We start from the raw sequence: 55,224 nt of genomic DNA, 5'->3' as shown, positions 1-55,224 counted from the left end.
TGGAGTCCCGGCGCATCGATGATGTCGTGGGCGCCGTGTCGGTGCATGTGGTGGGTGGGGTGTGGGGCACTTTGGCTGCCGGGCTGTTCGATGCCAGCGACATGTTCAATCCGGCGCGGGTGGGGGTGCAGGCCCTGGGCTGCATCGTGGCCTGCATCTGGGGGTTTGGCGCCTCTTTGCTGATGTACTGGCTGATCGACATGGTCGTGCCCCTGCGCGCTTCGACCCTGGATGAGCAACGCGGACTTGACTTCACGGAACACTATGAACAGGGCTATCCCGAATTCCAGCACGATGCCATCCACCGCGGCAAGCATGCTCCCGTCTGAGGTGGATCCGGCCACCAGCCGTGCCCTGATGCTGGCCTTGGGCGCCTACCTGGCGCCCGATCAGGCCCGACACGCCGCCTCGCTGTGGCGAGGTCCGGCCTCGGGGCAGGGCTCGGTCATGTCCGGGCTGAGTCGCTATTGCCGCGCCGTGGCTCAGCAGTTCGGGCTGCAGGGCAAGGAGGCCGAGATGCACTTGAGCATCATCCGCGCCATGCGTGCCCAGGGCATCGGCCGTGCTCAGGCCGCGGAGCCACCCCAGACCGCGCGGATCGAGCCGGGCCTCAGTGCCAATGATTCGGTCCCGCCGGGCATCTCTGCCGTGGCGGTGCAGCGCTTTGTCGAAGCCGTCGAGCAGTGTGTGGCACGTGAAGCGCCCGACACCTATTCGCCCCAGCGCTGGCGCCAGTCGCTGCTGGTGCATGCGCGCCGCATCCCGCCCGTGCTGTTGCAGCAGGCGGCCGACTGGCTGTGGGGACGCAGCCCCCAGTTGACGGGGGACTGGCCCGCACGCGGGGCCGGCACACGCCTGATCAATACGGCCTATGTGACCCTGGCCGAGTGGCTGGGGCCGGTGCGGGCCGATGCCTGCTTCACCGCCATCGTCCGGGAGTTCGAAAACAGCCAGGATCCTTTGCTGGCGGGGGTGCGAAGGTATTTATAGTGTGGGCCTGAGTGATTGAGAACGAGGAGCACACCATGAGCGATATCCAATACCAGCAAGCCCATACCCTGGGCATCGACCGTGCACGCGAACTGGCGCGCGAGTGGATGGACGACGCGGCCCGCAAGATGGGCCTGTCGTGCAAGCACGAACAGGGCGCCGATCGCGACACCATCACGTTCGAGCGCATGGGCGTCACCGGCACCATGCTGGTGTCGGGCAACAGCTTTGATCTCGATGTGAACCTGGGCCTGATGATGAAGGCCTTCAAGCCCATGATCGAGGCCGAGGTTTCCAAGAATCTGGCCCGCATCATTGAAAAAGCCTCAGGCTCATCACAAGCCTGAGGCCTTCGGTGCCCAGTCGGGCGGGGCTCACTTCTTGAGTGACACCTTCAGCGATTCGATCAGATCGATGTAGGCCTGCTGGGCGGCGTCCTGGGTCTTGCCTTTGAGCGCGGCCCAGGCGTCGTACTTGGCGCGGCCCACAAAGTCCATCATGCCGGGGCGATCGCCCTGCACATCGCCCACGCTGCCTTGCTTGAAGAGCGAATAGATCTGCAGCAGGGTGTTGTTGTCGGGCTTGGCGGGCAGCAGCTTGGAGTCGGCCAGGGCTTGTTCGAAGCGGGCTTTCAGGTCGGACATGGGGTCTCCTTCGGTGATCCTGAGGTACATCGGTCGAGCGAGGATCTTACCCGTCCGACGGGCGCAGCCACCAGGGGTTGCTCCCCAGCACATCCCCCCTGCTCAGGTGGGTGGACAGGGCGTCTCGCACCGTGGGCGACAGGGCCGGGCAGATCGTGCCCAGAGCGCGTCCCAGCGCCCGCTGAATGAATTGCTCATCCGTGCCGCCCAGGCGCTCACGCGGGTCGAGTGCACCGTCCAGACCGATGCATCCGGTCAGGCTGGCCAGCAAGAGGCCGCTCCACACTGCCACGGATTCCGACGCGCTTTCTTCGTGTTCCCAGGGCAGGGCGCTCAGGGCCTGATGCAAGGCGTGCTCCTGGCGACGCAGCAGGGCGGGCAGACCTTCCTCCAGCACGCGGTGGCGCGAGACCAGATCGCTCAGATCCCGGTACAGAAAGCGGTAAGTGCGCGCCGTGCGGGCCAGATCCTCGCACAGCCAGCTCAGCCGGGCCAGGGGCGGATCCAGCGCATGCCACCAGGGGCTGGGCTCCTCGATCGACACCCGCAGGGGCTGAGGGGGTGTGCTCTCGTGGATCTGCAGCACGGCATCCAGGGCCTGGGCATAGCGCTGGAACAGCGCGGCCACCAGGGCATCCCGCGTGGGGTGGTGGTAGAAGAGATTGCCCGGGCTGATGCCCATCTCGCCGCATAACTGGCTGGTCGACACATTCGGTTCACCGAAGCGGTTGAACAGCGTCAGCGTCACATCCAGGATGCGATCGAAGGTTCTGCGAGGTCTTTTGGCGATCATTCAGCGTGCGGGGCGGTGACTTCCTACAATTGTCGCCTCCATGAACGCCATCTCCTTCCAGCACATCACCAAGACCTTTGCTTCGGGCGGGCGAGTCGTCCCGGCCCTGCAGGGGGTGAGCTTTGACATCGCGCAGGGCGAATTCTTCGGTTTGCTGGGCCCCAACGGGGCGGGCAAGACCACCTTGATCAGCATCCTGGCGGGCCTCTCGCGCGCCAGCACCGGGCAGGCCCTGGTGCTGGGCCATGACGTGCGCACCGACTATCAGGCCGCGCGCCGCGCCCTGGGGGTCGTGCCGCAAGAGCTGGTGTTCGACCCCTTCTTCTCGGTGCGCGAGACCTTGCGCATCCAGAGCGGCTACTTCGGTATCCGCCACAACGATGCCTGGATCGACGAGTTGCTGCACGAGCTGGGCCTGAGCGACAAGGCCGACGCCAATATGCGCCAGCTCTCGGGGGGCATGAAGCGGCGCGTGCTGGTGGCCCAGGCCCTGGTGCACAAGCCGCCGGTCATCGTGCTCGACGAGCCCACGGCCGGGGTGGACGTGGAGCTGCGCCAGACCCTGTGGCATTTCATCGCCCGGCTCAACAAGCAGGGCCACACCGTGCTCCTGACCACCCATTACCTGGAAGAGGCCGAAGCCCTGTGCCACCGCATCGGCATGCTCAAGCAGGGTCAACTGGTGGCGCTGGATCGCACCTCGGCCTTGCTCGCTGGCACGGCCAGCACCATGCTGCGCTTCAAGACGGACGACCCTTTGCCCCCCGGCCTGCAGGCGGTAGCCCGCATCACCGGGCGTGTGGTGCAACTGCCGGCCCGAGATGCGGCGGGGGTGGAGCAGACGCTGGCCTCCCTGCGCCAGGCCGCGTGCCGCGTCGAAGACCTCGAGATCGGCCGGGCCGACCTGGAGGACGTCTTCCTGTCCATCATGCAAGGGCAGGGGGCGCCACGCGAGGTGTCTGCGGAGGTGCCGGCATGAACTGGGCCAACAGCTTTGCCGGTGCCTCGCCCTTGTTCCGCAAGGAGGTGCTGCGCTTCTGGAAGGTGAGTTTCCAGACCGTGGGTGCCCCGGTGCTCACGGCGGTGCTCTACCTGCTGATCTTCGGTCATGTGCTGGAGGACCATGTGCAGGTCTTCAAGGACGTGGGCTACACCCGCTTCCTGATCCCGGGCCTGGTCATGATGAGCCTGTTGCAGAACGCCTTTGCCAACAGCTCCTCATCGCTCATCCAGAGCAAGATCACGGGCAATCTGGTCTTTGTGCTGCTCACGCCGCTGTCGCACCGGGCCTGGTTCCTGGCCTATGTGGGCGCATCGCTCGTGCGGGGCTTGACCGTGGGGACCGGCGTGTTCCTCGTCACCGCCTGGTTTGCGCCGCCCGGGCTGGCCGAGCCGGGGTGGGCCCTGTGCTTTGCCGTGCTGGGCGGCACCCTGCTGGGGGCGCTGGGGCTGATCGCGGGCCTGTGGGCGGAAAAGTTCGACCAGATGGCGGCCTTCCAGAATTTCATCATCATGCCCATGACCTTCCTGTCGGGCGTGTTCTATTCGGTGCACTCTCTGCCGCCGTTCTGGCAGGCGCTGTCTCACTTCAATCCCTTCTTCTACCTGATCGACGGTTTCCGGCGCGGCTTCTTCGGTGTCAGCGATGTGAGCCCCTGGCTCAGCCTGGCCGTGGTGTCGTCGGCCACGCTGGGGGTGTCGCTGCTGGCGCTGCGTCTGCTCCAGGTCGGGTACAAAATCCGGCATTGAGCGCATCCTTCATCCCTCTCACCCGTATCGCGAGTCCACCATGTCCAACCCCACACCCGCCGACGTCCAGCAGTACATTGCCGCCGGTCTGCCCTGCGAGCATCTGGACGTCGAAGGCGATGGTCAGCACTTTTTCGCCACCATCGTGTCCACCGAGTTCGAGGGCAAGAGCCGCATCCAGCGTCATCAGCGCGTTTACCAGGCCCTGGGCGATAGAATGCGGGCTCAGATCCACGCACTGTCGATGAAGACCCTCACCCCGGCCGAATGGTCGACCCAGGGCAAGGCCGCCTGACCTCGTTGTCGGCTCACTTGTCCGGTGGTGGTTGCCGTGGCAAGTTGTTGATCTGAAATCGTTTTTTTCTGTCAGCCCTCATTTTTTGGCGCGACCCCGTCACCGCGGAGGCATCGCGCCCTCTGTGCTTCATGGACAAACTCCTGATTCGCGGCGGTCGTCGCCTGCAAGGCGAAGTGACGATCTCCGGCGCCAAAAACGCTGCTTTGCCTGACCTGTGCGCCGTGCTGCTCAGCCCGGAGCCTGTCACCCTGGCCAATGTGCCGCAGTTGCAGGACGTGTCGACCACGCTCAAGCTGCTGGCCAATATGGGTGTGACGGGGGCCCGCCAAGCGGACGACCCGAACCGGGTCACGCTGGACGCTGGCCAGGTGAACAACCCTGAAGCGCCCTACGAACTGGTCAAGACCATGCGGGCATCCATCCTGGTGCTGGGGCCGCTGCTGGCGCGCTTTGGCCGGGCGCGGGTGTCCTTGCCCGGCGGCTGCGCCATCGGATCGCGCCCTGTCGATCAGCACATCAAGGGCCTGCAGGCCATGGGGGCCCAGATCACGGTGGAGCACGGCTACATCGAGGCGCGCACTCCCGTGGGCGCCGATGGTCAGCCCACGCGGCTGCAGGGCGCGCGCATCACCACCGACATGGTCACCGTCACCGGCACCGAGAACCTGCTGATGGCCGCCGTGCTGGCCGAGGGTGAAACCGTGCTCGAAAACGCCGCACAAGAGCCCGAGATCACCGACCTGGCCGAGATGCTGATCGCCATGGGCGCGAAGATCGAAGGTCATGGCACCCACCGCATCCGCATCATGGGTGTCGAGCGCCTGCATGGCCTGAGCCCTGCCCATGCCCACCAGATCATTCCCGACCGCATCGAGACGGGCACCTTCCTGTGCGCCGTGGGCGCTGCCGGTGGCGATGTCACCTTGCGCAAGGCCAACGCCGGCCACCTCGAGTCGGTGATCGACAAGCTGCGCGAAGCGGGTGTCTCCATCGAGGCCGGTGCGGACTGGATCCGTGTCCAGGCCGATGCGCGCCCCAAGTCGGTGGGTTTCCGCACTCGTGAGTACCCGGCCTTCCCGACCGACATGCAGGCGCAGTTCATGGCGCTCAACTGCGTGGCCGAGGGCACAGCGGTGATCCACGAGACCATTTTTGAAAACCGCTTCATGCACGTCAACGAGCTGATCCGCCTGGGCGCCAAGATCGAAGTTGACGGGCACAGCGCCGTGGTCACGGGCGTGCCCCAGTTGTCGGGTGCCACCGTGATGGCCACGGACCTGCGTGCTTCTGCCAGCCTGGTGATTGCCGGCCTGGTGGCCGATGGCGAGACCCTGGTCGATCGCATCTACCACCTCGACCGGGGCTATGACCGCATGGAAGCCAAGCTGCGTGCCATTGGCGCCGACATCGAACGGGTCAAGGCATGAGCATGATCACCCTCGCACTCTCCAAAGGCCGCATCTTCGAAGAGACCTTGCCCCTGCTGGCCGCGGCCGGCATCGAGGTCACCGAAGACCCGGAAAAGACCCGCAAGCTCATCCTGCCCACCAACCGCCCGGATGTGCGTGTGGTGCTGGTGCGCGCCACCGATGTGCCCACCTATGTGGAGCATGGCGGCGCCGACATCGGCGTGGCCGGCAAGGACATCCTGATCGAGCATGGCGGCGACAACCTCTACCAGCCGCTGGACCTCAACATCGCCAAGTGCCACATGAGCGTGGCCGTGCGGGCCGACTTTGACTATGCTGCGGCCGTCAAGCAAGGCTCGCGCATCCGCGTGGCCACCAAGTACACCACCATCGCCCGCGAGCACTTTGCCAACAAGGGCGTGCACGTGGACCTGATCAAGCTGTACGGCTCGATGGAGCTCGCACCGCTGACTGGCCTGGCCGATGCCATCGTGGACCTGGTGTCCACCGGCAACACGCTCAAGGCCAACAAGCTGGTCGAGGTCGAGCAGATCATGAACATCTCCTCGCGTCTGGTGGTCAACCAGGCGGCGCTCAAGCTCAAGCGCGAGCCCATCCGAGCCCTGATCGAGGCCTTCCGCTCTGCCACCCCGGCCTGATGGCTGGAGGGGTGACCCCAGGGCCTGCGGGCCCATGTGTTTTTCTGACAAGCTAGCGTCCATGACCGTCCAGATCCGCCACCTCGCCACCTCGCAGCCTGACTTCGATGCCGCCTTCCAGAAGGTGCTGCACTGGTCGGCCGAGACCGACACGGCCATCGAGGACCGCGTGGCCGCCATCCTGGCCGATGTGCGCACACGCGGTGATGCCGCCGTGCTGGAATACACCGCCCGCTTCGACCACCTGACGGTGGACGGCATGGGGGCGCTGGAGCTGGGGCAGGGCGAGCTCAAGGCCGCCTTTGACAGCCTGCCGGCCGATCAGCGCACCGCGCTGCAATCGGCTGCGGCGCGTGTGCGCAGCTACCACGAGCGCCAGAAGCAGGCCTGCGGCCTGAGCTGGTCCTACCGCGACGAAGACGGCACGCTGCTGGGGCAGAAGGTCACCCCGCTGGACCGCGTGGGCATCTATGTGCCGGGTGGCAAGGCGGCCTATCCTTCATCCGTGCTGATGAACGCCATTCCCGCCCATGTGGCGGGTGTGGAAGAGATCATCATGGTCGTGCCCACTCCGCGTGGCGAGAAGAACCCCTTGGTGCTGGCCGCCGCCTACGTGGCTGGGGTGTCCCGTGCATTCACCATCGGTGGCGCGCAGGCCGTGGCGGCGCTGGCCTATGGCACCGCCACCGTCCCGAAGGTCGACAAGATCACGGGCCCGGGCAATGCCTATGTGGCCAGTGCCAAGAAGCATGTCTTCGGGCAGGTCGGCATCGACATGATCGCCGGGCCCAGCGAGATCCTGGTGCTGGCCGATGGCAGCACGCCGCCCGACTGGGTGGCCATGGACCTGTTCAGCCAGGCCGAGCATGACGAGCTGGCCCAGAGCATCCTGCTGTGTCCGGATGCCGCCTACATCGCCAAGGTGCAGGCCGAGATCGACCGCCTGCTGCCCACCATGCCGCGCGCGGCCATCATCCGTGCGTCGCTGGAGGGGCGTGGCGCCTTGATCCACACCCGCAGCATGGACGAGGCGTGCGAGATCAGTAACCGGATTGCGCCAGAGCACCTGGAGGTGTCTTCCAGTGATCCGCACCGCTGGGAGCCTTTGCTCAAGCATGCGGGCGCCATTTTCCTGGGCGCCTGGACCAGTGAGTCGCTGGGCGACTACTGTGCCGGCCCCAACCACGTGCTGCCCACCTCGGGCACGGCGCGTTTTTCGTCGCCCCTGGGGGTGTATGACTTCCAGAAGCGCTCCAGCCTGATCGAGGTCAGCGAAGCGGGTGCCCAGGTGCTGGGCAAGACGGCGGCGGTGCTGGCCTATGGCGAGGGTTTGCAGGCGCATGCGCAGGCGGCTGAGTTCCGTTTGAAGTCGCGCTGATCTGCTGAGCGTTTTTTCGGGGAGTCGTGGGGCGCGGGCCGAGAGGGGCTCTGTCCGGGCTTCACGGGGGCGGTCCCGCTGCGCGGGACACACCTGCGCTGCTCGCGTCGAGGTGGCGTCGGGGAACTCGCTACTCGCCCTGCAGGCGATCCGCTCAGACAACCCCGACGAGTCAGTTATTGAAGCGCGCTGCGCGCGCCCACCTCGACACTGTGCTGCTCGGCGCCCCCGAGGCGCCCGGCCAGAGCCCCCCTCGGCCCTTCATCGCCCCACTGGTGGCATGCGAAGAGCGCGCGGCGCTATCGTGTGCTCTCACGCGTCAACCGATGCATGCCTCGTCCCCGGGGCCTGTGCATGCCACCAGCAGGGCGACCAAGGGCGGAGGGGGCCTGTCGGGCGGGCGCCTGAGTGGGTGCTGAGGAGCGCAGGCGGGAGGCAGGCGTGCGCAGCACGCATCAAGCTCAAACTCGTTGGCGTTGTCTGAGCGAAGAGCCCGCAGGGCGCGCAGCGAGTTCGCCAACGCTGCCTCCTGACGAGCACCGGAAGGGAGTCCCGCGCAGCGGGACCACCCACTTGAAGCCCGAACGACAGGCCCCCTCCGACCCAGCCCTGCGCTCTCACGCCAAAGCGCTTCTACCCATCGCAAGCCATCCGTTCCCCCCCCGAGGTGGGTGGTCCCCGCTTGGCATTAATTGGCATGCATGCGATAGTGAATCCAGCCGAGTTGGACCCCAAGGCTTGAGAATTCAGGGGTGAAATCTCCTGAATGGTGTGGCCGTGTTTCCCAGTGCAGTTTCCCCGTCGATCAGCAGTGACTCGTCCCAGTATGTGGAAATCTGGGCGCTGATGGTGTTCCTGCTGGTGCTCTGCCTGGCCATGCTGATCAGCTGCCGCAACCAGCACACCTCCCGCTGGCCCCTGCTTGCGCGCCTCAGTGACTGGGCGTTTTCGGCCGATCCGCACCAGAAGGCCCACATCTGGCGTTTCATGGTCGGCGTGACCAACTGCACCGCAGGTGTGCTGGCCCTGAACTATGGCGCCGCGCGTGGCGTGGTCAACCCGCTGGACGCGCAACAACTCACACTTTGTGCGCTGGCCGCCCTGGTGGGCATCTTCACGATCTACCGCACCGGCTTGAACAAGTCACTGTCCGATCCCTCCATGATCGAGGCCAATATGGTGGTCTGCGTGGTGTTTCTCGGCTGGGGCTATGTGATCGGTGGCCCGGGACGCGGCATCGCGCTGATGCTGCTCTTCATCATCCTCATGTTCGGCATGTTCACCGTCACGTCGCGCCAACTGGTCCATGCCTGCACACTGGCCGGGGCCGTGTTCGCCGGCGCATTCGGCATGGTGGCCCATGAGGAGCGGGCGGTGACCCACATGGCCGAGTTGCAATGGGTCCACTTCGGCGTCCTGCTGGTCATCCTGATCAGCCTGAGCATGCTGGGGCACCAGCTCTCGCTCATGCGTGCGCGCTCCACCGAGCGCAAGACCGAACTCATCGCTGCACTGGCCAAGTTGCAGGGCCAGGCCATCCGTGACGAGTTGACCGGGCTCTTCAATCGCCGCCACATGCTGGCCTTGCTGGACACGGAGCGCACCCGCGCCGACCGCTCCGGCCGGTCCTGCTGTGTGTGCATGCTCGATCTGGACTTCTTCAAGCACGTCAATGACGAACATGGCCATGCCGTGGGCGACGAGGTGCTGCGCTCCACCGCCCAGGTCATCACGGCCGGCCTGCGCAATGCCGACCAGGTGGCGCGCTGGGGTGGGGAGGAGTTCCTCATCATGTTCCCGGACACCGACTGCCACAGCGCCCGGCTGGTGCTCGAGCGCATCCGCCAGGCCCTGTCGCGCACCGAGGTCAGCCCCACCGTGCCCGGTTTGCGCGTGACCTTCTCTTCCGGCATCACCTGCTATGCCACGGGCGAGCTCATGTCCGAGACGGTGGATCGCGCCGACCAGGCGCTCTACCGCGCCAAGGCGGCCGGGCGCAACCGCACCGAACGTCTGGACAAGGGCGGCGAGGACGAGTTGCAACAAGCCCTCGTGAGATAATCCCTCAGGCTAACTCGGCTGTTTGCAGCCTTAGCCTCATGAGCACCAACGACCGTCTCCAAGAAACCTTTCGCGCCGATGTGCGCGCCATGCACGCTTATGTCGTGCAGGATGCTGCGGGCTTCATCAAGCTCGACGCGATGGAAAACCCCTTCACCCTGCCGTCCGCGCTGCAGGCTGAACTCGGGCAGCGCCTGGGCGCTGTGGCGCTCAACCGCTATCCCGGCCCCCGCATCAACGATCTGCATGCCGCCTTGCGCGCTTACGCGCAGGTCAGCGACGAGCAGGGTCTGGTGCTGGGCAATGGCTCGGACGAGCTGATCTCCCTCTTGTCGGTGGCCTGTGCCCAGCCGGGTGCCACGGTGCTGGCCCCGCTGCCGGGCTTCGTCATGTACGAGATGTCCGCCAAGCTGGCGGGTCTGCGCTTCGTGGGCGTGCCCCTCACCGCCGACTTCGAACTCGATGCCCCTGCCATGGTGGCGGCCGTGCGCGAACACCGCCCGGCCATCACCTACATCGCCTACCCCAACAACCCCACGGCCAATCTGTGGAGCGACGACGCCATCGAACAGGTCGTGCAGGCCGTGGGCGAGCAGGGCTGCGGCCTGGTCGTGATCGACGAGGCTTACCAGCCCTTTGCGAGCCGCCACTACGCCGAGCGCCTGCGCCAGCACCCCCATGTGCTGCTGATGCGCACGCTGTCCAAGTTCGGCCTGGCGGGCGTGCGCCTGGGCTATATGTTCGGCCCCCGCGCCCTGATCGAACAGGTCGACAAGGTGCGTCCGCCCTACAACATCAGCGTGCTCAACACCGAGGCCGCCCTCTTCGCCCTGGAGCATGCCGACGAGTTCGCACGCCAGGCCGAGGTCATCAAGGCCGAGCGCGCCCGCCTGATGGCCGCTCTGGCCGCCATGCCGGGTGCACGGGCCTATCCCAGCCAGGCCAACATGATCCTGGTGCGCGTGAACGATTCAGCCGCTGTGTTTACCGCGCTCAAGCAGCGTGGCATCCTGATCAAAAATGTGGCGGGTCTGCACCAATTGCTGGCAAACTGTATCCGCCTGACCGTGGGGCTGCCCTCTGAAAACGACGCCCTGATCGCGGCATTGACCGATCTCCTGCGCGAACCCCTGACCCTCCATCCTGCATGAACGCTCCTGAATGCGATCGCGTGGCCGAAGTCACGCGCCACACCGCTGAAACCCAGATCACCGTGCGCGTCAATCTGGACGGCACCGGTGCGGCCAAGCTGCACACCGGCATCGGCTTCTTCGACCACATGCTTGACCAGATCGCCCGCCATGGTCTGATCGATCTGGACATCCATGCCGTGGGCGATCTGCACATCGATGGCCATCACACCGTCGAGGACGTGGGCATCACCCTGGGCCAGGCCTTTGCCAAGGCCGTGGGCGACAAGAAGGGCATCCGCCGTTACGGCCACGCCTACGTGCCGCTTGATGAGGCACTGTCCCGCGTGGTGATCGACTTCTCCGGTCGCCCCGGCCTGCACATCGACATCCCCTTCACCTCGGGCAGCATCGGTGGTTTCGACACGCAGTTGACCTATGAGTTCTTCCAGGGCTTCGTCAACCATGCGGGCGTCACCTTGCACATCGACAACCTCAAGGGCGTCAATGCGCACCACCAGTGCGAAACGGTGTTCAAGGCCTTTGCGCGTGCCTTGCGCGGTGCGCTGGAGCGTGATCCGCGCATGGCGGGGGTCATTCCCTCCACCAAGGGTTCCCTGTGAGCCGCCCTCTCTGTGATGCTTCTTTCCTGATGCCATGAGCCAGACATCGACGGTGGCCGTGATCGACTACGGCATGGGCAATCTGCGCTCCGTCTCCCAGGCGGTCGAGCACGCAGCCCAGGGTTTGAACCTGAAGGTGGTGGTGACCAACGACCCCGACGTCGTGCTCGCCGCCGAACGCGTGGTGTTGCCCGGGCAGGGCGCCATGCGCGACTGCATGCGCGAGCTGCGTGAAGCCCATGGCGGCGGCCTGCTGAGCGCGGTGCTCGATGCGGCCGCCCGCAAGCCCCTGATGGGCGTGTGCGTGGGCATGCAGATGCTGCTGGACCACTCAGAAGAGCAGGACACCCCCGGCCTGGGCCTCATCCCCGGTCAGGTGCGGCGCTTCCGCCTCGATGGCATGCGCCAGGCCGATGGCAGCCGCTACAAGGTGCCCCAGATGGGCTGGAACCAGGTCCACCAGGTCAGCCACCCCGGTCTGTGGGGCGGACAGCCCCATCCTGTGTGGGCCGGAATCCCGCAGGACAGCTATTTCTATTTCGTCCACAGCTACCATGCGCTTGTGGATAATCCCCAACACAGCAGCGGTGAAACCGACTACGGTGTCCGCTTTACCTGCGCGGTTGCTCGGGATAATATTTTTGCAACACAGTTTCACCCTGAAAAGAGCGCGGAGCATGGCTTGGCGCTGTACCGCAATTTCCTGACCTGGCAGCCCTGATCCTCAGAGACTGCTTTTCGATCATCTAATTTGTTCTGGCACAGCCATGCTGCTGATTCCTGCGATTGACCTGAAAGACGGCAAGTGCGTCCGCCTCAAACAAGGCGATATGAATGACTCCACCACGTTTGGCGAGGACCCGGCCGCGATGGCCCGGCGCTGGCTGGACGCCGGGGCACGTCGCCTTCACCTGGTGGACCTCAACGGCGCCTTTGCCGGCAAGCCCGTCAACGAGGCGGCCATCAAGGCCATCCTCAAGGAAGTCGGCGAGGAAATCCCCGTGCAACTGGGCGGTGGCATCCGTGATCTCGACACCATCGAGCGCTACCTGGATGGCGGCCTGAGCTACGTCATCATCGGCACGGCCGCGGTCAAGAACCCCGGCTTCCTGCGCGATGCCTGCACGGCCTTTGGCGGCCACATCATCGTCGGCCTGGACGCCAAGGACGGCAAGGTGGCCACCGATGGCTGGAGCAAGCTCTCCGGCCACGAGGTGGTGGATCTGGCCAGGAAGTTCGAAGACTACGGTGTCGAAGGCGTCATCTACACCGACATCGGGCGTGACGGCATGCTGTCGGGCGTCAACATTGAAGCCACCGTCAAGCTGGCGCAGGCCCTGACGGTGCCAGTCATTGCTTCGGGCGGCCTGTCCAACATCCAGAACATCGAAGAACTCTGCGCGGTCGAATCCGAGGGCGTTGAAGGCGTGATCTGCGGTCGTGCCATCTACACCGGCGATCTGGACTTTGCCGCTGCGCAAAAACGCGCTGACGAACTCAACGGCGGTCTGTAAGGTGCTGGCCAAACGCATCATTCCTTGCCTGGATGTGACAGGCGGGCGGGTCGTCAAGGGCGTCAACTTCGTGGAGCTGCGCGACGCCGGGGATCCGGTCGAGATCGCCGCCCGCTACAACGAGCAGGGCGCCGACGAGCTCACCTTCCTGGACATCACCGCCACCAGCGATGGTCGCGATGTCATCCTGCACATCATCGAGGCCGTGGCCTCGCAGGTCTTCATCCCCCTGACGGTGGGTGGGGGCGTGCGCACGGTCGACGACGTCCGCCGCCTGCTCAATGCCGGGGCCGACAAGGTCAGCTTCAACTCGGCCGCCGTGGCCAACCCCCAGGTCATCCGCGATGCCTCCGACCGTTATGGCTCGCAATGCATCGTCGTGGCCATCGACGCCAAACGCCGCCAGGGTGACGATCTGGCTGCGCGTGGTCCGGGTTGGGATGTCTACACCCATGGCGGGCGCAAGAACGTCGGGCTCGATGCCGTGGCCTGGGCTCGTCAGATGGCCGAGTACGGGGCGGGCGAGATCCTGCTCACCAGCATGGACCGCGACGGGACCAAGTCCGGTTTCGATCTGGAGCTGACCCGCGCGGTCAGCGATGCCGTGGGCGTGCCGGTGATCGCCTCTGGTGGTGTCGGCAACCTCGATCACCTGGCCGATGGGGTGCAGCAAGGCGGCGCCGATGCGGTGCTGGCGGCCAGCATCTTCCATTACGGCGAGTACACCGTGGCCGAGGCCAAGGCCTTGATGGCCCGACGGGGCATCCCGGTCCGGCTGTGATGCGGCAGCCGCCAAGGCGGCCCGCAAGCGGCACAAATTCACGTTAATGAGGGTGTGCGAGGGCGCAATTACTGCCTTTGCCGCCGCGTGCGCAGGCGTACATTGAAACAAACGGGCTCTCAAGGCCCTGGTTGTTGAAAGGAACGCTCATGCCACACGATCCTCGCTTTCGTCCCTTACCGCTCTCATCCCTCAAAGTGGCACCCAAGGTCCCCCAACTGGTGCGCAGCGCTCGTCTGGAAGACCGGGCCCTGCCGCTGTTGACGGACCTGCGCTTCAGCGCCCTGGTGGTGGCCAGTCACCGCGACGGGCTCGATGAAACCTTGCACGTCATGCTGCGCGCGGGTGTGCGCATGGCCTTTGTCTCCGGCCCCACGGGCGACCTGGTGGGCATGGTCACGGCCGACGTGCTGATGGGCGAGCGCCCCGTGGTGCGTGCCCTCAGCGACCGCATCCAGCACGATGAACTGACCCTGGCTGACGTCATGACGCCGCTGACCCAATGGGAGGTCAGCGACATGCACCATGTGCGCCATGCCCAGGTGGGCGACATCGTGGCCACCCTGCGTGAGCACGGTTTGCGCTACCTGCTGGTCACCGAGGTGCAGGGCGGCCAGATCGCCCTGCGTGGTCTGTTCTCGGCCAAACGCCTGGAAATGGCCCTGGGCCAGTCGATCGAATCGGATCTGCATGCCCACAGCTTTGCCGAGCTGGAGTCCGTCATCGGGCACTGAACTTGCTGGCATGTGGGGTGTACAGTAGACGCCGCATGCCAGTTGACTATCTCTCACGCCTGACCGATCACCAGCGCACCGCGCGCAGCAATCTGCATCTGGGCATGGTGCTGGCCTTTGTGGCCGGGGCCCTGAACGCCGGGGGCTTTCTGGCCATCGGCCTGTACACCTCGCACATGACCGGCCTGATCTCCATGGTGGCCGACGAGATCGTGCTGGGCCAGTTCGTGCTGGCCATCAGCGCTGTGCTGGCGGTGGGGTCCTTTGTCTCCGGGGCGGCCACCACCGCCTTGCTGGTCAACTACAGCCACCGCCGCTGGCCGCGACATCCCTACATCCCCTCTTTGCTGCTCGAAGCCGCCTTGCTGCTGATCTTCGGGCTGGTGGGCCGGCGCCTGCTGCAGCATGAGATCGTGAGCCTGTCGATGACGGCGATCTTGCTGTGCTTTGCCATGGGCCTGCAAAACGCCCTGATCACCAAGATCTCCAATGCCGAGATCCGCACCACCCACCTGACCGGCCTGCTCACCGACATCGGCATCGAGCTGGGCAAGATGTTCTACTGGAACCGCACGGCCGATGTGCCCGGCGAGCAGCGCGTGCAGGCCAATCTGGCCAAGCTGCACATCCATGTCCGTCTGGTGATCTGTTTTTTCGTGGGCGGCCTGTGCGGTGCCCTGGGCTTCAAGTACGTGGGCTTCGTGACCACGGTGCCGCTGGCACTCACCCTGGTCACCCTGGCCCTGGCCAACCTGATCAGGCCGGGTTCTCAATCTCGATGAACTCGTGCTCCAGGCCGAACTCGGCGGCCAGGGCGGCCCCCAGCGCCTGCACGCCATAGCGTTCGCTGGCGTGGTGGCCACAGGCCATGAAGGCCACGCCCGTCTCCCGCGCGTAGTGGGCCTGGGGTTCGGACACCTCTCCCGTCAGGTAGACGTCGGCACCGGCCGCGATGGCCTGCTCAAAATAGCCCTGCGCGCCCCCGCTGCACCAAGCCACCCGCCGCAGTGGGCGGCCATCGCCGGGCAGTATCGTGGGTGCCTTGCCCAGGGCCTGCGTCATCTGCGCGGCCAGGCTGTCCAGGCTCAGGCCCTGAGGCGCCGGGCCGATGAAGCCCAGATCCTGCTCGCCAAAGCGTGCATCGGCCACCAGCCCCAGGCGTTGCCCCCATTGAGCGTTGTTGCCCAGCTCGGCGTGGGCGTCCAGCGGCAGGTGGTAGGCCAGCAGATTGATGTCGTGCGCCAGCAAGGCGCCCAGGCGCTGGCGCATCCAGCCCGTCACCCGGCCATCCTGGCCACGCCAGAACAGACCGTGGTGCACCAGCAGGGCATCGGCCCCGGCGGCCACCGCAGCCTCGATCAGGGCCAGGCTGGCGGTCACGCCACTCACGATCTTGTGAATTTGGGGCTTGCCCTCAACTTGAAGACCGTTCGGCCCATAATCGCGAAAGCGGCTGGCATCGAGCCATTGGTCGATGCGGGCGGTCAACAGTTCACGTTCGATCACGGTGGTGGTCATTTCCAGATTTCCTTGCATGCGCAGACTCTGGCTCATTTTCTCCCAAGCCGTCACGGTCTCGGTGGCCGTGGTGTTCGTGGTGTCCACGCTCAAGCCTCAGTGGATCGAGGCCTTGCCCTGGAAGCAGGGTGGGCCCGTGTCACTGCAGGTGGCCACCGCACCGCCCGTGGCCCGCACGGCCTCCGGGGCGGTCGCGGCGGCCGTGGGCTTCAGCGAGGCGGCACGCCTGGCGGCGCCCACCGTGGTGAGCATCGTCACCAGCAAGAGCGCGGCGCGGCACCCCCAGCGCAACGATCCCTGGTTCCGCTATTTCTTTGGTGACCAGGACAACAACTCGCCCCAGTCCGGCGTGGGCTCGGGCGTCATCGTTTCGGGCGATGGCTATGTGCTGACCAACAACCATGTCGTCGAGCACATGGACGACATCGAAGTGATGCTGATCGATGGCCGCAAGGCCCGTGCCAAGGTCATCGGCACCGACCCGGAGTCCGATCTGGCCGTGCTCAAGATCGATCTGGACAAGTTGCCCACCATCACCTTCGGGGATTCCGACACCCTGCAGGTGGGCGATGCCGTGCTGGCCATCGGCAACCCCTTTGGCGTGGGGCAGACGGTCACCTCCGGCATCGTCAGTGCCCTGGGCCGCAACCAGCTGGGCATCAACACCTTCGAGAACTTCATCCAGACCGACGCGGCCATCAACCCCGGCAACTCGGGCGGCGCCCTGGTCGATGCCAATGGCCACCTGATGGGCATCAACAGTGCCATCTACTCGCGCTCGGGCGGCAACATGGGCATCGGCTTTGCCATCCCCGTGTCCACGGCCCGCCAGGTCATGGAAAGCCTGATCCGCGATGGGCAGGTCACCCGCGGCTGGATCGGCGTGGAGCCTCGCGACCTCACCCCCGAGATCGCCGAGACCTTCAACCTGCCGGTCAAGGAAGGCGTGCTGATCACAGGCGTGCTGCACAACGGCCCGGCGGCCACGGGCGGTGTGCGCCCGGGCGATGTGGTGGTGCAGGTGGCTCAGGCCAAAGTGGCCAACACGGCCCAGTTGCTCAATGCCGTGGCGGGCCTCAAGCCGGGCGCCGTGGCGCAACTCAAGGTGCAGCGCGGCGCCGAGATCCTGACCGTCAACGTGACGGTGGCGCAGCGGCCCAAGATGGCGCGGGCGGAACAAGCGCAGAGCGAATGATTGTTCAGTGTGTGGCCATGGCGGGTGCGATGGATGCCTGTCGGGCCTCGCAACGCACCGCGCTGTAGCCAATGCCCCAATCCCATTGAGCGAAGCAGACTTTTACTTGCGGCGTGCCTGCCGATGGGTGAACTTCGATCGAGTGCAGAGCTTCGTTATTGGCACAATGGTGGTTGAACAGCTCAGGATGTGCGAACACACTTTTGCCATCTAGTGCCAAGCGCTCGATCGTGACATGAGCGATCCCTCCGCACAGGCCCCTGGGTAGCGGAGGCCGGATACGGATTCGAGCGCTGACCACAGAGCGGCCGACTTTGCATTGCACCGAGCGCGTGTCATGCACCCTTGTGTAATGAGGGGGCGGGAGCACGGTTCCCGCATCGTCGGGGGAGCTCGTCGCCATGACGGACACAAGAGAGAAGGCCTGATGGCTTTTGTCGCACCGGAACGCAATACCAGGGTCGACCCAATCAGCGAGCGCCGGTGAGTATGCGATGGAAAGAGCGGTGGTGACTATCAGTGTTGAGCGCATGTGAGACCGACACTTGTCTGACCCCCGTCAAATGTAGCCGACACACGGCTGCGCAAGGTGCAGATTCGTGCGGTGACTCTCCCCTATTGGGGCTGAAGTACTTGACGATGCGCCGAAGATCGGAGCTAATGATCTGCATATGCGATGTCGTGCGTTTGATTCATGCCGATGTGTTCGAGCATGAGTCAGTATGCGACGCGCCGCATTCCTATATCAATCCCGGGAGCCATATGGGCCGTCTATCGAGAGTGATGCTGCATCTTGCATTCTTGTGCTGTGTTGCCTTTGCACATGCAGGGGAAGGGGGAGCTAGTGCTGCGGCGAAAGCGTCTGGACCGGCTGATAAAAAATTTAACTTCGATGACTACTCAACATGGCCCAGATCAATATCTGCCTTGAAGAAGCTCAAGGAAGTTTCTGACGAACAGTCAGGATACAAACTTTTCGCTGGGCGTGCTTTGTATGGGGAGCAGGATCAAGATCGAAAATGCCAATACTATTTGAATATATTGACTTCTTCGGCGCTGAAGGAGGAGGAGCCTGTGTATTCGACAGATGATGATCAGGCAGCGACTCTGAAGAAGTATAGAAAGCAATGTCCGATCTATTCGAAAAATGGTGAGCATGCAAGGGATGATGATTATTTGCTGCAATATATCGGAAGTTTCAATTACAAAATATTCAAGCTGAAGAGAAAGTCTGGCGCAGTTGTTGATTTGATTTGTGCTGATGTTAATCCGTTGCTCAGTGAGGCCGATGGATTTGTTCGGTGTGCTTTGCCTGATGTTAGGCGGTGCGACTTTGTTAAGTATGGTCGAGTAGGGAATTGTGCTGACCCGGTATTGGTGATTGAAAATTCAATGCTGGGGCCGCGTCATGAGCCAAATCCGGATTATCCATATGGTATGTCTGTGGTTTATGTTGGTGATGGGTATTATGGCTTGTCTGTGGCGAGGCGGCTTGTAAGTGACGCTTCTGGATTTTACGCATTTGGTTTTAAGTCATTGAATCCTAGTGATAGAACTTGGTGTCATTGGAGTTTTTCTACTGATAACTGAGGGGTGATATGGCCAAGTTTGAGTGAGGGTTGTGATGTGAATATAAAGTTTGACGCTGATCAGTGCATGCCCAAGCACAGAGGCCTGACGACCACCTCCTTTAGCCAGCAGTGGCGCCGTTTGATGTCGGCGTTGCGTGGCATGTATGCTGAGATCGAGTCCACTCGAAATGGCAAATAGCATTTGCCGCATCATGACGTAATTCCATGAAAACCGTCCGCACCATCCTGCTCTTAATGTCACTCTTGGCATCAGCCTCTCGCGCCGAACTGCCACCCGAGCCACCACTGCCTCCACCTCTTCCCTGCCCACATTGCGGGAAATGGGTGGTGGAGGACGCATCTCCTGGCGGATTGACCGGGGAGCGCATTTCAATCGACCAAGATAGCATCGACATTTCAACCTGCGGGTTTTTTGATGTGACGGCAACCCAGCAATCCATTTCGGAGGGCTTTGATAAACTATATGGCAATTATCGTATATATTATCTAAAAATAAGCTTGATGCCCAGTAGTTCTCTCAGGCCTCTGTGCAACTCAGAAGATGATGATACAGGAGGGGGCTCTGCGATGCGCATGGAGATAAAGATATGGGATCACAGCCATAATCGCTATGGAGGTGTCGCTTCATTTCATGTGTTCAAGAACAACCAAAAGGATCCCGTGATCAGTGCGGATGCCTGGAACCCTGATCGTGATAATCCTTGTGATGCTACCTCGGGGCTAGCCAATGAAGCTTGTCATAGAATATTGATTGCACAAGCCTACAAAGCGCTGGCCTACGAAGTTTATGAAACTCCACCAAAAGCGTCTTCTGTATTGAATCGTAAATTCAACGTGGCGAGCTTCGCATCAGCCTCGTTACAATTTTGCCTTAAGCGAGAGGAGAAAAGCGGGGCGGGCTATTGGCCCTATGCGTGGGCACAGGATTGTCAATTGGAGCATGTTGAGAGTAAGCTGAATGAGGTGCGCGCATGGCATAACTGCGTGGGTGAGAAAGGAGTTCGCAAGTGCAAAACTCCAACCAATGATTTCGATCGCTCAGAGGTTGGAATTAAATGATCGATGCCCTGACCGACCTTTACTCATGCACATTTCTTTAGGAAGCGTTTGCAAATGCACAAAACCACGTTATGGGTATACGGGCTCGCCGGCATCATGTCATGGGCAGATGCGGTGGCTTCCTGCGAAGCGAGCGATCGCGAGGGCATGCTCAAGTGCCACACTGTGGCGTTATCCAAGACAGACGCAGACATTGCGCGCAAGCTTGATCAGATCGCCGCAGGGCTCTCAACCAACCCCATGACAAGAGGCTCTACCGCTGTTGAGCAACTGCGCGCCTCACAGCGGGCCTGGGAGCAGTACCGCTCCTCTCATTGCGCTGCCGTTGGCATGGCCACGTCGGGCCCCAATGAATGGAGCTACTTGCATCAAGCAGACTGTGCAGAAGATCTGAGCGAGCAGCGATTGAAGGAGCTTGAAGAGCTCCACGCACTGGTCTTCCCGTAGCTGGCGCTCAGGCCAGAGCCAAAGCCGCTCAGGCCGCCTTGTCTTTGCTCGCTTCGTCGGCCTGTTCGGGCTTGCCCGTCAACTGCGCAGCCCAGATCCCCAGTTCATACAGGATGCACATGGGGATGGCCAGGGCCAACTGAGAGACCACATCCGGCGGTGTGACCACGGCGGCGATCACAAAGGCCACCACGATGAAGTAGCCGCGGAACTCCTTGAGCTTCTCGATGGACACAATGCCCATGCGCGCCAGGATCACCACCACCACCGGCACCTCGAACGAGGCGCCAAAGGCCAGGAACATATTCAGCACAAAGCCCAGATAGGACTCGATGTCGGGTGCGGCCGTGATGCTCTTGGGCGCAAACTGCTGGATGAAGACGAAGACCTTCTGGAAGACGAAGAAGTAGCAGAAGGCCACGCCGATGTAGAACAGCAGCGTGCTGGAGACAATCAGGGGCAGCACGAGCTTTTTCTCGTGCGTGTACAGGCCGGGCGCCACAAAAGCCCACACCTGGTAGAGCACCACGGGCAGGGCCATCATGAAGGCCGCCAGCATGGTGATCTTGATGGGCACCATGAAGGGCGAGATCACATTGGTGGCGATCATGGTCGCGCCCTTGGGCAAGGCCGAGATCAGCGGGGCGGCCAGCCAGTCATACAGGCCGGACGGCCCCGGGTAGAGCGCCAGCACGATGAAGCAGATCCCGATGGCAAACACCGCACGGATCAGTCGATCGCGCAGTTCGATGAGGTGCGTGACGAAGGGCTGTTCATTGCCCTCCAGTTCATCTGGGCGCTGTTCTTGGCTCACGGGGTGTTGGCGTTAAGAGGCGGTGTCAACGGGGGCCAGTCGGGGGGCGGAAACGCGCCACACGGGCGGCGCCCGACTGCACATGCCGCCGGACCCCCGTGTGTTGCTTGTACCAGAGCGGTGTGGCGCCACGTTTGAGCCGCCAGTTCTTGCGCGCAGCCGGCTGGCTGGCGTAGTAGGGCGTGTGGTGAATCTCACTGCCGAAGTCTGCACCACTGTAGGGCGTGTCGTGCTCGCTGGTGCCACTGCCTGCCAGGGCCGATTCGGCCTCCTGCAGTTCGTGGCGCACGGTCTGCTCGACCGAGCGGGCCGCATCCTGGATGCCCGTCTGCATCTTCTTGAGCTCTTCCAGCTCGATGGAGCGATTGACCTCGGATTGCACCTGGGCCACGTAGCGCTGCGCCTTGCCCAGCAGCACGCCCACGGTGCGGGCGACCTTGGGCAGGCGCTCGGGGCCGATCACGATCAGTGCCACCGCACCGATCAGGGCCAGCTTGTCAAAACCGAAATCAATCACGTCGCCAGTGTCCTAGCGTCGATCAGGACTTGCTCTTGGCTTCGACGTCCACCGTGTTGGCGTCGGTCTTGGCCGTGTTGGTCACCTGCTGGGGCGGGGCGTCGGCGGTACCGCCATCCTTCATGCCGTCCTTGAAGCCCTTGACCGCGGCGCCCAGGTCGGTGCCCACGTTCTTGAGTTTCTTGGTGCCAAACACCATCACCACAATCACCAGCACGATCAGCCAGTGCCAAATGCTCAACGATCCCATGTCATGCTCCTTCAGTGGCCGCCTGGCCACATCAAATTCAACCGCAACTTAACCGATCTTCCAGGGGCGGGGGCCCCCCATCACGTGAACGTGCAGATGGTAGACCTCCTGGCCGCCATCCTCACCGTTGTTGATCACGACCCTGAACCCATTGGTGACACCCTGTTCGGCCGCCAGCTTGGGCGCCAGCAGCAGCATCTTGCCCAGCAGGGCCTGATGATCCGATCCGCTGTCCTGCAGGCGCGGGATGTGTTCGCGCGGCACGATCAGGAAGTGCACCGGCGCGGCCGGGCGGATGTCGTGGAATGCGATCACCTCATCGTCCTGATAGAAGATGCTGCTGGGGATTTCACCCTTCGAAATCTTGCAGAAGATGCAGTTCGGATCGTGGCTCATGGTGTGTCAGGTGTCTTGCGAGATATGTGCCAGCTTGGGGCTGGGCGGCCATGTTCAAGGATCAGTGTGACAGTTCTTCAGCGGTGCGCGCGGCTGGCGAACTCTTCCAGGCCCGACAGGCCCTCGCGCCGGGCCAGCTCGGCCACCACATCGCGCGGGCTCAGGCCCAGGTGAGCCATGGCCACCATGGAGTGAAACCACAGGTCTGCCATTTCACCCACCAGGGCCTGGCGGGTTTGATCGCTGGGCTGGTGTGCCAGGTCTTTGGCCGCCATCACGGTTTCACAGGCTTCTTCGCCGATCTTCTTGAGGACGGCGTCCGTGCCCTTGTGGAACAGCCGTGCCACATAGCTCTTGTCGGGGTCACCGCCCTTGCGGGATTCGATCACCTCGGCCAAGCGTTGCAAGACATCGATGGCGTCAGCGGAAGTGGCTTGCGGATCGGTGGGCATGGTCGATGATGTCATTTGTAGATGCGCTCAGGGTCTTTGAGGACGGGGTCGACCGCCACCCACTGATCACCCTCGTGGCGCTGGAAGAAGCAGCTGTGGCGGCCCGTGTGGCAGGCGATGCCCGGCTCGTGCCCCAGTTGCTCGATCTTCAGCAGGACGACATCGTTGTCGCAGTCCAGGCGGATGTCGAGCACCTTCTGGATGTGGCCGGACTCTTCGCCCTTGTGCCACAGGCGCGAGCGCGAGCGGCTCCAGTACACGGCTTCGCCGATCTCGGCGGTCCGTGCCAGGGCTTCGCGGTTCATCCACGCAAACATCAGCACGTCACCCGTGCTGGCTTCCTGGGCAATCACGGGCACCAGCCCCTGTTCGTCCCAGCGAATGTCGTCTAACCAGTTCATGGGCAGGAGTGTACCGCCGGGGCCCTGTGCGGCGTGCCCAGGGGCCACAATCGGGGGGATGTCACCACACACTTCGATCTCTGCCGTGTCTGAAGGCGCATCGCCATCCTCGTCTGTGGCTGCAGCCCCCCCTGTGGCGCAGCTCCCCCTGGCGCTGACCATGGGAGACCCCTGCGGGATCGGCCCCGAGATCGTGGTGGCCCAATGGCTGCGCCAGCCCCGCTTGCCGGCCGTCGTGGTCGGCTCGGTCGCCGTGATACGGCGGGCGCTGACTGTGCTGGCCGCCGCGGGCTGGCCCGTGCAGGGCCTGACGGTGCAGGGCTGGGATCCGCAGTCTGGCGAGGTGCCTGGCACCGATGTCATCCCGGTGTGGGAGCCCGAAGGGCTGCCTCAGGGGCTGGAGGCTTTGCCCTGGGGGCAGGTGTCGGCCCAGGCCGGACAGGCCGCCGCCTGCTGCGTGCGGGCTGCCGCCGATCTGGTCCAGCGCGCTCGCGCCCGTGCCGTGGTGACGGCCCCACTGCACAAGGAAGCCTTGTCGGCGGCGGGCGAGCCCTTCCCCGGACACACCGAGTTGCTGCAGGCCCTGGCCACTCCTGACGGGCAGCCCCTGGTGCCCGTGCGCATGATGCTGGCCAATCACGAGCTCAAGACGGTGCTGGTGTCCATCCATGTGTCGCTGCGGCAGGCCATCGAGGCCGTCACGATCGACAACGTCCTGCAGACCTTGAAGATCACGCACGACAGCCTGCGACGCATGGGCATCGATCGGCCGCGCATCGCCGTGGCGGGCCTGAACCCGCACGCGGGGGAGGGGGGCTTGTTTGGCGATGAGGAAATCCACACCATCATCCCGGCGATCGATGCGGCTCGGGCGCAGGGGCTCGACGTCAGTGGTCCCTGGCCCCCGGACACCGTCTTCATGCGGGCGCGTCATGCACCGCCCGAGCATCCAGGTGAGTTCGATGTGGTGGTGGCCATGTACCACGACCAGGGTCTGATCCCGGTCAAATACCTGGGGGTGGCCAAGGGCGTGAATGTGACGCTGGGCCTGCCCTTTGTGCGCACCAGCCCGGACCACGGTACGGCCTTCGATCTGGCCGGTCAGGGACGGGCCGATCCCTCCAGCCTGAGCGAGGCCATGCAGGTGGCCTTGCAGCTCTCCGCTGCGGCGCCGGCCTGAACGGTCAGGCGGCCACCTTGCGCTGGGCGCTCAGGGCGGCCAGTTGGCGGCGGGCGCGGATGGTGGCGCGCTCCAGCAGTTGGGCTTGCTCGAAGGCCTTGAAACGCCCGCCCGCGCACATCTGGGTGAGCGTGCGGGCCGTCAGCGAGATGGTCTCCTGCGTCTTGTGGTGGCCATGCGCGAAGATGAAGAAGGTGCGCCCTTCGCTCACCCAGGTCAGGCGCACCTTGCGCCAGTGGCCTTTGAGCAGCATGCGATAGGCCGCACCCGGCTGGATGTAGTTGACCAGCGTGGGGCCAGCCGATGGCGGGCTGGGCGAGTCCAGCAGGATGTCGATGTCGGCCGTGCTGATGTCGGTGTCGTCGCCCGCGCTGAGGTCAATGTCCAGCGAGGTGCTGTCTTCGGCCAGGCTGGCTTCGCTGACCCAGCCGGCTTCCTGCGCCTCCTGGGGCGACAGGTGGGTGGCCAGGGGGATGGGGTCGGTGGTGCTGGGCAGCGGGTCGTTGGCGGCATCTGCTCGGCTGGGAATGGCGATCTGCTCGACCTTGCGCAGCCGCTGATCCAGCAGGCGCAGCGACAGCTCGTGCGGTGGCGGTGCCTTGAGGGTCTGGGCATGCATGGGCAGCAGTTGCCCGAAGAACTCCTGCTTGGCCGGGGCGGGCCACTGGATCATGTCCAGCCCGTCATTGAGGTCCTTCATCAACTGCGGCAGGTGGCGCAGGAACTCCTGCCGCAAGGCGGTGCTGCCCTTGGGCTGGACGCTCAGGACCAACTGGCGGCCCGCGCGCTTCATGCGCTGGCTCAGCTCGCTGTCATGGCCGTGCACGGTGCTCACCATCACCTGCACCTGGGTCCAGATCTGGGACAGGAAGGTCTTGATGAAGGTGGGCACCTCCAGATCCGCCAGTTCCTGCTGGACCAGCTGCATGTAACGCTGCTGCACCCGCAGATCGGCTTCCTTGCCGCTGAGCAGGGCCGTCACGGCCGCGTTGTCCTGGGCGGCGTGGGCCGCCTGTTGCTGGACGAACTGCTCCAGTTGCTTGAGCTGGGCCTCGTAGATGTCCATCCGGTCGAAGTCGCCTTCGACGATCTCCTTGACCAGGCGCCCGACCATCTCGATGCATTCGGCGCCCGGACCGTCGTCCAGCTCCTCGAATGCCGATGCCAGGGTGGCCATGCGGTTGATGAGGCGGCGCACGGGGTGCTTGCGCGAATGGAAGAAGCTCTGGTCCCGCAGGGCGACACGCAGCACCGGCAGTTGCAGCCGTGCGATCTGTCGGGCCATCTGGGGCGGCACCTTGGGGTCGGAGAGCACCTGATCGAACAGCGTGGCCACGATGTCGATGACCATCTGATCCAGGGCGGCACCACCGCTGGCCTGCAGCAACTCGTCGCGGTGCGCGCGGATCACGTTGACGGGTTCGAGCCCGACCGCCTCGCTGGTGGACGAGGTGAATGTCGGGGCGGTGAAGGTGGCCAGGCTCTGGAGCCGGCGCATCAGGCCAAGCATGCTGCTGTCGCCTGGGGCGCCGCCTTGGGACGGTGGGGCGCCCTCGGTGCTGGGGAGTTCGCGGAACGCCAGATCCAGAGGCTCGGGGCAGGGGATGCCGAACATCTGCCCCAGGTTCTCTTCGGCGCTGCGCAGGGGCATCTTGCCCGAGGGGGCGCCGCGCCCGGAGTCGAGCGCGCCGGGGATGCTGGGTTCGGCGCCGAGGGCTGGGCTGCTGGTCGTGGAGGCACTGGGCTTGCGCACGGCCAGCGGGGCCTTGGTCACGCGCATGTCCTGGCAGCTTTGCAGCAGTTGGCTGTAGCCCTCCTTGAGGGCCGCCGCGGTGTGCAGCGCCAGCACCCGGGAGACTTGCTGGCGCACTTTGGGATCGGCGCTACCCTGATGCACGGCGCGCAACAGCGCCTTGGCGACCACGGCCGGGCGCAGGGGGAAGACGTCTTCGTCTGCCTCGGTGTCCTGCAGTGTGGCGAAGTAGCCACGCAGTTCGCGCAACTCGCCCTCGCAGTCGACTTCGAGCAGGCGGCTCAGTCGGGCGGCGGAGACGGTCTGATCGAGTTCCTCGTCATCCACCAGCCTCAGCGAGCCCCAGTCGGTGTCGGCCAGCACGGCGGTGGCCGGCGCGTGGCGTTGAAGATCCTGAGCCAGTCGTTCGGCCAGTTCTCGACCAAAAGCCTGATTGACGGCCTGGCCGCGGCGCTGCAGATCGTATTCCGCATCCATCAGCACCTGGCGTTCGGCATTGTTGGACGCCGCGAGCGCCAGCATGCCCAACTGTGTGCCGGTCTTGTCGATCGCCTGCGCCATGGACGCCAGAAGGCGGCTCACGGCGGTATGCAGCAGCGGTTCGAGTCTCGGATCGTTCACGGTCAGGGCCTATCCACGTCAGGGTGGGGGCCTGATACTTTCAGGCCCCACTCGTCTTCGGATATCGGCAGCCCTGGCCGGGACTTGCGTTACTTTTTCAAACTGTCACGAATCTCACGAAGCAACACGATGTCCTCGGGGGTGGGCGCCGGGGCCGCCGGTGCGGGGGCAGGGGCTTCGCTCTTGAGTTTGTTGATCTGCTTGATCATCAGGAAGATGATGAATGCCAGGATGACGAAGTTCAGGGCCACGGTCAGGAAGTTGCCGTAAGCGAACACGGCGCCGGCCTTCTTGGCGTCGGCCAGTGTCAGGCCGGCGGCCTGACCCGACAGGGCGATGTAGTAGTTCGTGAAGTCCAGCCCGCCGACCACCTTGCCCACCAGGGGCATGATGAGGTCATTGACCACCGAGTCCACGATCTTGCCGAAAGCGCCACCAATGATCACGCCCACGGCGAGGTCCATCACATTGCCCTTGACAGCAAATTCCTTGAATTCGGTCATGAAACCCATAAGGCAGCTCCAAAAAAGTGGTGAGTTGAACTGTTGTGCACTTTGACACAAACCAGGGCCAAGTCGCGGCCAGCCACAATCATTCACGGATGCATTCAGAAACCCTTGCGGCGTCCGCTAGAATACCGGGTTGACCCGATCTCTATGTCATCGTCCTTGAGGAACCCATGAGCAATCAGCCAGTGGATCAAAGCCGTCGGACGTGGGTGACCATGGCCTGCGCCGCCGGCGGCGTCGGCGGTGTGGCCACCGTCGTACCCTTCGTCTCGACCTTCCAACCCTCCGAACGTGCACGCGCCGCTGGCGCTGCGGTTGAAGCTGATATCAGCGCGCTCAAACCGGGCGAGATGATGACGGTGGAGTGGCGCGGCAAGCCGGTGTGGATCATCCGCCGCACGCCCGAACAGGTCGCAGCCCTGCCCAAGCTGGACGCCCAGCTGGCAGACCCCAATTCCGAGCGCAAGGCCGACGAGCTGACGCCCGAGTACGCCCGCAACACGGCACGCTCGATCAAGCCCGAAGTGCTGGTGGCCGTGGGCATCTGTACCCACCTGGGCTGCTCGCCGACGTCCAAGTTCCAGGCAGGCCCCCAGCCTTCGCTGCCCGACGACTGGCAAGGCGGCTTCCTGTGCCCCTGCCATGGCTCGACCTTCGACCTGGCTGGCCGCGTCTTCAAGAACAAGCCTGCACCGGACAACCTTGAAGTGCCACCCCATATGTACCTGTCAGACACCAAGCTGCTGATCGGTGAAGACAAGAAGGCCTGAGGCAGGAGACTGACATGGCTGAATTCAAGACCGCACCCGCTGGCGCCAGCGCCGGCGAGAAGCTCCTGACCTGGGTGGACAACCGGTTTCCGGCGTCCAAACTGTACAAGGAGCATCTCTCCGAGTACTACGCGCCCAAGAACTTCAATTTCTGGTATTTCTTCGGCTCGCTGGCGCTGCTGGTGCTGGTGATCCAGATCGTGACCGGCATCTTCCTGGTCATGAACTACAAGCCCGATGCGGCGCAGGCCTTTGCCTCCGTCGAGTACATCATGCGTGATGTGCCCTGGGGCTGGTTGATCCGCTACATGCACTCCACCGGGGCCTCGGCCTTCTTTGTGGTGGTGTACCTGCACATGTATCGCGGCCTGATCTACGGCTCCTATCGCACCCCGCGAGAGCTGGTCTGGATCTTCGGTTGCCTGATCTTCCTGTGCCTGATGGCCGAAGCCTTCATGGGTTATCTGCTGCCCTGGGGCCAGATGTCCTACTGGGGCGCCCAGGTGATCATCAACCTGTTTGCCGCAGTGCCCTTCGTCGGCCCGGATCTGGCCATCCTGATCCGTGGTGACTTCGTGGTGGGCGACGCCACCCTGAACCGCTTCTTCTCGCTGCACGTCATCGCCGTGCCGCTGGTGTTGCTGGGTCTGGTCGTGGCGCACATCATCGCCCTGCACGAAGTGGGCTCGAACAACCCCGATGGGGTCGAGATCAAGCAAGGCCCCAAGGATGCCAATGGCCATCCTCTGGACGGTGTGCCCTTCCATCCCTACTACTCGGTGCACGACATCATGGGCGTGGCGGGTTTCCTGATCGTCTTCACGGCCGTGATCTTCTTCATGCCTGAGTTCGGTGGCTACTTCCTGGAGTACAACAACTTCATCCCGGCCGACCCGTTCAAGACGCCTCCGCACATTGCGCCGGTCTGGTACTTCACGCCCTTCTACTCGATGCTGCGTGCCACGACCGACCTGATGGTCAACGTGCTGGCCGTTCTGATCGGGCTGGGTGCCGTGCTGAACCTGATCAAGGGTGCTGGTACCGGCAAGAGCAAGATGATCGGTCTGGTCATCGCCGCCGTCGTGATCGGTGCTCTGAAGGTCTTCGAAGCCAAGTTCTGGGGTGTGGCCGTGATGGGCGGTGCCGTGGTGATCCTGGCGGGCCTGCCCTGGTTCGACAAGAGCCCGGTCAAGTCGATCCGCTACCGTCCGGGCTGGCACAAGCTGGTCTATGGCGTGTTCGTGATCAACTTCTGCATCCTGGGTTATCTGGGTGTGCAGGCGCCATCGCCCACGGGTGAGATCGTCTCCCAGGTTGGCACGCTGCTGTACTTTGGCTTCTTCGTGCTGATGCCCTGGTGGAGCCAGTTGGGTACCTTCAAGCAAGTGCCTGATCGCGTGACCTTCAAGCCCCACTGATCGGCAGGAGTACAACGACATGAAAAAACTCTTTGCTTCCCTGGTGACGGTCCTGGCTCTGGTGTCTGGCGCTCACGCCAACACCGGTGGTCCTGCTCTGGACAGGTTCCCCACCGAGCGTCTGACCGATCTGGCTGCCTTGCAAAACGGCGCCAAGATCTTCGTCAATTACTGCCTGAACTGCCACGAGGCTGCGTTTGTTCGCTACAACCGCCTCAAGGACATCGGTCTGACCGATGAGCAGATCAAGCAGAATATGCTGTTTGCGACCGACAAGGTGGGCGAGACCATGAAGGTGTCGCTCAATGCCCGCAGTGCCAAGGAATGGTTCGGCGCCACGCCGCCTGATCTGACCCTGGTGGCCCGCTCGCGTGCCAGCGGTTCAGGCTCGGGCCCGGACTATCTGTACACGTACCTGCGCACCTTCTACGTCGACAACACCCGTCCGACGGGCTGGAACAACCTGGTCTTCCCCAACGTGGGCATGCCCCACGTGCTGTGGGAGCTCCAGGGTGAGCGTGCCGCCAAGTTCGTCGAGAAGGCTGATCCGCATGACCCGGCCAAGAAGATCCATGCCTTCGATGGCTTCGAACAACTGACCCCGGGCACCATGTCGCCCCAGGAGTTCGACAGCAACATCGCCGACCTGGTGGCCTACATGACGTGGATGGCCGAGCCCCAGGCTCAGCAACGTCAGCGTCTGGGTGTGGGCGTGATCATCTTCCTGCTGGGCTTCCTGTTCATTGCCTGGCGCCTGAACGCCGCGTTCTGGAAAGATGTGAAGTGATGACAGGGCGCCTTCGATAGAAGGCCTCTGGCGCAGTGAACGCCCCTTGGTGGGCGCCACTGCGCTTCGTTGTTTTTGGCTTTTGCCTGTTTCTGATTGAGGATCCTGCCGCCATGATGGTGCTTTACTCTGGTACGACCTGCCCCTACTCGCACCGTTGCCGTTTCGTGCTGTTTGAAAAGGGCATGGACTTCGAGATCCGTGACGTCGACGTCTTCGCCAAGCCTGAAGACATCGCGCTGATGAACCCCTACAACGAGGTGCCCATCCTCGTCGAGCGCGATCTGATCCTGTACGAATCGCACATCATCAACGAGTACATCGACGAGCGCTTCCCGCATCCTCAACTGATGCCTGGCGATCCGGTGGCCCGTGCCCGTGTGCGCCTGTTTCTGCTCAACTTCGAGAAGGAGCTGTTCGCGCATGTCAACCTGCTCGAAGGCCGTGGCGGTCTCAAGGGCAATGACAAGCAGCTCGAAAAGGCTCGCTCGCAGATCCGCGATCGCCTCACGCAGTTGGCACCGATCTTCCTGAAGAACAAGTACATGCTGGGCGACGATTTCTCGATGCTCGACGTGGCCATTGCTCCGCTGCTGTGGCGCCTGGATTACTACGGCATTGATCTCTCGAAGAACGCACTGCCATTGCTGAAGTATGCTGAGCGCATCTTCTCGCGTCCGGCCTACATCGAGGCGCTGACGCCCTCCGAGAAGGTGATGCGCAAGTAAACAAGACACGGGGCTCCATGACCACGCCGACCGATTCCGATGTTCAAGGCACATCCACCCGTCCGTACCTGATCCGGGCATTGCACGACTGGTGCACCGACAACGGTTTCACGCCTTATCTGGCGGTGTACGTCGACAAGACCGTGCAGGTCCCGCGCGAGTACGTCAAGAACAACGAGATCGTGCTCAATGTGAGCTTCGATGCGACCAGCCAGTTGCAACTGGGCAATGAGTACATCGAGTTCAAGGCACGCTTCGGTGGCGTGGCGCGGGACATCCTGGTGCCCATCGACCACGTGATCGCCATCTATGCCCGTGAAAATGGGCAAGGCATGGCGTTTCCCGTGCCGACGCCGGAAGAAGAGAGCGCGACCTCGTCCAATGACGAAGGGGGCGCCTCCGAATCCCGCAAGACCGGTGGCATTCGGCTGGCCAGCGCGCCAGTGGCCGAGCCCGATCACGGAGATGGCAGTGAGGCCGAGACCGCCGACGTGGCGGCAGCGGACGAGCCGTCGGATCCAGAGCCCCCCACCACGACCCCTTCGGGTGGTCGTCCGTCGTTGCGACGCATCAAGTGATGCCTGGATGATCGACGCCGTAGCGTACAATCGCGCGGCGTCAGCATGATGCAGCCGGCTTAGCTCAGTTGGTAGAGCAACCGCCTTGTAAGCGGTAGGTCGTCAGTTCGAATCCGACAGCCGGCACCAAGTTTTCACAAGCCCTGTGGCGTTAGCAAATGCTAGCGCCACGGGGCTTAGTCGTTTCTGAGATGGAAGATCTTGGTATGTGTACCCAAAAGGAGGCGAGATGTTGAGTTCGTGGCTTGATGATCCGTGGTGGCATGTATCCCGTCGCTGTGCATGGGCTGTGGCATTGGCGACTCTGGTAGGGCCTGCCTGGGCTGCGGGCTCGGTCACCAGTGGCTGCGTGGCAGCCTTCATGGGCGAGCAGGGGCGTGCGCCGGAAGTGGCGGTACCCGGGGTGGTGTTCACAAGCAGTGAAAACAGAATGTTCGATGGCAAGACACCCGTTCCTGCCAGCCAGCCTGTGTCGGTGCCGTACTGTTCTGTCAGCGGCGTGCTGACCGTGGCGCGCCCCGGTGGGGCCAGCGTGATTCACTTCGAGATGAGCCTGCCCGATGACTGGAACGGGAAGTTTGTATTTCAAGGGGGTGGCGGCACCGATGGTGCCGTCAATTCGGCTGTTGGCACTTTGATCCAGAAAAACACCGGTGACACAGCGCTGGCGCGGCGCTATGCCGTGGTGTCGATGGACAGCGGGCACGCGGTATCCATCAACCTGTGGGATGCCGCGTTTTCAGGTGGCAGTGGACTCTACGACGCCTACACCGCGTTCGGTAACGATGCGATCCAGCGCTTGGACTTTGCTTATACCGCCATCGCGTCCATGACCGATGGGGCCAAGGACATCATCGCTCGCTACTATGGCATGGGACCGGCCAGGTCCTACTTTGTCGGGTGTTCCAACGGTGGGCGCCAGGCCGTGATGGCGGCCAAGCGATATCACGACAAGTTCGATGGTGTACTGGCCGGTGCCCCCGCGATCAATTTTGCAAGGCAGGCCATGCAGGCCGCCTGGGATGCGCAGAAGTTCAATGATCTGGTGGCGGGCACGAACAACAAGCCTGGCGATGTGCTCAGCCGCAGCGACATGAATGCGGTGGCCAACAAGATCCGGGCCATCTGTGATCGATTGGATGGCGCAGGGGATGGCATGGTGGCCGATGTGGCCGCCTGTCAGAGCGAGTTGGGGCGGCAGGGCTTTCCTGCCAATCTGGCATGTTCGCCCACGGTGAGCAGTCCATGCCTGGCACCGAGCAAGGTCACCGCACTTCGCAACGTGATGATGGGCCCCCGGACCCGTGATACCGGGGCATCGCTGTACGCCAGTTGGCCCTGGGATCCCGGCATGGAATCCGGAGGCTCGGCCAGCATCACCAGTTGGCGCTCGTGGCGCATCGCATCAGACATCGGTTTTGGTCATTCGATCGCGACGGTCATCGGCACGGGTGTGCTCGCCCAGGTCGCGACCAGCCACCCCGATCCTGATTACGGCGGGACAGCCACAGGTTCTTGGGCCTACTTGCAGAACTATGACCTCAGTTCGTCGGCTGTTGAGCAGACCATGAATGCGGTGGGCTGGAGTGCAGCGGGCCAGACGTTCGGCAAGCCGTACGAGGAGCTCAATGTCCCTTCGCCCGAAGACCTCCGGGCTTTCCGCGACAAGGGCGGCAAGATCATCACCTACATCGGATCAGCCGATCCGGCTGTTTCACTCAACGACACGACAAGCTGGTTCAACCGGCTCATGGCGTTTGACCCGGCGCATCGTCAGTATGCACGCCTGTACGTCGTGCCTGGCATGAACCATTGCGGTGGTGGCCCTGCCACCGACATCTTCGATCTGTTCTCGGAACTGGAGCGCTGGAGCGAGTCCGGGGTGGCACCCAGTGACCAGCCCCTGGACCAACGGGTGGTGATCGGCTATCTCAATCCTGCGAATCTGGATCTGCCGCCTGCGCTGGTGTGGAGTCGAGACCGGACGCGGCCGTTGTGCGAGTATCCCCGCGTGGCCAGATACATCGGGCCAGGGGCACCGTTCACCAACTACATCCCTGCCCGAAACTTTCGGTGCGAGCCCTGAGCAGGTCAGAGAAGTGAGACGATGGGGGTGTACCCGCCCCCGGTCCACCGTCTGCGCTGCTGGGGCGTTGAGTCAGAAGGCGCAGCATCAAGGACACTCATCATGGCATGTGGTCGTTTCCTGAAAACCGTCCGGATTTTCCTGCATACGGGGGCTTGTAGGCGGATCGTTGGCCTGTCTCTGCTGGCTCTGGTGTCCGCCTGCAGCGTGGTGCAGGTGGTCTACAACCAGGCGCCCAATTACGTCTATTGGCGCATGAACTCGGCCATGAACCTCGACGATGCGCAGCAGGATGTGCTTCGATCGGCGACACGGGGGTGGTTTGCCTGGAACCGGTCGTCCCAGTTGCCGCTGATGGCGCGCTTTCTGATGCAGGCCCGCCAGGATGCGCTGGGGGACATCACGCCCGAGCTGGCATGCCGACGTCGTGAGGAGATGGAAAGCTGGGCTCGCGCGGCCATCGATCGCGCCTCGATGCAGTTTGCTCGCGTGGCGGTGTCCTTGAGCGGTGATCAGATCGATCATCTGCGGGACCACTTCGTGTCCCTCAACGAAGATTTCGTGGATGACTACCTGCCGGAGGATCCCCAGGAGCGGCGTGAAGCGGCTGACAAGTTTGCGCTCCGCTGGATCGAGATGTTCTATGACGATCTGGACGGCACGCAGCGCCAGCGGCTGTCAGACGACATCGCCCGTCTGCCCTTCGATGCCCGGGTGATCCATCAGCAGCAGTTGTATTTTCAGCACCGGCTGCTGGCCATGTTGCGGCAGTTCCGGGCGCAACATGTCAGTGCCCATCAGGCCGAGCCGCAGATTCGGGCCTTGCTGATGGACATGGTGGCGCCCACGGATCCTGTGCGCCAGGCCGACATGGCGCGCTGGATCGCCGCGGGCTGTCAGATGGCTGCGTCCGTCCACAACCGAAGCACCGAGGCGCAACGCCGACATGCCAGCGAGCGGTTCCGGCGCTGGCAGTCGGATCTGCTGACGCTCTCCGGCGCGGCCAGTTGACGGAGGCGTCCGCGCTCGTGTGATGGGGCCCCTGACATCGCGGCCCAAACCCGCTACATTGGTGGCGGCGTTTGACACGCCTACATCCATCACAGATCACAGGGGGTCACCATGGGCCATGGCAAGGACGAGGCTGTGCAGACAAAAAAGGTCGAGGGCAGCCCCTTGGCGCGTGTGTTGCTGCGCAGTTGGACCTGGAAGGAGGTCGCCAATGTGGCGACGTCCAGGGTGGGGCTTGAGATTCCTTCGCCAGAGAGCCAGGAACTCGAAGATGCGTATCGGCTCGCCCTGGAGGCCTTCGAGGCGATTCCGGATTTCCCGAATGACTGGGAGGCCCTGCAGCAGCGGCATGGTGTTCTGACGCAGCAGATGCGGGCGCTGACGGACACGAATGTTCCGGCCAAGAAAGACGCCAGGGATGCGCGGATCAAACTCTGCAAGGACGCCAGGAAGGAGGCCGAGAGCATCGCCAGTGCGGTGGACCAGGTGTTCAAGGGGCGGGCGGCAGATGCTCTGTCCGTGGCCAATGTGGATCTGCGTGATCTGCTGGAGCGGCTGGTGCGCCATGGCAATGCAGACCTTGACCGCGATGCCGAGTTCGTGGAGCAGATGGCGCCCGTCATGCAGGATCTGGGCAGCAAGGTCAAGCTGCTCGATGGCCTGTCCAGCGAGAGGCGTGGGGAACTGGAGAGCTTCATGTCTGGCAAGAGCATGTACGTGCCCGAGTTGGGCCAGGTGATCGAGGCCGCCAAGGCGGAACTCAAGCGCCATGAGCGTGCCAAGGACTTGCCCCAGCAGTGGGCCAGATTCCGAACGCGCGCGTGTGAAGAAGTGCCGCCGCCGGGGCGCAAGCGATTTCCGAAGCTCTATCCGACGCAGTCCGATCTGATCAAGGCTTGCAAGGTTTCGATCAAGCTCTATGAGGCGCTGACTCAGGAGGAGGCACGCCTGCAGGATCAGGCCAATGAGGCGGCCATGCACTGGGCCGATCAGGCGTTTTCAACGCTGTGTGATCAGGTGAACCTCTTTTGCCGGATGAAGAAGCGTCTGTCCCAGGCCGAGGCGGAGCAGAAGGAAAAAGAGCGCCAGGAGCAGCGCCAGGCGCGGAAGGAACAAGCATCCCGTGTCATCGAAGAGGAGGATGAGGAGCCTGTGCGGATGCCTGTGCGCAGAGCCGATCCGGCAGCTCAGCGCATCATCCGCATTGACAACGCGGCGCTGGAGTCCCGGGATGCGCTGAGCAAGGCGGAGCAGGACAAGGTGGACCTCTTCAAGAGGCTGGATGGTCAGCGCGTCCAGGGCCGCTTGCGTGACACCATGAACGACGTGTTCGGGTGCTACGAGGTGGTCCGCTATCACACCATTCGCATATCGCAGCGGCGTCGCATTGAGTTCACGGTCGATATGGAGACCGAGGGCGAGATCCATCTCGGGCTCGTCAATATCGGTGATCCGACGTACGAGCACTGAAGGGCGGTCTGGATCTCACGCGGGTGTGGCATCGGCTCTGGAAGGATAAAGCCCATCCAGGCAGATGCCGTACACCGACCCGGGGATGGGTTCCTTGCCCTTCAGATCGGGCAGGGCGAAGTGGGTCTGGCCATCGCCGCCATAGCGCGTGCCCAGGAGGGCGTAGAGAGCGAGATGGTCCCTGATCTCCAGGGCTGTGCCGTCGCAAGGCATCCAGCCGCGCGGCATGAAGTCGAAGGCGAACAGCTGAATCTGTCCCAGAATCAGGGCGTCAAAGGCGCAGGAGGCCGCATGGCTGCCCGCCGTCTCCGGTGCCTCGTCCAAGGCGGATGCTGGTGTCAGACGGGGCTCCGCGACAGGCGCTTGCCAGCCTGATGCGATGAGGCGGGCCATGTGCTGCTTGTTGTACAGCCAAGGCATCACGATCTGGAAGATGCCCAGCGTGAGCACCGTCAGGACAAAGTGCAGCAAACCTCTGGCGACCTCTCCTCGGGACACGGGCACCAGCCATCCAAGGAAGAGGTAGGTCCAGCAGTAACCGGCATACCCCTGTTTCACCTGTCCTGTCAGCGGATGGGTCAGGCTGACGGCGTGTTGCCATCCCATCACCGCGGCGCCGATGACGAAGGTGGTGGCGGTGTTGGTGGCGATCAGCCAATGCCAGATGGAGAAGGATTCCATGCCGATGTCCTGTTCGTTGTAAAAAAAGAGACCCCTGCTCGGGGTCTCTTTGGTGGGGCTGCGAGTTCGGCTGAACGATCAGACGCGCTCGATGATCATGGCAATGCCCTGGCCGCCGCCGATGCACATCGTGATCAGGGCATAGCGGCCCCCCGTGCGTTGCAGTTCGTAGATGGCCTTGGTCACCAGGATGGCGCCGGTGGCGCCCACAGGGTGGCCCAGCGAGATGCCCGAACCATTGGGGTTGACCTTCTCGTTGTCCATGCCGAGCTCCTTGGCCACGGCACAGGCCTGGGCTGCGAAGGCTTCGTTGGCTTCGATCAGGTCCATGTCAGAGATCTTCAGGCCGGCCTTTTCCAGGGCGATGCGTGAAGCGGGCACGGGGCCGATGCCCATGTACTCGGGCTCGACACCGGCATGACCGTAGGACACCAGGCGGGCCAGGGGCTTGAGGCCCAGGGCCTTGGCCTTCTCGGCCGAGGCCATCACCACCGCGCCAGCGCCGTCGTTCAGGGTCGAGGCGTTGCCGGCGGTGACGGTGCCCTCTTCCTTCTTGAAGGCCGGCTTCATCTTGGCCAGGGCGTCCACGGTGGTGTCTGCCTTGACGCCTTCGTCGGTGTCGAACAGCACCACGCCCTTGCGGGTCTTGATCTCGACGGGGACGATCTGCTCCTTGAAGAGACCGGCGGCCACGGCCTTGGCAGCGCGCTGCTGCGATTGCACGGCGTAGGCGTCCTGCTGCTCGCGGGTGATGTCGTAGCGGGCGGCCACGTTTTCAGCGGTGATGCCCATGTGGATGTTCATGCGCGGGTCATGCAGAGCACCCAGCATGAAGTCCAGCATCTTGACGTCGCCCATGCGGGCACCCCAGCGGTTGCTGGTGACCAGATAGGCGCCACGGCTCATGGATTCGGCACCGGCGCCAATGGCGACGTCACAGTCACCCAACTGGATGGCCTGGGCAGCCGAGACGATGGCCTGCAGGCCCGAGCCGCACAGACGGTTCACGTTGAAGGCCGGGGTCTCCTGCGGCACACCGGCGTTCAGGGCCGCCACGCGGCTGATGTAGGCGTCTTGCGGCACGGAGGGGATCACATTGCCCATCACGACGTGGCCCACGTCCTTGGGGGCCACGCCAGCACGCTCCAGCGCCGTCTTGATGACCAGGGCGCCCAGGTCAGCAGGCGGGACATCCTTGAGCGCGCCACCAAAAGAGCCGATGGCGGTACGGGCTGCGCCCACGAAGACGACTTCACGAGTCATGGTCTGATCCTTCACAAGTGGTGGTGTTTGACAAAGAAAGAGGCCAGACCAGGCAATGATCTGGCGAGAATCATTGTCAGATTATGACGCGTCGCAGCATGCCTGTCTGAACTGAAAACCTTCAGCGGGGGTGTCGCCCGTTCGGCAAGCCCGCCTGGCGTGCCAAAGTACCCAGCATCAGGGTCTCGAACAGGGCCTGGGCGTCCTGCAGCCGCTGGGCTTTGTGTTCGGGTGCCTCGATGTGGGCGATGCACAGCCGGAAGGTTTGCTCGGTGATGATGCGCAAGGGCAGTTGCAAGGCCTCGTCCGGCACGGGCGGCAGGGCCTGGCGGGCGCGCAGCTCGTGCAGCATGTCCTCCTGCAGTTGGGTCAGCATCTGCCGCACGGCGTCGCGCAGCGGGCCCGGGGGGCCGTATTGCTCACGCATCGAGACGATGAAGACATCGCGGTGCGCCAGGGCAAAGTCCAGCAACCAACTGACCACCGTCAGGCTGACCACCTCGTTGGCGGGGGCGCTCTCGCGGGCCTGCCGCAGGCCATGCCGAAGCTCGCTGCCGAAGTCGTTCACCACCTCCTGGAGCAGATCTTCCAGGCTGTCGAAGTGTCGGTAGAAGGTGTTGTGGTTCAGGCCGGCTTCGCGGGCCAGTTCGCGCAGGCCCAGGGTCTGCGCGCTGCTGTGGCGCGCCGCCAGTCGGGCGGTGGCTTGCATCAGCAGGCGCTTGCCTGGGGCCATCGGGGTGGGTGAGCTGCTCATCGCATGTGCCGCATGACGCGGGGGCTGGCCTGGGGCAGGGAGAAGGCCAGCATGGCTTGCTGCCGCATCAGATTCATCACGCCCAGTTTACCGGGCAGGCTGTGCAGGCGCGCGCCCCAGTGCCGGTACAAGGTGTAGGCGCTGGTGAGCAGGCGCTCGGGCGAGTCCCAGTGGGCCCAGGGGTGCCGCGCGAAATCTGCGCTGCAGATCACCTCGCGGGTGGCCTGCGCGGGGGGCATGCCTTGCTGGCATCGGCGGTGCAGGGCCTCGTGCACAAAATGCCAGTAGTCGATCACGGTCTGGACATCCGGGGCCGTGGCCAGAGGGCCATGCCCTGGCACGATCACATCCACGTCCAGTGACTGGAGCAGGCTCAGCCCGGCGACCAGGGGCTCGATGGGGCCGGACCACATCACCGGCGTCACGCCCACAAAGAGGATGTCCCCGGCGTAGGCCACGCGCCGCGAGGGCACGTGCACGATGGCATCGCCATCGGTGTGGCCCGGGCCGACTTCGGTGATGACGATGTCCACGCTGCGGATGGTCAGGGTCTTGTGCCGTGAAAAGCCCTGGTTCGGATCGGTGATGGTGATGCCGCCGAAGTCATAGGGCTTGAACATCTCATGCATGTAGTGCCCGAACTGATGGAGGCCCGCCAGGGGCAGGTAGCGCATCAGCGTGCCTCCGTGTTTGAGCGCGCTCAGCGAGCGTGGATGCATGTGGTGCATCTGGTGGATGCAGGCTTGCGTGGCGTAGATGGGGCGGTCCTGAAAGAGTTGGTTGCCCCAGCAGTGGTCGCCATCGGCGTGGGTGTTGATGACCGCCTCGATGGGCGAGTGGCCTGTGATGTCTGCGACACCGGCCAGCATCTCGCGGGTGTAGCGCAGGTCCCAGCAGGTGTCGATCAGCACACTGGCGCCCCCGCAGTCGATCAGGCCGATGTTGGTCTCGCCCCAGGAGCCGTTGGGCACCATCCAGGCATAGGTGTCGGGGGCGATGCGATACAGGCCTTCGGTGAAGGCGGGCGTCTCGCCAAAGCGGGTCAGGGCGCGACCCGGGCCGCTCAGCCAGGTGGGGATCATCGGGCGTGTTCAGCGGATGGTGTGCACGATCTCGCCAATGGGCTCGATCACCAGGCGCAAGGTGTCGCCGCGCTTCAGCCAGTGGCCAGTTTCCATGCCGCAGCCGCCGGGCAGGGTGCCCGAGGCGATCAGCTCACCGGGATAGAGGTGTTCACTGCGCGAGAGGTGGGCCAGCACTTCACCCGGGTGGTAGCGCATGCCCCGGGTGGAGGTGGTCGACACGCATTGCCCGTTGATCTCGACGCGGGCCTGCAGTTGCCCGACGATGGGCAGGATCTCGTCGGCCGTGACCAGGGTGGGGGACATGGAGCTGAGAAAGTGCTTGGATTTCTGGGGCCCCAGGCCGGTCTGCATCTCGGCGCGTTGCACATCCCGGGCCGAGAAATCGTTGACGACCACAAAGCCGCCGATGGCCGCCAGGGCTTCGTCAGGGGTGGCGTTGTAGAGCGGCTTGGCCAGCACCCAGCCCAGTTCCAGTTCGTAGTCCAGCGCCTGGGTGTAATCGGGGGGCTGCACGGCGCTGCCGCCGGGCACCATGGTCATGTGGTTGCCGAAGTAGTAGACGGGCTGGCGATGCCACAGCGCCGCCGGCCGAAAGGCCGGAAAGGGCCGCCCGGTGAGTTTTTCAAACCACTGCGTGAACCGGTAGCTGGCCGGCATGAAGCGGCGCGCATAGCCGCGTGAGGACTGGATCCAGTGTTGCTCGAACAGCATGCCGTCCCGAAAGGACAAGGGCTGAAACGGCAGGAGGGGATCCGCGCCTTCCGGGCGCAAAGTGGGCAGGGCGCTCAGCCAGGACAGGGCGGCCGCTTCGTCGCTGCCGGGCAGCAGGTCGACCCACAGTGATCCCTGCTGACGCTGCAAGGTGGTTTGCCCGAGGGCCTGGGTGCTGGGCATGCGGCGCAGTTTCATGCTTGATCCGTGAAGTATCCAATTGGCTGCAATGTATCCAATTGGATACTTTTGTCAAGGACTGGACCCCAGCAGGCTGACGCTGTGCTCGCTGATCAGTGCCTCGCCATGCTCCAGCATCAGGTAGCGAAAGGCCTCGGCGGCCGGGGACAGCACCTTGGAGGCCTCGTGCACGATGTTCCAGGTGCGGATGACCGGTGTGCCTTCGAACTCGACCCGATGCAATTGCCCGGCGCGCAGTTCGGCCGCCACGGCGTGCAGCGAGATGAAGCTGATGCCCAGGCCGGCCATCACCGAGGCCTTGATGGTCTCGTTGCTGGGGATCTCCATGGCAATGCGGGGGGCCAGGCGGTGCTCGCGCAGGTAGTTGTCCAGCACATGGCGCACCTCCGAGCCCAGTTCGCGCACGATCAGCGGGTAATGCACCAGGGCTTCGATGGGTGGGTGCCCCACCCCCAGCAACGGGTGCCCCGGTGGGCACACAAAGACCATGGGGTGCCCGGCAAAGGGCTCGGAGCGCAGTGCGTATTCCCCCTTGGGTGGGCGGCCCATCACCGCCAGGTCGATCTCGTTGCTGTGCAGGCGGTCCATCAGTTTGGTGAGGTCTCTTGTTACATCCAGACGCACATCGACGCCTGGGTGTTCGGACTGAAAGCGCGCCAGCAGGGCGGGCAGGAAGTAGCCCGCCGTGCTGAGCAGGCCAATGGTCAGCACCCCTGTTTCGACCCGTTTGAAACGCGCCATCACGTTGTCGGCATCCTTGAGGGTGGACAGCAGGCGCTTGGCATAGACGAGAAAGTACTCGCCGGCCATGGTCAGCTGCACCTGTCGACCTTGGCGTTCAAACAGCGGCATGCCGACGTGGCCTTCCAGCTCCTTGACCTGCATGGTCACGGCGGGCGGGGTGAGGTGCAGGCTCTCGGCCGCCTGGCTGAAACTCAGGTGCCTGGCCACCTCCGTGAAGACCCTCAACTGCCGAAAAGTCACGCTTCTCATTAAGTAAAACCTTAAGCAAAGCCAAAGAATTACTGAATTTACCTTAGTTCATGTGCGCCCTAGAGTGGTTTCAACCCTTGTCGTTTGAACTCACTTTTCAGAGCGAACCATGAACAAACCCATCGATGAAGGCGTCATCACCGACGCAAAGAAGCGCTACAGCGCTGGTGTGCTCAAGTACCGCCAGATGGGCTACTGGGACGCCGACTACCAGCCCAAGGACACGGACGTCATCTGCCTGTTCCGGGTCACCCCGCAAGAGGGCGTGGACCCCATCGAGGCCGCCGCAGCCGTGGCTGGCGAGTCGTCCACTGCGACCTGGACGGTGGTGTGGACCGACCGCCTGACCGCCTGCGACAGCTACCGCGCCAAGGCCTACAAGGTCGAGGAAGTGCCCAACAACCCGGGCCAGTACTTTGCCTGGGTGGCCTACGATCTGGTGCTGTTCGAAGAAGGCTCGATCGCCAACATGACGGCCTCCCTGATCGGCAATGTCTTCAGCTTCAAGCCGCTCAAGGCTTGCCGCCTGGAGGACATCCGCATCCCCGTGGCCTATGTCAAGACCTTCAAGGGCCCACCCACCGGCCTGATCGTCGAGCGTGAGCGTCTGGACAAATACGGCCGCCCCCTGCTGGGCGCCACCACCAAGCCCAAGCTGGGCCTGTCGGGCCGCAACTACGGTCGCGTGGTCTATGAGGGCCTCAAGGGCGGTCTGGACTTCATGAAGGACGACGAGAACATCAACTCGCAGCCCTTCATGCACTGGCGTGATCGCTTCCTGTTCGTGATGGATGCAGTCAACAAGGCCCAGGCCGTGACCGGCGAGGTCAAGGGCAGCTACCTGAACGTGACGGCCGCCACCATGGAAGACATGTACGAGCGTGCCGAGTTTGCCAAGCAGCTCGGCTCGGTCATCATCATGGTCGACCTGGTGATTGGCTGGACGGCCATCCAGTCCATGGCCAACTGGTGCCGCAAGAACGACATGATCCTGCACATGCACCGTGCAGGCCATGGCACCTACACCCGCCAGAAGAGCCATGGTGTGAGCTTCCGCGTGATCGCCAAGTGGCTGCGCCTAGCCGGCTGCGACCACCTGCACACCGGTACCGCCGTGGGCAAGCTCGAGGGCGACCCCATGACCGTGCAGGGCTACTACAACGTCTGCCGCGACAGCATCACGCGCCAGGATCTGCCCCGTGGCTTGTTCTTCGAGCAGGACTGGGCCGACCTGCGCAAGGTCATGCCGGTGGCATCGGGCGGCATCCACGCCGGCCAGATGCACCAGTTGATCGACCTCTTCGGCGATGACGTGGTGCTGCAGTTCGGTGGCGGCACCATCGGCCACCCGCAAGGCATCCAGGCCGGTGCCGTGGCCAACCGCGTGGCCCTGGAGTGCATGGTCAAGGCCCGCAATGAAGGCCGTGACATCCGCAATGAAGGCCCCGAGATCCTGCGCCGTGCGGCTCAGTTCTGCTCGCCGCTCAAGCAGGCCCTCGACACCTGGGGTGACATCACCTTTAACTACGCCTCGACCGACACGAGCGACTACGCCGTGACGCCGTCGGTGGGCATGTAAGACCCGACACCCGGAGATCACCACCATGATGACCAACCCCACCGGCCGCCTCACACAGGGCCAGTTCAGCTTCCTGCCCGACCTGACGGACGAGGAGATCACCCTGCAGATCGAGTACGGCCTGCGCAAGGGCTATGCCTGGAGCGTCGAGTACACGGACGATCCGCACCCGCGCAACACCTACTGGGACATGCATGGCCACCCCATGTTCGATCTGGAGGATGCCGCCGGCGTGATGATGGAGCTCAAGGCCTGCCGCCAGGCTTTTCCCAATCACTACATCCGCCTGCTGGCCTTCGACAACACCCGGGGTGTCGAGACCGTGGCCATGAGCTTCATCGTGAATCGTCCGGCCCGTGAGCCTGGCTTCACGCTGGAGCGCATGGAAGTGGGCGGCCGCAGCATGCGCTACAGCACGCGCAGCTATGCCGCCGAACAACCCGAAGGCGAGCGCTACCAGCGCTGACGCAGGGAGACACCCGCATGAGCACGCCGCTGTACAGCATTCCCGGCAGCGCCGCCGCCCTGGTGGCCTCCGGCGCGAGCATGGCCCGGGCTCAAGCGCAGGCGCAGCTCGGGTCCACCCCGATCGAGGCCGACGCCCCCAGACTGCCGCGCACCGTGGCCGACGTGCTGGCGGACAGCCAGGTCGAATCCGTGATGGACGAGCTCGACCGCGATCTGGTCGGGCTGGCCCCGGTCAAGGCGCGCATCCGCGACATCGCCGCACTGCTGGTGATCGACAAGCTGCGCACGGTCCATGGCCTGGCCGCGCAGAACCCGTCGTTGCACATGTGCTTCACGGGCAACCCGGGCACGGGCAAGACCACCGTGGCCATGCGCATGGCCGAGATCCTGCACCGCCTGGGCTATGTGCGCAAAGGCCACCTGGTGGCCGTGACGCGCGACGATCTGGTGGGGCAATACATCGGCCACACCGCGCCCAAGACCAAGGAAGTGCTCAAGAAGGCCATGGGCGGGGTGCTCTTCATCGATGAGGCCTACTACCTCTACCGCCCCGAGAACGAGCGCGACTACGGGCAGGAGGCCATCGAGATTCTGCTGCAGGTGATGGAAAACCAGCGTGACGATCTGGTGGTGATCCTGGCGGGCTACAAGGACCGCATGGACACCTTCTTTCAGTCCAACCCGGGCATGTCCTCGCGCATTGCGCACCACCTGGACTTTCCTGACTATGCGGTGGGCGAGTTGCTGACCATTGGCGAGGCCATGCTGACGCAGCAGCACTATCGCCTGGGTCCCGGCGCACGCGAGGCCTTCGATGACTACCTGCAGCGCCGCCTGCAGCAGCCCCATTTTGCCAATGCACGCAGCGTGCGCAATGCCCTGGACCGTGCCCGCCTGCGTCAGGCCAGCCGCCTGTTCCAGGACCGAGACAAGGCGCTCAGCGCCGACGACCTCAGCACCATCGAGGCTCAGGACATCCTGGGCAGCCGCCTGTTCGCCCAAGGGGAGCCCACCCGCGCCGCCTGAGGACACTGACGATCATCACGACAACAACAAGAGGATCTGCACCATGACTGCGCCTGCTTCTGTCATTCCCACCCTGGGCGTGTCCACTCTGGACGAGGCCCTGACCCTGAACCTGGCCGGTATGGATGCCGAGCTGGTCATCTCCCTGCGCGAGACGATTGGGGTGATTGCCCAGGCCTGCGCGCGCATCAGCGAGGTGGCTTGTCAAGGCCCGCTGTCTGGCGCTCATGGTCTGGCCGATGCCCACAACTCGCAGGGTGAGGCGCAAAAGAAGCTGGACCTGCTGGCCGATGACATCCTGTCATCCGAGCTGGCCACCTGCCGTCATGTGGCGGGTTGGGCCAGCGAAGAGCATGAGCAGGCCCACCCTTCGTGGGACCACGAGAACACCGGGCGCTTCCTGGTGGTGTTCGATCCGCTGGATGGCTCGTCCAACATCGATGCCAACATCTCGATCGGCACCATCTTTTCCCTGTTGCCCCATCCCTATCGGGGCACCACGCCGGGCGATGCGGGTTTCATGCAGCCCGGGCATCAGCAACTGGCTGCGGGCTATGTGCTCTATGGCCCCGCCACCAAGCTGGTGCTGACCTGCCGCCGTGGCGTGATGGTTTTCACCCTGGATCGCCACTCCATGCACGATGGTCAGCCTGCCCGCTGGATCCTGACGCGCGATCAGGTGCGCATTGCGCCGCACACCCGCGAGTTCGCCATCAATGCCTCCAACCAACGCCACTGGGAAAAGCCGGTGCAACGCTATGTGGCCGAGTGTGTGGCCGGCGACAGCGGCCCGCGCATGAAGGACTTCAATATGCGCTGGGTGGCCTCCATGGTGGCCGAGGTGCATCGCATCATGACGCGCGGTGGCGTCTTCCTGTACCCGCGCGACACCCGCGAGCCCCGCAAGCCCGGTCGCCTGCGCCTGATGTACGAGGCCGCGCCCATGGCCCTGCTGGTCGAGCAGGCCGGCGGCAAGGCCAGCACCGGCACCAGCCATCTGCTGGACCTGGTGCCCGACACCCTGCACCAGCGCGTGCCCGTGATCCTGGGCTCGCGCGAGGAGGTCGAGCGCATCGTCAGCTACCACGCCGACCCGCACGAGAACGTCTCCTTCCAGCTCTTCAAGACCCGTTCGCTGTTCGTGCAGCCGCAGGCCTGACCCCGAGAAACGCCATGTCCAAGCGCCATCCCATCATCGTTGTGACCGGCTCCAGCGGAGCGGGCACTTCCACTGTCAAGGCCACCTTCGATGGCATCTTCCGCCGCGAAGGCATCACCGCCGCCGTGATCGAGGGCGATGCCTTTCACCGCTACAGCCGCGTCGAGATGAAAGTGGCCATGGCCCAGGCAGAAAAAGAAGGGCGACATCTGAGCCACTTCAGCCCCGATGCCAACGAGTGGGCCGAACTGGAGCAGCAGTACCGCGCCTATGGCGAAACCGGCCGCTGCAAGACGCGCTACTACCTGCACAACGAGGCCGAGGCTGCCCCTTATGGCCAGGAGCCTGGCACCTTCACGCCCTGGGTGGACACACCCGTGGACACCGACCTGCTGTTCTACGAGGGCCTGCATGGCTGCGCCAAGACCGACCAGGTCGACCTGACCCGCCATGTTGACCTCAAGATCGGTGTCGTGCCCATCATCAACCTGGAGTGGATCCAGAAGATCCACCGCGACACCAAATCGCGCGGCTACTCCAAGGAGGCCGTGGCCGACACCATCCTGCGCCGCATGCACGACTACGTGCACTACATCTGCCCGCAGTTCGCCGAGACGGACATCAACTTCCAGCGCGTGCCGGTGGTGGACACCTCCAACCCCTTCATCGCCCGCGACATTCCCACGGCGGGCGAGAGCATGACGGTGATTCGCTTCAAGAACCCGCGCGGCATCGACTTTCCCTATCTGCTGTCCATGATCCCGGATTCCTTCATGTCGCGAGCCAACACCATCGTGGTGCCGGGCGGCAAGATGGATCTGGCCATGCAACTCATCCTGACCCCCATGATCCTGCGCCTGATGGAAATCCGTCGTGCGCAGATGCAGTGAGCCCCGACCATGAACGCTGTGCGCCCCCGACTCATCACCTTCGACCTGGACGGCACCATGGTCGACACCGCCGCCGAAATCGCCGAAGCCGCCAACCGCACCCTGCGTGAGATCGGCCTGCCCACGCGCCCGCTGGGCGAGGTCACCGTGCTGATCGGGCACGGCACGCGCGAGCTCATGCGCGGCCTGCTGGCCCAGGCCCGCGAGGCCGGCCACACCCAGGTCGATCAGCTCGACACCGACGCCGTCATGGCCTGCTTCGAGCGCCACTACCATGACACCACAGGCACGGACAGCCGCCTCTACCCGGGCTGCCTGGAGGGCTTGCAGCGCCTGCGCGATGCCGGGGTCCAGCTGGCTTGCGTCACCAACAAGGAAATCCGCTTTGCCCGGCGCGTGCTGGAGGTGACGGGGCTGGCCCCCTTCTTTGGCATCGTCATCGGTGGTGACAGCCTGGTCGAGAAAAAACCCCACCCGCTGGTCATCGACCATTGCCTTGGCGCGCTGTCTGTGGATCAATCACAAGCCGCACATGTGGGAGACTCGAGCATCGACGTGGACACGGCACGCCGCGCTGGTGTGAGGGCCTGGGCCGTGCCGTATGGCTACAACGGCGGACGGGCCATCGAGACGGCGCAGCCTGACGGGTTGTTTGCCAGCATCGACCACATTGCCGACCACGTTCTGTCCGACCTGCAAGCCGCTTGATCGATTGTCTGATTCCACCAGGAGAGCACCATGGCCGTGAGCACCCCGATCGCCGACATTGGCTGGCCCGCCGCTGACTTCCGCCTCAAGGGCACCGACAGCCGTTTCCATGGCCTCAAGCAACTGGCGGGCCCCCGTGGCACGCTGATCATGTTCATCTGCAACCACTGCCCCTATGTCAAGGCGGTGATGCCGCGCATCATCCGTGATGCACGCGAGCTTCAGGCTCTGGGCGTGAACACCATTGCCATCAATGCCAATGACGATCAGGCCTACCCGGAAGACAGCTTCGCCCACATGAAGCAACTGGCCCGCGAGCTGGACCTGCCCTTCCACTACCTGCATGACGAGACACAGGACGTCGCACGCGCCTACGACGCCGTCTGCACGCCGGATTTCTACGGCTTCGATGCCGACCTGCGCCTGCAGTATCGCGGCCGGCTGGACGCCTCACGCAAGGATCCTGCTCCCGAGGATGCCCCGCGCGAATTGTTCGATGCCATGCGCCTGATCGCACATTACGGCTACGGCCCGGCCGAGCAGCACCCCAGCATGGGCTGCTCGATCAAGTGGCGTGATGAGGTGGCACCCCACCAGGCGCAGACGGCCTACGCTCAGCCCTCGATGTGAGGGCGCATCCGGCCATCAAGCCGTGCCGTGTTTGGTTTCGAACAGCACGCCGATGGACTGCAGCAAGGGCGTCGGCAGCACACCGCCTGCGCAGACGATGACGGCCTCATTGGGCAGATCGAGCACACCCTCCAGGGTGTTCAGGGTCACCTGGTGCGCGTCGATCCGGACCACGGTGGATTGCAGCATGACCGTCAGCCGTCCGGACTGCTCCAGCGACGTGAGCCGCTGACGGTTCTTGTCCTTGACGCGAGAAAACGCCTGGCTCCGGTAGGACAGGGTGACGGTGGTGCCGGGCGTCTCGGCCAGCGCGATGGCCGCCTCTAGCGCGCTGTCGCCCCCTCCGACCACCAGCACATGCTGATCGCGGTATTGCTCGGCGTCGATGAGCCGGTACACCACCTTGGCCTGTTCCTCGCCGGGCACATCCAGCTTGCGGGGTGAGCCGCGGCGGCCCAGCGACAGGAGCACGGTCCGGGTGTGATAGGTGGCCTTCGATGTCCGCACCAGGAAGCTGCCGTCGTCCTGGCGATCGACCCCTTCCAGGCGCTCACCCAGTTGAAAACTCAGGCCGGTACGCGCCACCACATCGTTCCAGAACGACAGAAGGGATTCCTTCTGAACTTCGGTGCCCAGGTTCATCGTTCCAATCAGATCCAGTTTCACTGGTGCGGTCATGGCGATCTTGTTGCGCGGGTAGTGGTAGACCGTGCCGCCCAGTGAGGCTTCCTGCTCGATGATCTTGTAGCGCAACTGGTGATGCAGCGCGCTCAGCCCCGCCGAGATGCCGGCCGGCCCAGCTCCGACGATGACCACATCCAGCGGTGCCGCAGCGGTCTGCCCTGGTGTGTGGATCTTCTTGTGGATCGCACGCATGGCCTGTCGACCTTGCTCGGCGGTCTTGCGGATCAGGCCCATGCCACCCAGTTCGCCCGCAATGAAGATGCCCGGCACACTCGATTCGAAGGTTGGCGTGAGCACCGGGATGTCCACACCGCGCTCGGCCGTGCCGAACACCAGGGTGAGCGCTTGAGTCGGGCACGCGGCCACACAGGCGCCATGCCCGATGCACGCCGAGGCATTGATCAGGGTGGCCTTGCCATCGACGATGCCCAGGGCTTGCTCGGGGCATGCCTTGGCGCAGGCTCCGGAGCCGAAGCAGCGATTGGGGTCGACCACCGGATGCAGCGAAGCGGGTTCATGCAGGCCAGCCTGGCGGGAGGCCTGGAGCGCGGCTTCGGCGGCCAGGCGCTTCCTGTGGCGGTGGAGAAGATGCAGTCCAACCGCCAGAGCAGCAGCGCCAGCGTACAGAGTGAGGTAAGCAGGGAACAGCATGGTCGCCAGTCTAGGAGCGGATCTGGCCCGGCAGGTCGAGTGTGTGGCGCGATGTCTGCGACTGGTTCATCTGCCCTTCAGGCATGTAAGCGTTGTTACATGCGGGCCGGATTGACCCCCCTAATAGAAGGGCTTATCGATAGAATCCCGGTCTGCCTGGCGTCTTGCCAGGCCAGGTCTACAGGAATCTCCTGATCGAAAGCAGTGCCCTCATGAGCCCCTCCGGACCGGTCCGGGATGCTGCGCGCACCGAGTTGCGCTCGGACCTGATCATCTATCTCACGCTGGTTCTGTTGACGCTGGCCGCCTGGTGGGTTTCTGCCCAGGGCTGGTTCACGTCATGGTCGCGTGTGGGCTACTGGTTGGGAGTGGCGGGTGGTGTGTCCATGTTGCTCCTGTTCACCTACCCCTTGAGAAAGCGCTGGCGGGTCACCTATGGATGGGGCGCAACCCGTTACTGGTTCATCGTGCACATGGTGCTGGGCGTGATGGGGCCCTGGCTCATCTTGTTGCATTCGACCTTTCAGATTGGCTCCACCAACGCGGCCGTGGCGCTGTATTCCATGATCGTCGTGGCCCTCAGTGGGGTTGCGGGTCGTTTCCTGTATGTGCGGCTGCATGCCGGCCTGCGCGGAGAAAAGGCCTCTCTGGCAGGCATGCGCGCAGCGATGAGTCAGGCGCATCAGGAGGCGGATGCCCATCTGCAGGGCATGCCTGAAGTACTGGATGCACTGCATGCCTTCGAGACAGCGGCCCTGTCATCGGATCAGGCAGGCAAGGGCGGTTGGTGGTGGCGCCTGGCCGTGCTGCCCGTGCAGCGTCGACGAGTGGTGCGGCAATGCCGTCAGAGCCTCAAGCAGGGCCTGGCGCACCACAAGAGTCTGGGTGAGCAGATCGACCGTTATGCACTGGCGGTCCAGCGCGCAGCACAGTTCCAGACCTTCGAGCGCCTGTTTTCGATGTGGCATGTGGCCCATGTGCCCTTCGTCTGGATCATGGTGCTGTGTGCCATCTTTCATGTGATTGCGGTCCATGCGTACTGATGCGCTGACACGGCTGTGGTACTTCACGCTGGTCTGTGTCCTGTCCTTGGCAGGGTGCCTGGGTGTGCATGCACAGTCCATCGAGTCCGTGCTGGCACCGGGCGAGCTCATCGCCGGGCACGTCAAGGTGGAAAACGATTGCAGCAGTTGCCACGTCCGATTCAATCCCAAAGGCCAGGATGCCTTGTGCATGGCCTGTCACAAGGAGGTCGGGCAGGACATCAAGACGAAGCAGGGCTTTCATGGTCGCCTCAAGGGGCAGCCGACCTGCCGCAGTTGCCACACGGATCACAAGGGCCGTCAGGCTCGCATCGTGGATCTCGACAGGAAACACTTTGATCATCGCCAGAGCGATTACCTGCTCAAGGGCAAGCATCAGGAGGTGGCGTGCGACAAGTGCCATGTGTCCGGCAGGAAGTACTGGCAGGCGCCCATGGACTGCCTGAGTTGCCACAAGAAGGATGATGTCCACAAGAGCGGCCTGGGTGGCAAATGCGCCGATTGCCACCACGAGTTCGACTGGAAGGACGCCCGCTTCGATCACGACAAAAAGACGCGCTTTGCGCTTCTTGACAAGCACGATCAGGTCAAATGTGACGACTGCCATGCGAATGGCCGCTACAAGGACACGCCCCGCACCTGCGTGGGCTGCCACAAGGACGACGATGACAAAAAAGGACACAAGGGGCGCTATGGCACCCAGTGCGAGAGCTGTCACAAGGCCTCATCCTGGAAGGACCTCGTCTTCAATCACGATGTGGACACGGATTACCCCCTGAGGGGCAAGCACCGCAAGGTCGAGTGCTCGGACTGCCACACCGGCCCCCTGTACAAACAGAAGCTGCCGCAGCAATGCTGGGCCTGCCACAAGCAGGACGACAAGCACAAGGAGACCCTGGGGCGAGACTGTGCGTCTTGCCACAGCGAATCAAGCTGGAAGGATCCCCCCAGATTCGATCACGCCAAGACGCGCTTTCCCTTGCTGGGCAAGCACCTCAAGACGGACTGCAAGGATTGCCACAAGAGCGCGCTCTACAAGGAGGCGCCCACGGACTGTTTTGCCTGCCACCAGAAGGATGACAAGCATGAGGGCACCCTGGGCAAGGCCTGCGCGGATTGCCATGCAGAAAAGAGCTGGAAGACGACCGAAGGGCGCTTTGATCATGACCGCACGAAGTTCGCCCTGCGCAACGCACATGCATCCAGCAAGGTGGCTTGCTCCGACTGCCACAAGGGCGGGCTGAAGCACTTGCGGGGCACACCGGTGACGTGTGTCTCCTGTCACAAGAAGGACGACAAGCACGAGGGCACCCAGGGACCGCTTTGCGAGCAGTGTCATGGTGACAAGGACTGGAAAGCGACGGCGTTTGATCATGCCAAGACCCGTTTCCCCTTGACGGGGCGGCATCGCGATGTGGTGTGTTCGTCCTGTCATGCAACAAAACGTTTCAAGGACGTTCGCCTCGAATGTGTCTCATGTCATCTCAAGGCGGACCAGCACAAGGGCAAATTTGGCACCCGTTGTGAAAGCTGCCACAACGCCCGGCACTGGCGATCGTGGGAGTTCAATCACGATCGACAGACCAGATACCCGCTGACGGGCTCGCACGCCCGTGCCAGATGTGAAGCCTGTCACACCCGACCGGCGCCTGCGGGCCGATCGATTGCCGATGTGGGACAACGTTGTGTGGACTGCCACCTCCGGGATGACCCGCATGACGGAGAGTTCGGGCAACGCTGTGATCAGTGCCATTCCACGGGGCGCTGGATACAAATTGATAAGCGCTTCAGCTTGAGTTCAGAGTAACCATGTCCAATGTGGGGTATTGAAACAATTCCACAGGTGCCCGGCGGTTTCGGGCCAGCCAAAGACGTTCAGACCCCCACCCCATGACCGAGACCCACACGATCACATCCCCGATGAGAAGGGCGGCCGCAGCGCTGCTCCTTCTGATCGTGCTCATGTGCGTGGGGATGTGGTCTGGGCTGGCGGTCGCCCAGGGGGCCGGTGTCACGCGTTTCGATCACCTGAAGACGGGCTTCCCGCTCACGGGGTCACACAGCACCCTGCGTTGTGAGTCGTGCCATCAAAATGGCGTGTTCAAGGGCACCCCCAAGGATTGCCAGACCTGTCACACCACTGGCTCGAGGTTCTCTCGTGCCAATGTGGTCTGGCCATCCAATCACATCCCGACCACGCAGTCATGTGACACCTGCCATGGCACGCAGTCCTTTTCGGGGGCGCGGTTCACGCATACGGGTGTGATACCGGGGAACTGCCAGTCCTGTCACGATGGGCTGCACACGCAGGGTAAGTCGGCGTCTCATGTGAGCACGCGCGCGTCCTGTGACTCGTGCCACAGCACCACGTCCTGGAATGGTGCCAAGCCGGACCACAGCGGGTTCTCGTCAGCCACCAACTGTGCCTCGTGCCACAACGGCCGTGCGGCGACAGGCAAGTCCTCATCGCACATTCCGGTGTCGTCCAATTGCACCAGTTGCCACGGGGTCAACGCCTGGAAGCCCAGCCAGTGGAATCACTCTCAGCTGAGTGTGGCGGGGCAGTGCTCTTCCTGCCATTCGGGGGCATATGCGCCAGCCGATGGCAAGCCCAGCGATCACATCCCGTACCAAGCCCTCACGGGTGTGGCCACGGGCAACTGCGACAGTTGCCACAAGGGCAGCTATGCCAGTTGGAGCAACGGGCGTTTCCATGCGAACGTGACGGTCACGAACCAGTGTGCGAGCTGTCACCTGACCTCGGCCTACGGGCTCACCAGCAAGCCAGCCAATGCCACCCATGCAGGCATTGCAGGGGGGTGTGAGTCCTGCCACAACACGGGCGGTTGGGCGGGTGCGCAGGTGGATCACGGTCGTTTCAACACGTCGACGCAGTGTGCCAACTGCCACAATGGCAGCACCGCCATGGGTAAGTCGAGCAGCCACATTCCGGTGTCTGCCAACTGCATCAGCTGTCACTCGGTCAATGCCTGGAAGCCCAGCTCGTGGGATCACTCTCAGGTGAAGACGGTGGGCCAATGCTCGAGCTGTCATACGGGCGGCTTCCCGCCTGCGGACGGTCGATCCAGTGACCACATTCCTTACCAGAGCCTGACGGGTGTGTCGGTCTCCAGTTGCGATAGTTGTCACAAGGGCGGTTATGCCAGTTGGTCCAATGGACGCTTCCATGCGAACGTGGCGGTCACCGGGCAGTGCGCGAGTTGTCACCTGACCTCGGCCTACGGGCTCACCAGCAAGCCAGCCAATGCCACCCATGCAGGTATTGCAGGAGGGTGTGAGTCTTGTCACAGCGCCAGTGGCTGGGCGGGTGCCAAAGTGGATCACAGCCGCTTCAATGCTTCGACACAGTGCGCCAGTTGCCACAATGGCAGCACAGCCACGGGCAAGCCGGGCAGCCACATTCCGGCGGCGGCCAACTGCATCAGTTGCCACACGGTCAATGCCTGGAAGCCCAGCACCTGGAACCACACGCAGACGACGGTGGCCGGGCAGTGCTCGACCTGTCATACGGGCGGCTTCCCGCCGGCGGACGGTCGATCCAGTGACCACATTCCTTACCAGAGCCTGACGGGCGTGGCGGTGAGCAACTGCGACAGTTGCCACAAGGGGGGCTACGCATCGTGGTCCTCCGGGCGTTTCCATGCCAATGTCAGCATCAGCAATCAGTGCGCAAGCTGCCACTTGACGTCCGCGTATGGCCTGACAGCGAAGCCCTCCAACAGCGTGCACTCCGGCGTGGCGGGGGGCTGTGAGTCCTGTCACAACACCAGCGGCTGGGCGGGTGCCAAAGTGGATCACAGCCGCTTCAATGCATCGACGCAGTGCGCCACTTGCCACAACGGCAGTGCGGCCACAGGCAAGCCGGGCAGCCACATTCCCGTGGCGGCCAACTGCATCAGTTGCCACACCGTCAATGCCTGGAAGCCCAGCACCTGGAACCACACGCAGACGACGGTGGCCGGGCAGTGCTCGAACTGCCACTCCGGGGCCTTCCCGCCGGCCGATGGCCGACCCAGCAGCCACATCCCGTATCAGAGCCTGACGGGGGTGGCGGTGAGCAACTGCGACAGTTGCCACAAGGCGGGCTACGCATCGTGGACCTCCGGGCGATTCCATGCCAATGTCAGCATCAGCAACCAATGTGCGAGCTGCCATCTCACGTCAGCCTATGGTCTGACGTCCAAGCCATCCAGCAGCGTGCACTCCGGTGTGGTGGGGGGGTGCGAGTCCTGCCACAACACCAGTGGCTGGGCGGGGGCGCGAGTGGATCACAGCCGCTTCAATGCATCGACGCAGTGCGCCACTTGCCACAACGGCAGTGCCGCCACGGGCAAGCCGGGCAGCCACATTCCGGTGGCGGCC

General features: G+C 63.6%; 58 protein-coding genes and 1 tRNA gene (1 of these 59 only partly in view). 41 read left to right on the top strand and 18 right to left on the bottom strand.

Annotated elements, in window-relative coordinates:
• The 3 genes in view from VFW84_RS08650 to VFW84_RS08640 are tightly spaced (at most 35 nt apart) and all read left to right on the top strand, a layout consistent with a single transcriptional unit that may run on beyond the window.
• Nucleotides 1-329 carry the 3' end of an ammonium transporter gene (locus VFW84_RS08650; protein ID WP_329680050.1) on the top strand. The gene continues 934 nt to the left of window position 1, outside the view, so only the last 329 of its 1,263 coding nucleotides appear in the window; its start codon lies beyond the left edge, outside the window; its stop codon occupies nucleotides 327-329.
• On the top strand, nucleotides 316-990 hold the full coding sequence (locus VFW84_RS08645) for a hypothetical protein (protein ID WP_329680049.1): 675 nt from the start codon (nucleotides 316-318) through the stop codon (nucleotides 988-990). Before VFW84_RS08650 ends, VFW84_RS08645 begins: the two co-directional genes overlap by 14 nt.
• Before the next feature lie 35 nt (nucleotides 991-1,025).
• Nucleotides 1,026-1,337: a polyhydroxyalkanoic acid system family protein gene (locus VFW84_RS08640; protein ID WP_329680048.1), complete on the top strand. Its 312-nt coding sequence runs from the start codon at nucleotides 1,026-1,028 to the stop codon at nucleotides 1,335-1,337.
• Nucleotides 1,338-1,364: 27 nt separating this feature from the next.
• On the opposite strand, the gene VFW84_RS08635 is transcribed toward VFW84_RS08640, so the two are convergent.
• Both VFW84_RS08635 and VFW84_RS08630 read right to left on the bottom strand, forming a co-directional pair.
• Nucleotides 1,365-1,634, bottom strand: a complete 270-nt coding sequence (locus VFW84_RS08635; RefSeq protein ID WP_329680047.1) for an acyl-CoA-binding protein — start codon at nucleotides 1,632-1,634, stop codon at nucleotides 1,365-1,367.
• 46 nt (nucleotides 1,635-1,680) lie between these two features.
• Complete coding sequence (locus VFW84_RS08630) at nucleotides 1,681-2,427, bottom strand: TetR/AcrR family transcriptional regulator (RefSeq protein WP_329680046.1); 747 nt, start codon at nucleotides 2,425-2,427, stop codon at nucleotides 1,681-1,683.
• Between the two features lie 40 nt (nucleotides 2,428-2,467).
• Here VFW84_RS08630 and VFW84_RS08625 point away from each other — a divergent pair, with 40 nt between their 5' ends.
• From VFW84_RS08625 to VFW84_RS08560, 14 genes are all read left to right on the top strand, one after another.
• Entirely contained in the window at nucleotides 2,468-3,406 is a 939-nt protein-coding gene (locus tag VFW84_RS08625) for an ABC transporter ATP-binding protein (RefSeq protein ID WP_329680045.1), read from the top strand.
• A complete protein-coding gene (locus VFW84_RS08620; RefSeq protein ID WP_329680044.1) occupies nucleotides 3,403-4,176 on the top strand; it encodes an ABC transporter permease in 774 nt (257 codons plus the stop codon). Before VFW84_RS08625 ends, VFW84_RS08620 begins: the two co-directional genes overlap by 4 nt.
• A gap of 40 nt (nucleotides 4,177-4,216) precedes the next feature.
• Entirely contained in the window at nucleotides 4,217-4,471 is a 255-nt protein-coding gene (locus tag VFW84_RS08615; protein ID WP_329680043.1) for a BolA family protein, read from the top strand.
• A 131-nt stretch (nucleotides 4,472-4,602) separates the two neighbouring features.
• Complete coding sequence (gene murA / locus VFW84_RS08610; RefSeq protein WP_329680042.1) at nucleotides 4,603-5,901, top strand: UDP-N-acetylglucosamine 1-carboxyvinyltransferase; 1,299 nt, start codon at nucleotides 4,603-4,605, stop codon at nucleotides 5,899-5,901.
• Nucleotides 5,902-5,903: 2 nt separating this feature from the next.
• Nucleotides 5,904-6,542, top strand: a complete 639-nt coding sequence (hisG, locus tag VFW84_RS08605) for an ATP phosphoribosyltransferase (protein ID WP_329680055.1) — start codon at nucleotides 5,904-5,906, stop codon at nucleotides 6,540-6,542.
• Nucleotides 6,543-6,603: 61 nt separating this feature from the next.
• Nucleotides 6,604-7,920, top strand: coding sequence for a histidinol dehydrogenase (gene hisD / locus VFW84_RS08600; RefSeq protein WP_329680041.1), 1,317 nt, complete (start codon nucleotides 6,604-6,606; stop codon nucleotides 7,918-7,920).
• Nucleotides 7,921-8,697: 777 nt separating this feature from the next.
• Nucleotides 8,698-9,981 carry a diguanylate cyclase gene (locus tag VFW84_RS08595; RefSeq protein ID WP_329680040.1) on the top strand — a complete coding sequence of 428 codons (1,284 nt, stop codon included), beginning with the start codon at nucleotides 8,698-8,700 and terminating at the stop codon, nucleotides 9,979-9,981.
• Nucleotides 9,982-10,019: 38 nt separating this feature from the next.
• Complete coding sequence (hisC, locus tag VFW84_RS08590) at nucleotides 10,020-11,132, top strand: histidinol-phosphate transaminase (RefSeq protein WP_329680039.1); 1,113 nt, start codon at nucleotides 10,020-10,022, stop codon at nucleotides 11,130-11,132.
• Nucleotides 11,129-11,734 carry an imidazoleglycerol-phosphate dehydratase HisB gene (hisB, locus tag VFW84_RS08585; protein WP_329680038.1) on the top strand — a complete coding sequence of 202 codons (606 nt, stop codon included), beginning with the start codon at nucleotides 11,129-11,131 and terminating at the stop codon, nucleotides 11,732-11,734. Before hisC ends, hisB begins: the two co-directional genes overlap by 4 nt.
• 34 nt (nucleotides 11,735-11,768) lie before the next feature.
• Nucleotides 11,769-12,455: an imidazole glycerol phosphate synthase subunit HisH gene (gene hisH, locus VFW84_RS08580; RefSeq protein WP_329680037.1), complete on the top strand. Its 687-nt coding sequence runs from the start codon at nucleotides 11,769-11,771 to the stop codon at nucleotides 12,453-12,455.
• A gap of 46 nt (nucleotides 12,456-12,501) precedes the next feature.
• Nucleotides 12,502-13,248 carry a 1-(5-phosphoribosyl)-5-[(5-phosphoribosylamino)methylideneamino]imidazole-4-carboxamide isomerase gene (gene hisA / locus VFW84_RS08575; RefSeq protein ID WP_329680036.1) on the top strand — a complete coding sequence of 249 codons (747 nt, stop codon included), beginning with the start codon at nucleotides 12,502-12,504 and terminating at the stop codon, nucleotides 13,246-13,248.
• A gap of 1 nt (nucleotide 13,249) precedes the next feature.
• Complete coding sequence (gene hisF / locus VFW84_RS08570) at nucleotides 13,250-14,029, top strand: imidazole glycerol phosphate synthase subunit HisF (protein WP_329680035.1); 780 nt, start codon at nucleotides 13,250-13,252, stop codon at nucleotides 14,027-14,029.
• Between the two features lie 149 nt (nucleotides 14,030-14,178).
• Nucleotides 14,179-14,763, top strand: coding sequence for a hypothetical protein (locus VFW84_RS08565; protein ID WP_329680034.1), 585 nt, complete (start codon nucleotides 14,179-14,181; stop codon nucleotides 14,761-14,763).
• A 35-nt stretch (nucleotides 14,764-14,798) separates the two neighbouring features.
• Entirely contained in the window at nucleotides 14,799-15,545 is a 747-nt protein-coding gene (locus tag VFW84_RS08560; protein ID WP_329680033.1) for a YoaK family protein, read from the top strand.
• On the opposite strand, the gene VFW84_RS08555 is transcribed toward VFW84_RS08560, so the two are convergent.
• Nucleotides 15,520-16,281, bottom strand: a complete 762-nt coding sequence (locus VFW84_RS08555; RefSeq protein ID WP_329680032.1) for a Nif3-like dinuclear metal center hexameric protein — start codon at nucleotides 16,279-16,281, stop codon at nucleotides 15,520-15,522. The two genes, VFW84_RS08560 and VFW84_RS08555, sit on opposite strands and share 26 nt — an antisense overlap.
• Before the next feature lie 16 nt (nucleotides 16,282-16,297).
• Here VFW84_RS08555 and VFW84_RS08550 point away from each other — a divergent pair, with 16 nt between their 5' ends.
• From VFW84_RS08550 to VFW84_RS08535, 4 genes are all read left to right on the top strand, one after another.
• Complete coding sequence (locus VFW84_RS08550) at nucleotides 16,298-17,476, top strand: trypsin-like peptidase domain-containing protein (RefSeq protein WP_329680031.1); 1,179 nt, start codon at nucleotides 16,298-16,300, stop codon at nucleotides 17,474-17,476.
• A 783-nt stretch (nucleotides 17,477-18,259) separates the two neighbouring features.
• Entirely contained in the window at nucleotides 18,260-19,066 is an 807-nt protein-coding gene (locus VFW84_RS08545) for a hypothetical protein (protein WP_329680030.1), read from the top strand.
• A gap of 206 nt (nucleotides 19,067-19,272) precedes the next feature.
• A complete protein-coding gene (locus VFW84_RS08540; protein ID WP_329680029.1) occupies nucleotides 19,273-20,127 on the top strand; it encodes a hypothetical protein in 855 nt (284 codons plus the stop codon).
• Nucleotides 20,128-20,181: 54 nt separating this feature from the next.
• Nucleotides 20,182-20,574 (top strand): lysozyme inhibitor LprI family protein, encoded by a 393-nt coding sequence (locus VFW84_RS08535; RefSeq protein WP_329680028.1) that lies wholly within the window; start codon nucleotides 20,182-20,184, stop codon nucleotides 20,572-20,574.
• 28 nt (nucleotides 20,575-20,602) lie between these two features.
• Here VFW84_RS08535 and tatC read toward each other — a convergent pair whose 3' ends face one another.
• The 6 genes from tatC to hisI form a co-directional block, all read right to left on the bottom strand.
• Nucleotides 20,603-21,388, bottom strand: a complete 786-nt coding sequence (tatC, locus tag VFW84_RS08530) for a twin-arginine translocase subunit TatC (RefSeq protein WP_329680027.1) — start codon at nucleotides 21,386-21,388, stop codon at nucleotides 20,603-20,605.
• 25 nt (nucleotides 21,389-21,413) lie between these two features.
• Nucleotides 21,414-21,905 (bottom strand): Sec-independent protein translocase protein TatB, encoded by a 492-nt coding sequence (gene tatB, locus VFW84_RS08525; protein WP_329680026.1) that lies wholly within the window; start codon nucleotides 21,903-21,905, stop codon nucleotides 21,414-21,416.
• A gap of 22 nt (nucleotides 21,906-21,927) precedes the next feature.
• On the bottom strand, nucleotides 21,928-22,155 hold the full coding sequence (gene tatA, locus VFW84_RS08520; RefSeq protein WP_329680025.1) for a Sec-independent protein translocase subunit TatA: 228 nt from the start codon (nucleotides 22,153-22,155) through the stop codon (nucleotides 21,928-21,930).
• Nucleotides 22,156-22,203: 48 nt separating this feature from the next.
• Entirely contained in the window at nucleotides 22,204-22,551 is a 348-nt protein-coding gene (locus tag VFW84_RS08515; protein ID WP_329680024.1) for a histidine triad nucleotide-binding protein, read from the bottom strand.
• A gap of 77 nt (nucleotides 22,552-22,628) precedes the next feature.
• A complete protein-coding gene (locus VFW84_RS08510; protein ID WP_329680023.1) occupies nucleotides 22,629-23,018 on the bottom strand; it encodes a phosphoribosyl-ATP diphosphatase in 390 nt (129 codons plus the stop codon).
• On the bottom strand, nucleotides 23,015-23,404 hold the full coding sequence (gene hisI / locus VFW84_RS08505) for a phosphoribosyl-AMP cyclohydrolase (protein ID WP_329680022.1): 390 nt from the start codon (nucleotides 23,402-23,404) through the stop codon (nucleotides 23,015-23,017). Before hisI ends, VFW84_RS08510 begins: the two co-directional genes overlap by 4 nt.
• A gap of 133 nt (nucleotides 23,405-23,537) precedes the next feature.
• Between hisI and pdxA the strand changes: the two genes are divergently transcribed.
• A complete protein-coding gene (gene pdxA / locus VFW84_RS08500) occupies nucleotides 23,538-24,584 on the top strand; it encodes a 4-hydroxythreonine-4-phosphate dehydrogenase PdxA (RefSeq protein ID WP_414638935.1) in 1,047 nt (348 codons plus the stop codon).
• A 4-nt stretch (nucleotides 24,585-24,588) separates the two neighbouring features.
• Here the strand turns inward: pdxA and VFW84_RS08495 are convergent, their stop codons facing one another.
• Nucleotides 24,589-26,958: a DUF1631 family protein gene (locus VFW84_RS08495; RefSeq protein ID WP_329680021.1), complete on the bottom strand. Its 2,370-nt coding sequence runs from the start codon at nucleotides 26,956-26,958 to the stop codon at nucleotides 24,589-24,591.
• Nucleotides 26,959-27,047: 89 nt separating this feature from the next.
• On the bottom strand, nucleotides 27,048-27,470 hold the full coding sequence (gene mscL / locus VFW84_RS08490) for a large conductance mechanosensitive channel protein MscL (protein ID WP_329680020.1): 423 nt from the start codon (nucleotides 27,468-27,470) through the stop codon (nucleotides 27,048-27,050).
• Nucleotides 27,471-27,637: 167 nt separating this feature from the next.
• Between mscL and petA the strand changes: the two genes are divergently transcribed.
• The 9 genes from petA to VFW84_RS08445 all read left to right on the top strand — a co-directional run bounded on the left by petA (nucleotide 27,638) and on the right by VFW84_RS08445 (nucleotide 36,315).
• Complete coding sequence (gene petA, locus VFW84_RS08485; protein WP_329680019.1) at nucleotides 27,638-28,237, top strand: ubiquinol-cytochrome c reductase iron-sulfur subunit; 600 nt, start codon at nucleotides 27,638-27,640, stop codon at nucleotides 28,235-28,237.
• A 14-nt stretch (nucleotides 28,238-28,251) separates the two neighbouring features.
• Nucleotides 28,252-29,655: a cytochrome bc complex cytochrome b subunit gene (locus VFW84_RS08480; protein ID WP_329680018.1), complete on the top strand. Its 1,404-nt coding sequence runs from the start codon at nucleotides 28,252-28,254 to the stop codon at nucleotides 29,653-29,655.
• Nucleotides 29,656-29,674: 19 nt separating this feature from the next.
• A complete protein-coding gene (locus VFW84_RS08475) occupies nucleotides 29,675-30,442 on the top strand; it encodes a cytochrome c1 (protein ID WP_329680017.1) in 768 nt (255 codons plus the stop codon).
• A gap of 113 nt (nucleotides 30,443-30,555) precedes the next feature.
• Nucleotides 30,556-31,170, top strand: a complete 615-nt coding sequence (locus VFW84_RS08470) for a glutathione S-transferase N-terminal domain-containing protein (protein ID WP_329680016.1) — start codon at nucleotides 30,556-30,558, stop codon at nucleotides 31,168-31,170.
• 17 nt (nucleotides 31,171-31,187) lie between these two features.
• Nucleotides 31,188-31,748 (top strand): ClpXP protease specificity-enhancing factor, encoded by a 561-nt coding sequence (locus VFW84_RS08465; RefSeq protein WP_329680015.1) that lies wholly within the window; start codon nucleotides 31,188-31,190, stop codon nucleotides 31,746-31,748.
• A gap of 53 nt (nucleotides 31,749-31,801) precedes the next feature.
• Nucleotides 31,802-31,877: transfer RNA gene (locus tag VFW84_RS08460), tRNA-Thr, on the top strand.
• 160 nt (nucleotides 31,878-32,037) lie between these two features.
• Nucleotides 32,038-33,834 carry a tannase/feruloyl esterase family alpha/beta hydrolase gene (locus VFW84_RS08455; RefSeq protein ID WP_329680014.1) on the top strand — a complete coding sequence of 599 codons (1,797 nt, stop codon included), beginning with the start codon at nucleotides 32,038-32,040 and terminating at the stop codon, nucleotides 33,832-33,834.
• A gap of 192 nt (nucleotides 33,835-34,026) precedes the next feature.
• A complete protein-coding gene (locus VFW84_RS08450; RefSeq protein ID WP_329680013.1) occupies nucleotides 34,027-34,845 on the top strand; it encodes a DUF6279 family lipoprotein in 819 nt (272 codons plus the stop codon).
• 135 nt (nucleotides 34,846-34,980) lie between these two features.
• Nucleotides 34,981-36,315 (top strand): hypothetical protein, encoded by a 1,335-nt coding sequence (locus VFW84_RS08445; protein WP_329680012.1) that lies wholly within the window; start codon nucleotides 34,981-34,983, stop codon nucleotides 36,313-36,315.
• A gap of 15 nt (nucleotides 36,316-36,330) precedes the next feature.
• On the opposite strand, the gene VFW84_RS08440 is transcribed toward VFW84_RS08445, so the two are convergent.
• The 6 genes from VFW84_RS08440 to VFW84_RS08415 form a co-directional block, all read right to left on the bottom strand.
• Nucleotides 36,331-36,996 (bottom strand): phage tail protein, encoded by a 666-nt coding sequence (locus VFW84_RS08440; RefSeq protein ID WP_329680011.1) that lies wholly within the window; start codon nucleotides 36,994-36,996, stop codon nucleotides 36,331-36,333.
• A 78-nt stretch (nucleotides 36,997-37,074) separates the two neighbouring features.
• Nucleotides 37,075-38,259 carry an acetyl-CoA C-acyltransferase family protein gene (locus VFW84_RS08435; protein WP_329680010.1) on the bottom strand — a complete coding sequence of 395 codons (1,185 nt, stop codon included), beginning with the start codon at nucleotides 38,257-38,259 and terminating at the stop codon, nucleotides 37,075-37,077.
• A gap of 121 nt (nucleotides 38,260-38,380) precedes the next feature.
• The gene (locus VFW84_RS08430) at nucleotides 38,381-39,013 is read right to left on the bottom strand and encodes a TetR/AcrR family transcriptional regulator (protein WP_329680009.1); all 633 of its coding nucleotides are present in this window, start codon (nucleotides 39,011-39,013) and stop codon (nucleotides 38,381-38,383) included.
• Nucleotides 39,010-40,095 (bottom strand): MBL fold metallo-hydrolase, encoded by a 1,086-nt coding sequence (locus VFW84_RS08425; RefSeq protein ID WP_329680008.1) that lies wholly within the window; start codon nucleotides 40,093-40,095, stop codon nucleotides 39,010-39,012. The genes VFW84_RS08430 and VFW84_RS08425 overlap by 4 nt, the downstream gene beginning before the upstream one ends.
• A gap of 9 nt (nucleotides 40,096-40,104) precedes the next feature.
• Complete coding sequence (locus tag VFW84_RS08420; protein WP_329680007.1) at nucleotides 40,105-41,007, bottom strand: fumarylacetoacetate hydrolase family protein; 903 nt, start codon at nucleotides 41,005-41,007, stop codon at nucleotides 40,105-40,107.
• Nucleotides 41,008-41,061: 54 nt separating this feature from the next.
• Nucleotides 41,062-42,003 carry a LysR family transcriptional regulator gene (locus VFW84_RS08415; RefSeq protein WP_329680006.1) on the bottom strand — a complete coding sequence of 314 codons (942 nt, stop codon included), beginning with the start codon at nucleotides 42,001-42,003 and terminating at the stop codon, nucleotides 41,062-41,064.
• 109 nt (nucleotides 42,004-42,112) lie between these two features.
• Between VFW84_RS08415 and VFW84_RS08410 the strand changes: the two genes are divergently transcribed.
• The 7 genes from VFW84_RS08410 to VFW84_RS08380 all read left to right on the top strand — a co-directional run bounded on the left by VFW84_RS08410 (nucleotide 42,113) and on the right by VFW84_RS08380 (nucleotide 48,463).
• Nucleotides 42,113-43,582, top strand: coding sequence for a form I ribulose bisphosphate carboxylase large subunit (locus tag VFW84_RS08410; RefSeq protein ID WP_329680005.1), 1,470 nt, complete (start codon nucleotides 42,113-42,115; stop codon nucleotides 43,580-43,582).
• A 25-nt stretch (nucleotides 43,583-43,607) separates the two neighbouring features.
• Nucleotides 43,608-44,048 (top strand): ribulose bisphosphate carboxylase small subunit, encoded by a 441-nt coding sequence (locus VFW84_RS08405; RefSeq protein WP_329680004.1) that lies wholly within the window; start codon nucleotides 43,608-43,610, stop codon nucleotides 44,046-44,048.
• A gap of 80 nt (nucleotides 44,049-44,128) precedes the next feature.
• Complete coding sequence (gene cbbX, locus VFW84_RS08400) at nucleotides 44,129-45,076, top strand: CbbX protein (RefSeq protein ID WP_414638937.1); 948 nt, start codon at nucleotides 44,129-44,131, stop codon at nucleotides 45,074-45,076.
• Between the two features lie 43 nt (nucleotides 45,077-45,119).
• Nucleotides 45,120-46,235, top strand: coding sequence for a class 1 fructose-bisphosphatase (locus VFW84_RS08395; RefSeq protein ID WP_329680002.1), 1,116 nt, complete (start codon nucleotides 45,120-45,122; stop codon nucleotides 46,233-46,235).
• Between the two features lie 14 nt (nucleotides 46,236-46,249).
• Nucleotides 46,250-47,125 carry a phosphoribulokinase gene (locus tag VFW84_RS08390; RefSeq protein ID WP_329680001.1) on the top strand — a complete coding sequence of 292 codons (876 nt, stop codon included), beginning with the start codon at nucleotides 46,250-46,252 and terminating at the stop codon, nucleotides 47,123-47,125.
• Nucleotides 47,126-47,134: 9 nt separating this feature from the next.
• The gene (gph, locus tag VFW84_RS08385) at nucleotides 47,135-47,833 is read left to right on the top strand and encodes a phosphoglycolate phosphatase (protein ID WP_329680000.1); all 699 of its coding nucleotides are present in this window, start codon (nucleotides 47,135-47,137) and stop codon (nucleotides 47,831-47,833) included.
• Nucleotides 47,834-47,863: 30 nt separating this feature from the next.
• On the top strand, nucleotides 47,864-48,463 hold the full coding sequence (locus VFW84_RS08380; RefSeq protein WP_329679999.1) for a thioredoxin family protein: 600 nt from the start codon (nucleotides 47,864-47,866) through the stop codon (nucleotides 48,461-48,463).
• 15 nt (nucleotides 48,464-48,478) lie between these two features.
• On the opposite strand, the gene VFW84_RS08375 is transcribed toward VFW84_RS08380, so the two are convergent.
• Nucleotides 48,479-49,798: an NAD(P)-binding domain-containing protein gene (locus tag VFW84_RS08375; protein ID WP_329679998.1), complete on the bottom strand. Its 1,320-nt coding sequence runs from the start codon at nucleotides 49,796-49,798 to the stop codon at nucleotides 48,479-48,481.
• A gap of 212 nt (nucleotides 49,799-50,010) precedes the next feature.
• Between VFW84_RS08375 and VFW84_RS08370 the strand changes: the two genes are divergently transcribed.
• The 3 genes from VFW84_RS08370 to VFW84_RS08360 form a co-directional block, all read left to right on the top strand.
• Nucleotides 50,011-50,841 (top strand): hypothetical protein, encoded by an 831-nt coding sequence (locus tag VFW84_RS08370; protein WP_329679997.1) that lies wholly within the window; start codon nucleotides 50,011-50,013, stop codon nucleotides 50,839-50,841.
• Entirely contained in the window at nucleotides 50,831-52,648 is a 1,818-nt protein-coding gene (locus VFW84_RS08365; protein ID WP_329679996.1) for a cytochrome c3 family protein, read from the top strand. The genes VFW84_RS08370 and VFW84_RS08365 overlap by 11 nt, the downstream gene beginning before the upstream one ends.
• 83 nt (nucleotides 52,649-52,731) lie before the next feature.
• A partial coding sequence (locus tag VFW84_RS08360) for a cytochrome c3 family protein (protein WP_329679995.1) occupies nucleotides 52,732-55,224 on the top strand: 2,493 nt, incomplete at its 3' end.

The sequence above is a fragment of the Aquabacterium sp. genome, assembly GCF_036279655.1.
Lineage (GTDB): Bacteria > Pseudomonadota > Gammaproteobacteria > Burkholderiales > Burkholderiaceae_C > Aquabacterium.
Note: the sequence above shows the minus strand (reverse complement) of the source record. Positions and strands in the feature narration are given on the sequence as shown.

What these genes read in the sequence shown, in the direction of transcription:
- VFW84_RS08645 (WP_329680049.1), top strand. Translation starts at nt 316, where the DNA reads ATGCTCCCGTCTGAGGTGGATCCGGCCACCAGCCGTGCCCTGATGCTG.
- VFW84_RS08640 (WP_329680048.1), top strand. Translation starts at nt 1,026, where the DNA reads ATGAGCGATATCCAATACCAGCAAGCCCATACCCTGGGCATCGACCGT.
- VFW84_RS08635 (WP_329680047.1), bottom strand. Translation starts at nt 1,634, where the DNA reads ATGTCCGACCTGAAAGCCCGCTTCGAACAAGCCCTGGCCGACTCCAAG.
- VFW84_RS08630 (WP_329680046.1), bottom strand. Translation starts at nt 2,427, where the DNA reads ATGATCGCCAAAAGACCTCGCAGAACCTTCGATCGCATCCTGGATGTG.
- VFW84_RS08625 (WP_329680045.1), top strand. Translation starts at nt 2,468, where the DNA reads ATGAACGCCATCTCCTTCCAGCACATCACCAAGACCTTTGCTTCGGGC.
- VFW84_RS08620 (WP_329680044.1), top strand. Translation starts at nt 3,403, where the DNA reads ATGAACTGGGCCAACAGCTTTGCCGGTGCCTCGCCCTTGTTCCGCAAG.
- VFW84_RS08615 (WP_329680043.1), top strand. Translation starts at nt 4,217, where the DNA reads ATGTCCAACCCCACACCCGCCGACGTCCAGCAGTACATTGCCGCCGGT.
- murA (WP_329680042.1), top strand. Translation starts at nt 4,603, where the DNA reads ATGGACAAACTCCTGATTCGCGGCGGTCGTCGCCTGCAAGGCGAAGTG.
- hisG (WP_329680055.1), top strand. Translation starts at nt 5,904, where the DNA reads ATGATCACCCTCGCACTCTCCAAAGGCCGCATCTTCGAAGAGACCTTG.
- hisD (WP_329680041.1), top strand. Translation starts at nt 6,604, where the DNA reads ATGACCGTCCAGATCCGCCACCTCGCCACCTCGCAGCCTGACTTCGAT.
- hisC (WP_329680039.1), top strand. Translation starts at nt 10,020, where the DNA reads ATGAGCACCAACGACCGTCTCCAAGAAACCTTTCGCGCCGATGTGCGC.
- hisB (WP_329680038.1), top strand. Translation starts at nt 11,129, where the DNA reads ATGAACGCTCCTGAATGCGATCGCGTGGCCGAAGTCACGCGCCACACC.
- hisH (WP_329680037.1), top strand. Translation starts at nt 11,769, where the DNA reads ATGAGCCAGACATCGACGGTGGCCGTGATCGACTACGGCATGGGCAAT.
- hisA (WP_329680036.1), top strand. Translation starts at nt 12,502, where the DNA reads ATGCTGCTGATTCCTGCGATTGACCTGAAAGACGGCAAGTGCGTCCGC.
- VFW84_RS08565 (WP_329680034.1), top strand. Translation starts at nt 14,179, where the DNA reads ATGCCACACGATCCTCGCTTTCGTCCCTTACCGCTCTCATCCCTCAAA.
- VFW84_RS08560 (WP_329680033.1), top strand. Translation starts at nt 14,799, where the DNA reads ATGCCAGTTGACTATCTCTCACGCCTGACCGATCACCAGCGCACCGCG.
- VFW84_RS08555 (WP_329680032.1), bottom strand. Translation starts at nt 16,281, where the DNA reads ATGACCACCACCGTGATCGAACGTGAACTGTTGACCGCCCGCATCGAC.
- VFW84_RS08550 (WP_329680031.1), top strand. Translation starts at nt 16,298, where the DNA reads ATGCGCAGACTCTGGCTCATTTTCTCCCAAGCCGTCACGGTCTCGGTG.
- VFW84_RS08545 (WP_329680030.1), top strand. Translation starts at nt 18,260, where the DNA reads ATGCTGCATCTTGCATTCTTGTGCTGTGTTGCCTTTGCACATGCAGGG.
- VFW84_RS08540 (WP_329680029.1), top strand. Translation starts at nt 19,273, where the DNA reads ATGAAAACCGTCCGCACCATCCTGCTCTTAATGTCACTCTTGGCATCA.
- VFW84_RS08535 (WP_329680028.1), top strand. Translation starts at nt 20,182, where the DNA reads ATGCACAAAACCACGTTATGGGTATACGGGCTCGCCGGCATCATGTCA.
- tatA (WP_329680025.1), bottom strand. Translation starts at nt 22,155, where the DNA reads ATGGGATCGTTGAGCATTTGGCACTGGCTGATCGTGCTGGTGATTGTG.
- VFW84_RS08515 (WP_329680024.1), bottom strand. Translation starts at nt 22,551, where the DNA reads ATGAGCCACGATCCGAACTGCATCTTCTGCAAGATTTCGAAGGGTGAA.
- VFW84_RS08510 (WP_329680023.1), bottom strand. Translation starts at nt 23,018, where the DNA reads ATGACATCATCGACCATGCCCACCGATCCGCAAGCCACTTCCGCTGAC.
- hisI (WP_329680022.1), bottom strand. Translation starts at nt 23,404, where the DNA reads ATGAACTGGTTAGACGACATTCGCTGGGACGAACAGGGGCTGGTGCCC.
- mscL (WP_329680020.1), bottom strand. Translation starts at nt 27,470, where the DNA reads ATGGGTTTCATGACCGAATTCAAGGAATTTGCTGTCAAGGGCAATGTG.
- petA (WP_329680019.1), top strand. Translation starts at nt 27,638, where the DNA reads ATGAGCAATCAGCCAGTGGATCAAAGCCGTCGGACGTGGGTGACCATG.
- VFW84_RS08480 (WP_329680018.1), top strand. Translation starts at nt 28,252, where the DNA reads ATGGCTGAATTCAAGACCGCACCCGCTGGCGCCAGCGCCGGCGAGAAG.
- VFW84_RS08475 (WP_329680017.1), top strand. Translation starts at nt 29,675, where the DNA reads ATGAAAAAACTCTTTGCTTCCCTGGTGACGGTCCTGGCTCTGGTGTCT.
- VFW84_RS08470 (WP_329680016.1), top strand. Translation starts at nt 30,556, where the DNA reads ATGATGGTGCTTTACTCTGGTACGACCTGCCCCTACTCGCACCGTTGC.
- VFW84_RS08465 (WP_329680015.1), top strand. Translation starts at nt 31,188, where the DNA reads ATGACCACGCCGACCGATTCCGATGTTCAAGGCACATCCACCCGTCCG.
- VFW84_RS08440 (WP_329680011.1), bottom strand. Translation starts at nt 36,996, where the DNA reads ATGGAATCCTTCTCCATCTGGCATTGGCTGATCGCCACCAACACCGCC.
- VFW84_RS08435 (WP_329680010.1), bottom strand. Translation starts at nt 38,259, where the DNA reads ATGACTCGTGAAGTCGTCTTCGTGGGCGCAGCCCGTACCGCCATCGGC.
- VFW84_RS08430 (WP_329680009.1), bottom strand. Translation starts at nt 39,013, where the DNA reads ATGAGCAGCTCACCCACCCCGATGGCCCCAGGCAAGCGCCTGCTGATG.
- VFW84_RS08425 (WP_329680008.1), bottom strand. Translation starts at nt 40,095, where the DNA reads ATGATCCCCACCTGGCTGAGCGGCCCGGGTCGCGCCCTGACCCGCTTT.
- VFW84_RS08420 (WP_329680007.1), bottom strand. Translation starts at nt 41,007, where the DNA reads ATGAAACTGCGCCGCATGCCCAGCACCCAGGCCCTCGGGCAAACCACC.
- VFW84_RS08415 (WP_329680006.1), bottom strand. Translation starts at nt 42,003, where the DNA reads ATGAGAAGCGTGACTTTTCGGCAGTTGAGGGTCTTCACGGAGGTGGCC.
- VFW84_RS08410 (WP_329680005.1), top strand. Translation starts at nt 42,113, where the DNA reads ATGAACAAACCCATCGATGAAGGCGTCATCACCGACGCAAAGAAGCGC.
- VFW84_RS08405 (WP_329680004.1), top strand. Translation starts at nt 43,608, where the DNA reads ATGATGACCAACCCCACCGGCCGCCTCACACAGGGCCAGTTCAGCTTC.
- cbbX (WP_414638937.1), top strand. Translation starts at nt 44,129, where the DNA reads ATGGCCCGGGCTCAAGCGCAGGCGCAGCTCGGGTCCACCCCGATCGAG.
- VFW84_RS08395 (WP_329680002.1), top strand. Translation starts at nt 45,120, where the DNA reads ATGACTGCGCCTGCTTCTGTCATTCCCACCCTGGGCGTGTCCACTCTG.
- VFW84_RS08390 (WP_329680001.1), top strand. Translation starts at nt 46,250, where the DNA reads ATGTCCAAGCGCCATCCCATCATCGTTGTGACCGGCTCCAGCGGAGCG.
- gph (WP_329680000.1), top strand. Translation starts at nt 47,135, where the DNA reads ATGAACGCTGTGCGCCCCCGACTCATCACCTTCGACCTGGACGGCACC.
- VFW84_RS08380 (WP_329679999.1), top strand. Translation starts at nt 47,864, where the DNA reads ATGGCCGTGAGCACCCCGATCGCCGACATTGGCTGGCCCGCCGCTGAC.
- VFW84_RS08375 (WP_329679998.1), bottom strand. Translation starts at nt 49,798, where the DNA reads ATGCTGTTCCCTGCTTACCTCACTCTGTACGCTGGCGCTGCTGCTCTG.
- VFW84_RS08370 (WP_329679997.1), top strand. Translation starts at nt 50,011, where the DNA reads ATGAGCCCCTCCGGACCGGTCCGGGATGCTGCGCGCACCGAGTTGCGC.
- VFW84_RS08365 (WP_329679996.1), top strand. Translation starts at nt 50,831, where the DNA reads ATGCGTACTGATGCGCTGACACGGCTGTGGTACTTCACGCTGGTCTGT.